This is a genomic window from Deinococcus aerius, assembly GCF_002897375.1.
In the GTDB taxonomy this organism is placed as follows: Bacteria; Deinococcota; Deinococci; order Deinococcales; family Deinococcaceae; genus Deinococcus; species Deinococcus aerius.
On the sequence record NZ_BFAG01000014.1, the window covers coordinates 54,025 to 109,888 of the forward strand.

At 70.5% G+C, this 55,864-nt stretch carries 53 protein-coding genes (2 of these 53 running past the window's edge); 12 read left to right on the forward strand and 41 right to left on the reverse strand.

The genetic code is table 11. The features are described from left to right. The 12 genes from wecB to galT all read right to left on the reverse strand — a co-directional run. Positions 1–1,050, reverse strand: partial view of a non-hydrolyzing UDP-N-acetylglucosamine 2-epimerase gene (wecB, locus tag DAERI_RS17435; protein WP_103130717.1) — the 5' portion only. It extends 108 nt beyond the left edge of the window; only the first 1,050 of its 1,158 coding nucleotides appear in the window; it begins with the start codon at positions 1,048–1,050; its stop codon lies beyond the left edge, outside the window. A 75-nt stretch (positions 1,051–1,125) separates the two neighbouring features. Beyond that, positions 1,126–2,259 (reverse strand): MraY family glycosyltransferase, encoded by a 1,134-nt coding sequence (locus tag DAERI_RS17440; RefSeq protein WP_103130718.1) that lies wholly within the window; start codon positions 2,257–2,259, stop codon positions 1,126–1,128. A 345-nt stretch (positions 2,260–2,604) separates the two neighbouring features. Continuing rightward, complete coding sequence (gene upp, locus DAERI_RS17445; RefSeq protein ID WP_103130719.1) at positions 2,605–3,228, reverse strand: uracil phosphoribosyltransferase; 624 nt, start codon at positions 3,226–3,228, stop codon at positions 2,605–2,607. A 235-nt stretch (positions 3,229–3,463) separates the two neighbouring features. Continuing rightward, a complete protein-coding gene (locus DAERI_RS17450) occupies positions 3,464–3,736 on the reverse strand; it encodes an M-like protein (RefSeq protein ID WP_103130720.1) in 273 nt (90 codons plus the stop codon). A 68-nt stretch (positions 3,737–3,804) separates the two neighbouring features. Beyond that, complete coding sequence (locus DAERI_RS17455; RefSeq protein WP_235610444.1) at positions 3,805–4,854, reverse strand: DUF58 domain-containing protein; 1,050 nt, start codon at positions 4,852–4,854, stop codon at positions 3,805–3,807. A gap of 62 nt (positions 4,855–4,916) precedes the next feature. Continuing rightward, a complete protein-coding gene (locus DAERI_RS17460) occupies positions 4,917–5,906 on the reverse strand; it encodes an AAA family ATPase (RefSeq protein WP_103130721.1) in 990 nt (329 codons plus the stop codon). After that, a complete protein-coding gene (locus DAERI_RS17465) occupies positions 5,903–7,342 on the reverse strand; it encodes a DUF4129 domain-containing protein (RefSeq protein WP_103130722.1) in 1,440 nt (479 codons plus the stop codon). Before DAERI_RS17465 ends, DAERI_RS17460 begins: the two co-directional genes overlap by 4 nt. Before the next feature lie 474 nt (positions 7,343–7,816). Continuing rightward, the gene (gene rpoD, locus DAERI_RS17470) at positions 7,817–9,403 is read right to left on the reverse strand and encodes an RNA polymerase sigma factor RpoD (protein ID WP_103130723.1); all 1,587 of its coding nucleotides are present in this window, start codon (positions 9,401–9,403) and stop codon (positions 7,817–7,819) included. A 431-nt stretch (positions 9,404–9,834) separates the two neighbouring features. Further along, positions 9,835–11,694, reverse strand: coding sequence for a glycoside hydrolase family 2 TIM barrel-domain containing protein (locus tag DAERI_RS17475; RefSeq protein WP_103130724.1), 1,860 nt, complete (start codon positions 11,692–11,694; stop codon positions 9,835–9,837). A 324-nt stretch (positions 11,695–12,018) separates the two neighbouring features. Continuing rightward, positions 12,019–13,179: a glycosyltransferase family 1 protein gene (locus tag DAERI_RS17480; protein WP_103130725.1), complete on the reverse strand. Its 1,161-nt coding sequence runs from the start codon at positions 13,177–13,179 to the stop codon at positions 12,019–12,021. Positions 13,180–13,770: 591 nt separating this feature from the next. Continuing rightward, positions 13,771–14,820: a galactokinase gene (gene galK / locus DAERI_RS17485; RefSeq protein WP_165794267.1), complete on the reverse strand. Its 1,050-nt coding sequence runs from the start codon at positions 14,818–14,820 to the stop codon at positions 13,771–13,773. Then, positions 14,807–15,895, reverse strand: a complete 1,089-nt coding sequence (gene galT / locus DAERI_RS17490; RefSeq protein ID WP_103130727.1) for a galactose-1-phosphate uridylyltransferase — start codon at positions 15,893–15,895, stop codon at positions 14,807–14,809. Before galT ends, galK begins: the two co-directional genes overlap by 14 nt. A 170-nt stretch (positions 15,896–16,065) precedes the next feature. Between galT and DAERI_RS17495 the strand changes: the two genes are divergently transcribed. Then, positions 16,066–16,263 (forward strand): hypothetical protein, encoded by a 198-nt coding sequence (locus tag DAERI_RS17495; protein WP_133162066.1) that lies wholly within the window; start codon positions 16,066–16,068, stop codon positions 16,261–16,263. Positions 16,264–16,334: 71 nt separating this feature from the next. On the opposite strand, the gene DAERI_RS17500 is transcribed toward DAERI_RS17495, so the two are convergent. The 6 genes from DAERI_RS17500 to DAERI_RS17525 form a co-directional block, all read right to left on the reverse strand. Continuing rightward, on the reverse strand, positions 16,335–18,233 hold the full coding sequence (locus tag DAERI_RS17500; RefSeq protein WP_103130729.1) for a DUF3084 domain-containing protein: 1,899 nt from the start codon (positions 18,231–18,233) through the stop codon (positions 16,335–16,337). Positions 18,234–18,247: 14 nt separating this feature from the next. Further along, positions 18,248–19,018 (reverse strand): LPS export ABC transporter ATP-binding protein, encoded by a 771-nt coding sequence (gene lptB / locus DAERI_RS17505; protein WP_103130730.1) that lies wholly within the window; start codon positions 19,016–19,018, stop codon positions 18,248–18,250. A gap of 471 nt (positions 19,019–19,489) precedes the next feature. Next, entirely contained in the window at positions 19,490–19,627 is a 138-nt protein-coding gene (locus tag DAERI_RS22470) for a hypothetical protein (RefSeq protein ID WP_165794268.1), read from the reverse strand. A 176-nt stretch (positions 19,628–19,803) separates the two neighbouring features. Next, the gene (locus DAERI_RS17515; protein WP_103130732.1) at positions 19,804–20,925 is read right to left on the reverse strand and encodes an SBBP repeat-containing protein; all 1,122 of its coding nucleotides are present in this window, start codon (positions 20,923–20,925) and stop codon (positions 19,804–19,806) included. A gap of 282 nt (positions 20,926–21,207) precedes the next feature. Then, complete coding sequence (locus DAERI_RS17520) at positions 21,208–21,747, reverse strand: hypothetical protein (RefSeq protein ID WP_103130733.1); 540 nt, start codon at positions 21,745–21,747, stop codon at positions 21,208–21,210. 180 nt (positions 21,748–21,927) lie between these two features. Next, positions 21,928–22,200, reverse strand: a complete 273-nt coding sequence (locus DAERI_RS17525; RefSeq protein ID WP_103130734.1) for a DUF4242 domain-containing protein — start codon at positions 22,198–22,200, stop codon at positions 21,928–21,930. Positions 22,201–22,564: 364 nt separating this feature from the next. On the opposite strand from DAERI_RS17525, the gene DAERI_RS22605 reads away from it, so the two are divergent. The 4 genes from DAERI_RS22605 (at position 22,565) to hisD (ending at position 28,981) form a co-directional block, all read left to right on the forward strand. After that, positions 22,565–25,669, forward strand: a complete 3,105-nt coding sequence (locus tag DAERI_RS22605) for an ATP-binding protein (protein WP_201262782.1) — start codon at positions 22,565–22,567, stop codon at positions 25,667–25,669. Positions 25,670–25,768: 99 nt separating this feature from the next. Continuing rightward, entirely contained in the window at positions 25,769–26,935 is a 1,167-nt protein-coding gene (locus tag DAERI_RS17535; protein ID WP_103130735.1) for a phosphopentomutase, read from the forward strand. Continuing rightward, positions 26,932–27,570: a hypothetical protein gene (locus DAERI_RS17540; RefSeq protein ID WP_103130736.1), complete on the forward strand. Its 639-nt coding sequence runs from the start codon at positions 26,932–26,934 to the stop codon at positions 27,568–27,570. Before DAERI_RS17535 ends, DAERI_RS17540 begins: the two co-directional genes overlap by 4 nt. A 31-nt stretch (positions 27,571–27,601) precedes the next feature. Beyond that, on the forward strand, positions 27,602–28,981 hold the full coding sequence (gene hisD / locus DAERI_RS17545; RefSeq protein ID WP_103130737.1) for a histidinol dehydrogenase: 1,380 nt from the start codon (positions 27,602–27,604) through the stop codon (positions 28,979–28,981). Between the two features lie 99 nt (positions 28,982–29,080). Here the strand turns inward: hisD and DAERI_RS17550 are convergent, their stop codons facing one another. Further along, entirely contained in the window at positions 29,081–29,548 is a 468-nt protein-coding gene (locus tag DAERI_RS17550) for a hypothetical protein (protein WP_103130738.1), read from the reverse strand. A gap of 162 nt (positions 29,549–29,710) precedes the next feature. On the opposite strand from DAERI_RS17550, the gene DAERI_RS17555 reads away from it, so the two are divergent. The 4 genes from DAERI_RS17555 (at position 29,711) to DAERI_RS17570 (ending at position 32,335) form a co-directional block, all read left to right on the forward strand. After that, entirely contained in the window at positions 29,711–30,466 is a 756-nt protein-coding gene (locus DAERI_RS17555) for a class I SAM-dependent DNA methyltransferase (protein WP_103130739.1), read from the forward strand. Next, complete coding sequence (locus tag DAERI_RS17560) at positions 30,445–31,443, forward strand: NAD(P)H-dependent glycerol-3-phosphate dehydrogenase (RefSeq protein WP_103130740.1); 999 nt, start codon at positions 30,445–30,447, stop codon at positions 31,441–31,443. The genes DAERI_RS17555 and DAERI_RS17560 overlap by 22 nt, the downstream gene beginning before the upstream one ends. A gap of 80 nt (positions 31,444–31,523) precedes the next feature. Next, the gene (locus DAERI_RS17565; RefSeq protein WP_103130741.1) at positions 31,524–31,754 is read left to right on the forward strand and encodes a hypothetical protein; all 231 of its coding nucleotides are present in this window, start codon (positions 31,524–31,526) and stop codon (positions 31,752–31,754) included. Positions 31,755–31,786: 32 nt separating this feature from the next. Continuing rightward, positions 31,787–32,335: an HD domain-containing protein gene (locus DAERI_RS17570; protein WP_235610445.1), complete on the forward strand. Its 549-nt coding sequence runs from the start codon at positions 31,787–31,789 to the stop codon at positions 32,333–32,335. Between the two features lie 44 nt (positions 32,336–32,379). Here DAERI_RS17570 and DAERI_RS17575 read toward each other — a convergent pair whose 3' ends face one another. The 16 genes from DAERI_RS17575 to DAERI_RS17650 all read right to left on the reverse strand — a co-directional run bounded on the left by DAERI_RS17575 (position 32,380) and on the right by DAERI_RS17650 (position 47,063). After that, a complete protein-coding gene (locus tag DAERI_RS17575) occupies positions 32,380–33,048 on the reverse strand; it encodes a V-type ATP synthase subunit D (RefSeq protein WP_103130742.1) in 669 nt (222 codons plus the stop codon). Between the two features lie 96 nt (positions 33,049–33,144). After that, positions 33,145–34,557 (reverse strand): V-type ATP synthase subunit B, encoded by a 1,413-nt coding sequence (locus DAERI_RS17580; RefSeq protein ID WP_103130743.1) that lies wholly within the window; start codon positions 34,555–34,557, stop codon positions 33,145–33,147. After that, a complete protein-coding gene (locus tag DAERI_RS17585; RefSeq protein WP_103130744.1) occupies positions 34,554–36,320 on the reverse strand; it encodes a V-type ATP synthase subunit A in 1,767 nt (588 codons plus the stop codon). The genes DAERI_RS17580 and DAERI_RS17585 overlap by 4 nt, the downstream gene beginning before the upstream one ends. Before the next feature lie 90 nt (positions 36,321–36,410). Then, on the reverse strand, positions 36,411–36,737 hold the full coding sequence (locus DAERI_RS17590; RefSeq protein ID WP_103130745.1) for a V-type ATP synthase subunit F: 327 nt from the start codon (positions 36,735–36,737) through the stop codon (positions 36,411–36,413). Further along, the gene (locus tag DAERI_RS17595) at positions 36,730–37,710 is read right to left on the reverse strand and encodes a V-type ATPase subunit (RefSeq protein ID WP_103130746.1); all 981 of its coding nucleotides are present in this window, start codon (positions 37,708–37,710) and stop codon (positions 36,730–36,732) included. Before DAERI_RS17595 ends, DAERI_RS17590 begins: the two co-directional genes overlap by 8 nt. An 11-nt stretch (positions 37,711–37,721) precedes the next feature. After that, positions 37,722–38,291, reverse strand: a complete 570-nt coding sequence (locus tag DAERI_RS17600) for a V-type ATP synthase subunit E (RefSeq protein WP_103130747.1) — start codon at positions 38,289–38,291, stop codon at positions 37,722–37,724. 7 nt (positions 38,292–38,298) lie between these two features. Continuing rightward, on the reverse strand, positions 38,299–38,607 hold the full coding sequence (locus tag DAERI_RS17605; RefSeq protein ID WP_103130748.1) for an ATP synthase subunit C-like protein: 309 nt from the start codon (positions 38,605–38,607) through the stop codon (positions 38,299–38,301). A gap of 65 nt (positions 38,608–38,672) precedes the next feature. Then, entirely contained in the window at positions 38,673–40,715 is a 2,043-nt protein-coding gene (locus DAERI_RS17610; protein ID WP_103130749.1) for a V-type ATP synthase subunit I, read from the reverse strand. Positions 40,716–40,723: 8 nt separating this feature from the next. Next, on the reverse strand, positions 40,724–41,041 hold the full coding sequence (locus DAERI_RS17615; protein WP_103130750.1) for a V-type ATPase subunit subunit G family protein: 318 nt from the start codon (positions 41,039–41,041) through the stop codon (positions 40,724–40,726). Positions 41,042–41,461: 420 nt separating this feature from the next. Then, positions 41,462–42,760 (reverse strand): ammonium transporter, encoded by a 1,299-nt coding sequence (locus DAERI_RS17620; RefSeq protein ID WP_103130751.1) that lies wholly within the window; start codon positions 42,758–42,760, stop codon positions 41,462–41,464. After that, positions 42,757–43,152, reverse strand: a complete 396-nt coding sequence (locus DAERI_RS17625; RefSeq protein WP_165794269.1) for a P-II family nitrogen regulator — start codon at positions 43,150–43,152, stop codon at positions 42,757–42,759. Before DAERI_RS17625 ends, DAERI_RS17620 begins: the two co-directional genes overlap by 4 nt. Before the next feature lie 258 nt (positions 43,153–43,410). After that, complete coding sequence (locus tag DAERI_RS17630; RefSeq protein WP_103130752.1) at positions 43,411–43,968, reverse strand: DUF4126 domain-containing protein; 558 nt, start codon at positions 43,966–43,968, stop codon at positions 43,411–43,413. Between the two features lie 36 nt (positions 43,969–44,004). Beyond that, on the reverse strand, positions 44,005–45,051 hold the full coding sequence (locus DAERI_RS17635) for a M42 family metallopeptidase (protein WP_235610446.1): 1,047 nt from the start codon (positions 45,049–45,051) through the stop codon (positions 44,005–44,007). Positions 45,052–45,347: 296 nt separating this feature from the next. Then, positions 45,348–45,962, reverse strand: a complete 615-nt coding sequence (pth, locus tag DAERI_RS17640) for an aminoacyl-tRNA hydrolase (protein ID WP_103130754.1) — start codon at positions 45,960–45,962, stop codon at positions 45,348–45,350. A 3-nt stretch (positions 45,963–45,965) separates the two neighbouring features. Then, a complete protein-coding gene (locus DAERI_RS17645; RefSeq protein ID WP_103130798.1) occupies positions 45,966–46,376 on the reverse strand; it encodes a hypothetical protein in 411 nt (136 codons plus the stop codon). A gap of 189 nt (positions 46,377–46,565) precedes the next feature. After that, the gene (locus DAERI_RS17650; RefSeq protein ID WP_103130755.1) at positions 46,566–47,063 is read right to left on the reverse strand and encodes a DUF427 domain-containing protein; all 498 of its coding nucleotides are present in this window, start codon (positions 47,061–47,063) and stop codon (positions 46,566–46,568) included. A gap of 66 nt (positions 47,064–47,129) precedes the next feature. On the opposite strand from DAERI_RS17650, the gene DAERI_RS17655 reads away from it, so the two are divergent. From DAERI_RS17655 to DAERI_RS17665, 3 genes are all read left to right on the forward strand, one after another. After that, on the forward strand, positions 47,130–48,242 hold the full coding sequence (locus DAERI_RS17655) for an alpha-hydroxy acid oxidase (RefSeq protein ID WP_103130756.1): 1,113 nt from the start codon (positions 47,130–47,132) through the stop codon (positions 48,240–48,242). Positions 48,243–48,463: 221 nt separating this feature from the next. Next, a complete protein-coding gene (locus tag DAERI_RS17660; RefSeq protein ID WP_103130757.1) occupies positions 48,464–48,922 on the forward strand; it encodes a MarR family winged helix-turn-helix transcriptional regulator in 459 nt (152 codons plus the stop codon). A gap of 25 nt (positions 48,923–48,947) precedes the next feature. Further along, positions 48,948–49,370 carry a VOC family protein gene (locus DAERI_RS17665; RefSeq protein ID WP_103130758.1) on the forward strand — a complete coding sequence of 141 codons (423 nt, stop codon included), beginning with the start codon at positions 48,948–48,950 and terminating at the stop codon, positions 49,368–49,370. 84 nt (positions 49,371–49,454) lie between these two features. Here the strand turns inward: DAERI_RS17665 and DAERI_RS17670 are convergent, their stop codons facing one another. The 6 genes from DAERI_RS17670 to DAERI_RS17695 all read right to left on the reverse strand — a co-directional run. Next, positions 49,455–50,513 carry a DNA topoisomerase IB gene (locus DAERI_RS17670; protein ID WP_103130759.1) on the reverse strand — a complete coding sequence of 353 codons (1,059 nt, stop codon included), beginning with the start codon at positions 50,511–50,513 and terminating at the stop codon, positions 49,455–49,457. Then, a complete protein-coding gene (locus tag DAERI_RS17675) occupies positions 50,513–50,755 on the reverse strand; it encodes a DUF7336 domain-containing protein (RefSeq protein WP_103130760.1) in 243 nt (80 codons plus the stop codon). Before DAERI_RS17675 ends, DAERI_RS17670 begins: the two co-directional genes overlap by 1 nt. Continuing rightward, positions 50,752–53,070 (reverse strand): uracil-DNA glycosylase, encoded by a 2,319-nt coding sequence (locus DAERI_RS17680; protein WP_103130761.1) that lies wholly within the window; start codon positions 53,068–53,070, stop codon positions 50,752–50,754. Before DAERI_RS17680 ends, DAERI_RS17675 begins: the two co-directional genes overlap by 4 nt. A 111-nt stretch (positions 53,071–53,181) precedes the next feature. Then, positions 53,182–54,366, reverse strand: coding sequence for a glutamine-hydrolyzing carbamoyl-phosphate synthase small subunit (carA, locus tag DAERI_RS17685; RefSeq protein WP_103130762.1), 1,185 nt, complete (start codon positions 54,364–54,366; stop codon positions 53,182–53,184). Positions 54,367–54,416: 50 nt separating this feature from the next. Continuing rightward, positions 54,417–54,815 (reverse strand): four helix bundle protein, encoded by a 399-nt coding sequence (locus DAERI_RS17690; protein WP_103130763.1) that lies wholly within the window; start codon positions 54,813–54,815, stop codon positions 54,417–54,419. A 46-nt stretch (positions 54,816–54,861) separates the two neighbouring features. After that, positions 54,862–55,864 carry the 3' portion of a hypothetical protein gene (locus DAERI_RS17695; RefSeq protein ID WP_103130764.1) on the reverse strand. Its footprint extends 635 nt past the window's final position, so only the last 1,003 of its 1,638 coding nucleotides appear in the window; its start codon lies beyond the right edge, outside the window; the stop codon is at positions 54,862–54,864.

A 55,864-nucleotide genomic window follows, 5' to 3' on the forward strand; every position in this document is an offset into this window, starting at 1 on the left:
CCGGGTAAGCGTCGCCTCGTCGTCCAGCAGGGTCGTCAGAACGGAGCGCATCTGCACCGGGTCGTTCCCGGCCAGGACGAGGACGCCCGCCTCCACCCCCTCGGGCCGCTCGGTGACGTTGCGGAGGACGGCCACGGGCACGCCGAGCGCGGCCCCCTCCTCCTGCAGGCCGCCGCTGTCGGTGGCGAGCAGGGTCGAGGCCGCCATCAGGGGCGCCATGTTCGCGTAGTCGAGCGGCCCTACCAGCTCGAAGTTGGGGAGCCCCTCCAGCGCGGGCCGCACCGCCTCCTGCACCGCCGGGTTGAGGTGGACGGGATACACGAAGTGGCAGTCGGGGTGGGCGCGGGCGACGTCCGCCAGAGCTTCAGCCATCTCCCGCATCACCGGTAGGTTCTCTCGGCGGTGCATGGTGACGGTGACCAGCCGCTGCCCCGCCTCCAACCTCGCGCGCCACCCGGGCCGCAGCGGCACCCGTCCGGCAACCTCGCGTACGGCGTCCACGGCGGTCTGCCCGGTCACGAAGATGCCCTCCTCCGACTTGCCCTCTCCAAGGAGATTCGCGCGGCTGCCGGGGGTGGGGGCGAAATCGAGTGTGGTGAGCACGCCCGTTAAACGCCGGTTGGCCTCCTCGGGAAAGGGTTCCTGCATATTCCCGCTCCTGAGCCCCGCCTCGACGTGTCCGACCGGAATCCCCTCGTAAAAGGCGCTCAGGGCCACGCAGAAGGAGGTCGTGGTGTCCCCGTGGACAAGCACCATATCGGCCCCCAGCTCGCGCAGTTTGCGGCCCGCCTGCGGCACGATGCGCCCGGTGAGGTCGGCCAGGGTCTGGCGCTCGGTCATCACGTTCAGGTCCTCATCGGGGGTCAGGCCGAAGACGGCGAGCGCCTCGTCGAGCATGGTGCGCTGCTGCCCGGTGGAGAGGATCAGGGGCGTCAGGCCGGGCTGCTGGGCGAGCGCCGCGTATACGGGCGCCATCTTGGTCGCCTCGGGCCGGGTGCCGAAGGCGAGGACGATGCGTTTGGGCTGGGGGGGGAGGGCCGGGCCAGTCATCCCGGTCACGGTATCAAAGGGAGGTGGGGCTCCTGGCTCCCACGCCCAGCCCCACCTCGTGACAAAGAAGTTTCCCTACCCGCTCACCCGCGCCGCCTCGCGGTCGAGCGCCCGCACCCGGCGGTAGGCGACGAACCACAGGCACACCAGCACGGCGGCCACCGTCGCCACGATAGCGGCGAGCGGCACCCCCTGCGCCACCATCCCGATCACGCCGCAGAGCAGCGCCACGCCCCACAGGATGACGGCGGTGTGCCGGGCCGAGGCGGTGCGCGCCAGCACCCGGTGGTGGATGTGCGTCTTGTCGGGGTGGCCGAGCGGGTTGCGGATGCCGCGTGCCAGCCGCCCGATCACGACCTGGGTGGTGTCCAGCACCGGCAGCGCCAGAACGATGAGCGGCACGAGCAGGCTGGCCCCCGCGCTCACCTTGAGGGTGCCCAGCAGACTCACGGCGGCGAGGGTGTACCCGAACAGGTACGCCCCCGCGTCCCCCATGATGATGCGGCTGGGGTTGAAGTTGTGCCGCAGGTAGCCCAGCGCTGCCCCCGCCAGCCCCGCGAGCAGCACGACCGCCGCCGCCCGGTCGGGGAACTGCGCCGCCGTGACGAGCAGCACCATGCTCACGACGAAGCCCACGCCGCCCACCACCCCGTCCACCCCGTCCATCAGGTTGACGGCGTTCGTCAGGCCCACGATCCACAGCAGCGTGAGCGCCACGCTCAGCGGCTCATTCAGCGGCCCGGGCAGCGTGGGCAGGAAGGGGATCGCGTTGAAGTCGATCCGCAGCCCGTTGACGATCAGCAGCACCGCCGCGAGCGCCTGCACCAGCAGCCGGAAGAGGGGCGAGAGGCCGAACTGGTCGTCGATAAAGCCCGTCAGCACGAGGACCGAGGCGCCCAGCAGGATCGCCAGCACCTGAATATTCACCTGCTCGATCACGATGGGCCGCAGCGCCCAGGCGACGACCACGCTGATGAGGAAGCCCGCGAAGATCGCCAGGCCGCCCGCGTTGGGCAGCGGCTCCTTGTTCAGCCGCCGCTCGTTGGGCATATCCGCCCACCCGGCCTTGATGGCGAACTCCCGCACCCGGGGAATGAAGCGCCAGGTAAACACCCACGCCGTCAGGAACGTGAGAAGTACGCTGAAAAAACCGCGCCCGAACAGGTCCGCGATACCGAATTGCGCCGCGAGCGCCTTGAGGGACTCCATATGCTGCCCGGAGTCTAAAGGCTGGCGGTGAGGGAAGGGGAAGCGGGAGGGTGACTTGATGACGGCCCGGTTGAGCGGTCCCTGCCGTGCCGGGTGCAACCATCGGGTGATACAACTGGGTCCACATAACAGAAAAACCATGTTCAGGGCGGCGGCAAAAGCTCTTCCCCCTTGAGGGGGGAGGGTGGGAGGGGGCATGGCGTCCAGAGGCCAGTGGGAAGGCATCTTCTTTGCGGTGAAGCTGGTCACACGCCCCCTCACCCTAACCCCCTCCCGCAGGGGGAGAGGGAGAAAAACCACGTCCCCATCACGCTCTTCCTTGATTGGAGGCCTACTCCCCCGCCCCTACTTCGTCCCGTAAATCCGGTCCCCCGCGTCCCCCAGCCCCGGCACGATGTACCCGTGGTCGTTCAATTTCTCGTCCACGGCGGCGACCACGATCTCCACGTCCGGGTGGTCGCGCTCGATCACGGCGATGCCCTCGGGGGCGGCGAGGATGCACATCAGCTTGATGGTCTGGGCGCCCGCGTCCTTGAGGAACTGAATGGCCGCGCTGGCGCTCCCACCCGTGGCGAGCATGGGGTCGGTGAGAAACACCCGGCGCTCGGCGATGTCGGCGGGGAGCTTGTTGTAGTAGGCGACCGGCTGGAGGGTCTGGGGGTCGCGGTACAGCCCGATATGCCCCACCTTGGCGGCGGGCACCAGGTTCAGGATGCCGTCGGTCATGACAAGGCCCGCGCGCAGGATGGCGACCAGGGCGAGCTTCTTGCCGCTGAGCATGGGGAAGTCGCCCTCCTGAATGGGCGTCGTGAGGTGGGTGGGGCTCAGGTCCAGGTCCCGCATCGCCTCGTAGGCGAGGAGCATGGAGACCTCGGCGGCGAGTTCGCGGAACTCCTTGACGCCGGTGTGAACGTCGCGCATCAGGGAGACCTTGTGCTGGACGAGGGGGTGGGTGACGGCCGTGACCATGCCCTCACGATACCCGGCGGCCGGGGAGTGAGCCGGGAGGTCGCGGCAGAGGGCCGGTGGAGCGGCGAACCCCCGCGAGATTCCTCTCGCGGCAACTTCAGATGAACGGTCAGATGCTCCTCAACCCCCGCATTACCGGTTGTTTCCCCTCACGAGGACACGGCTTCCCCGAACATCCGGCCCATGACGAAGGGGCGGCCAGGCGCGCGGCCAAGCCGACCCTTCCGAGGTGGACTCAACTGTCCTGGCTGGTGTCCACCGAGGTCTCGTTCCCCGGGTTCGTGCTGGCCGGGTCGCTGGTGATCATGCTGCCGTCGGAGGCCACATCCTGCTTGTCCAGCCCGAGGTCCTGGAACTCGTCGGCGATCCTCGCCTCGGCATGGGCGTCCTTGACAGCGTCGCGGTGCTCGTCGGTGCGGCCCATGAATTGCAGGTCCACGTTGCTGATCTCGTCCTCGGACTTGACAGCCTCGGACGGGACGTTCTGGGTATCGTCGCGGTCGGTCATGGAAACCCTCCTGTGGCCCCACGCTAGCAGGGGCGTCCGGGGGGCGGCGTGAGCGTCCCTTTAAGGTTTCACGCGCCCAGCCGCAGCACGCTCTGGTTGCCGCGCAGCACGAACACAAGCACCCCCGCCTCGGCCAGAATCCCGGCCCGGCGCTCCAGGTCGCGCACCGTGTCGGGCGCCTCGACCCACTGACGGCGGGGCGTCTCGCCGGGTTCCAGGTAAAAGCCCTCCGGCACGGCGACGAGGGCGACGCGGCTCGCGGTGGCGCGGGCACGCATGGCCTGCTCGACGAGGGCAGGTCCGGCCCGCTGCGTCAGCACGATGAGGTTGCCCCCCGCCCGGGTCGGTGGGATGGTCGGCGGGGCGGGGTCGGGGGCGGCGCGGGCGAGGAGGCGCAGGGCCGCACGCAACGTCTCCGGGGTGCGGCCGGTGGGTGTCGCTCCGGCGGTTGTGGCGACGCAGGCGGGCAGGTCGAGCGCCAACGCCTCCTGAATCAGGCTGCTCGCCAGGCGCACCACACTGTCCACGAAGGTCTCGGTGCCGTTCAGGTCGAGAAAGACCGTCACGCTGCTCGCGGCGGTCCGGTCGAGTTCGCGCACCGTGAGAGCCCCGGTGCGGGCCGAGAGGCGCCAGTGGACGCGCCCCGGCGGATCACCCGGCAGGTAGGGCCGCGCCCCGCGCAGGCTGATGGGGTCCTCCAGTCCCAGGGTGCGCGAGAGGGTGCCCTCGCTCAGCAGCGGGCGCAGCAGGTCGGGGAGAACCAGGCCGTGCGTGCCGGGATAGACCTCCACCCGGGCGGGAACCCCCAGCGGGGCGGAATGCCAGAAGAGGCCCAGGGGATCGGCCCAGCGCAGCGTGCCGCCCGCCCAGGCATATTCGCCCCGGCGGTTGAGGGCGAGGGTCGTATGCCGCTCGGCCACGCTGCGCCCGAGGGTCAGCCCGCCCACGGCCACCTGTTCCCCGGCCACGACCGTCAGGGGGGTGGGGTCCTCGACGAGCACGCGCAGGGGCCAGCGGGACTCGACCTCGACGCGCACGAGGTACGGGAGATGGTCCCCCTCGAAGCCCTGGGGCGGAAACTCGCGCGTCAGCGTCACCCGGGGCGGGCGGCGCGACACCAGGAACGCGGCGAGGACCGTGAGCAGCAGCGCCGCCAGGAGGAGGAGCAGCGCGGGCAGGTTCAGGGGGCGGCTCCGGCAGAGAGGGGTTCGGCGGGCACGGGTTCGTGCCGCAGCACGTCCGCGACGATCTCCTCGGGGCGGGTCCCGGCGAGCCGCGCCTCGATCCGCAGGCTGAGGCGGTGGGCGAGGACTCCCGGCGCGGCGGCCTTCACGTCGTCGGGCAGCACGAAGGTCCGGCCCGCGAGCGCCGCGAGGGCTTGCGCCACCCCCTGCAAGGCGAGGCTGGCGCGGGGACCTCCGCCCAGCGCGACCTGCGGGTGGGCACGGGTCCGGGCACTCAGCGCCGCGATGTAGCGCCGCAGGTCGTCCGAAACCCGCACCTCGCGCACCGCCGCCCGGGCCGCCAGCAGGTCGTCGGGTGTGGCGACGGCGCCGAGCGTGTCGATGGGATGCGAGCCCTGGAGGCGGGCGAGCATCCGCACCTCCTCCTCAGGCGTGGGGTAGCCCACCGAGAGCCTCAGGAGGAAGCGGTCGAGCTGCGCTTCCGGCAACCGGTAGGTGCCCTCGTGCTCGATGGGATTCTGGGTGGCGACCACCACGAAGGGCGGCGGGAGGACGTGCGTGACCCCCGACTCGGTGACCTGGCCCTCGCCCATCGCCTCCAGCAGCGCGGACTGCGTCTTGGGCGTGGCGCGGTTGATCTCGTCGGCGAGGAGCAGGCCGGTGAAGATCGGCCCGGGGACGAACTCGAACTCACCGGTCGCGGGGCGGTACACGCTCACGCCCGTCACGTCGCTCGGGAGCAGGTCGGGCGTGAACTGCACCCGGCGGAAGCCTAACCCCAGGCTGGCGGCGAGCGCGCGGGCCAGCATCGTCTTGCCGGTGCCGGGGGCGTCCTCCAGCAGCAGGTGACCGCCCGCCAGGATGCCCGCCAGCGCGAGCCGCGTCACGTCCTCCTTGCCGACCAGCACCCGCGCGACGTTCTCCAGCACCCGGCCCGCGTAGGCCTGGACTCCGGCCAGCTCCCCTGTTCGTCTTCCGTTCGTCATGTCGTCTCGCTTTCCGTGTCTTTTCGGTCCGGCTGCGCCGTGAGGTGCGTCACTTCCCGCGCGGCCCGTTCGGCCGCGTCCGCGTCGTCCTCGGTCACCCGGCCCCCGTAGCGCACGGGGGAATAAGCGGCGACGAGGGTGCCCAGCGGCCCGGCCAGCGCGGGCCTCACCCCGGCCACCCGGCCCGCGTGCTCGGCGGGCGTCTCCGCCTCTCCCCGCCCCAGGCCCGCCGCCCCCAGCGAGGCGAGGGCCGCGCGGTAGGCCAGCCGGACACGGTGCAGCGCCTCCTCCTCACCCGGGGATGGGGTGGCGGTCAGGGTGCCCCCCGGCTCCACCTCCTCTGGGTCCGGTCGAAAGCGCAGCCCCAGCCAGAACAGCGCTGCCGCCAGTCCGGTGAATACCAGGAAGGCGAGCAGGCTCAGGACCCACAGGCCCCGCTCCCAGAAGAGGCCGAGCGGGTCACTCACCTCCTTAAGGGCTTGGCTGGAGGGTGATCCCGCCGCCCCCACCGTTCCAGGCCCCAGGCCTTCCCCCGCTCCCGAGCGAGCCGCAACCCAGAAGCCGAAGAGCAGCGCCGCCGCCAGCCCCACGCCCAGCACCGCCGCGACCTCCCACCAGCGGACCCGGAAGGGCTCGCCGGGAATACGGCTCCGCGCCCGCCACATCGCAAACGCGAGCGCCGCGAAGAACAGCAAGCCGCTCAGCAGCACGAGGTCGCCGCCGGGGAGGCGCTCCGGCAGGTCCCCGACCGGACGGACTCGGCGAATCTCGCCCGGACTCCCCGTCTCTAGCGCCGATGTTCGGGGCGGCTCGGCAGTTGGCCCCGCCTCCTGCGCCTGGATCGGGGCAGTGGGTGAGCCACCCCCCGGGCTGGGGCGTGATGATCCGACTCCCGGCAGCGCGAACGCGAGCAGGGCGAGGAACAGGGCCGCCGCCAGGGCCGCACCCGCCGTGCCCAGCAGCGCCTTCCCTCCCCCGCCCAGCCGCCGGACAGGCCGCTCCTCCACCCCCGCCGCGCCCAGCAGGGTCAGCAGCAGCGCGAGCAGGCCGAGGGCCAGGAAGGCGAGGGAACGGCCCCCCGGCACCAGCGCCCCCAGCAGCAGCAGGGCCACCAGCCACCCCGCGCCCCAGCCCACCCGCCCTTCTTCCAGGGCCGCGACACCTAGATGCACAAGCGCCGTGCCGCCCATGACGGTCACGAACGCCTGGATAAACGCCGTCGCCCCCCCCGGCCCCCGCATTCCCGGCAGCGCCACCACCAGCCCCACCCCCGCCCCCAGCAGCAGCAGCGGCACCCGCACCGAGCGCGGCCCGTCTCCCCGCCGGGTGAGGGCCAGGGCCACGGTGAGCCCCAGCACCGCCCACCACGGCAGCCACGCCGCGCCGACCAGCGGGGCGGCCAGCAGCAACAGCGAGCGGTCGGCCCAGAGGGGCACGGAACGCGGGGAGGATGGGGAGAGGGCCACGGGAGTTCTGCCTCCCAGCCTAGCGCAGTGGGGGAAGGGGCGGGGCGCAAATCGGCGGGCGGGCAGGGCAAGAACAGCGTCGCAAGATCGGCACGGCAACCCCTCCGGCCCTGCGGGCCACCTCCCCTTAAAGGGAGGCAACAACTTCGGGTTCCTGAGGGGCAAGAGGCCGCCCCTGGCTCCCCTCTCAGCGGAGCTGACTGAGGGGTTGGCCGCGGCAAACCTTTCGAAAACCGGAAACTGGACTTCGCAGTTGCCGCAGCGGGCGTCTTCCCACACCGAGTTGTAGTGTTGAGCGTCAACAAAGCAGCTCCGGCCCGCGTCCGTGGCGAGGCCCTTCGCGCTGCTCAGGGTGACAGACAGTCATTCACCCACTGACTATCGAAGCCCTCATTGCCAACGAAAACCCCCGCCACGGGGACGGGGGCCGGAAGTTCTACACACTCAATCCAGAAAATCGCGCAGCTTGCGGGTGCGGCTCTCGTGGTACTTGAGCTTCCGCAGCGCCTTGTTCTCGATCTGGCGGATGCGCTCGCGGGTCACGTTGAACCGCTGGCCGACCTCTTCCAGGGTGTGTTCGCGGCCATCGACCAGGCCCTTGCGGAACTTCAGGACCATCGCCTCGCGCTCGGTGAGCTTGGAGAGGGCCTTTTCGAGTTCCTCGGAGAGCAGGGTCTTGGCGGCGTTGTCGACCGGGGAGTCGAGGTTCTCGTCGGGAATGAAGTCGCCGTAGAAGGAGTCCTTCTCGTCGCCGATGGGGGTCTCCAGCGAGACGGGCTCCTGGGAGACCTTCTGGACCTCCTCGACCTTGTTGGCGTCCCAGCCGGGACCCATCGCCTCGGCGATCTCCTCGTAGGTCGCTTCGCGCGAGAGTTCCTGCTGAAGCTGGCGGGCGGTGCGCGTCAGCTTGTTGATCGTCTCGACCATGTGGACCGGGATGCGGATGGTGCGGGCCTGGTCGGCGATGGCGCGGTTGATCGCCTGGCGAATCCACCACGTCGCGTAGGTCGAGAACTTGTAGCGGCGGCGGTACTCGAACTTTTCGACCGCGCGGATCAGGCCCTGGTTGCCCTCCTGAATCAGGTCGAGAAAGCCCAGCCCGCGCCCGGTGTACTTCTTGGCGATGGAGACGACCAGGCGCAGGTTCGCCTCGATCAGGCCCTGGCGGGCGGCGGCCCCGTCCTCCATCTGGCGCATCAGACGGCGGCGCGCCCGGTCCTCGAGGTCGGGCTCCTCCTCCAGCATCTTGCGGGCCTCCTCGCCCTCCTCGATGCGGCGGGCGAGGGCGATCTCCTCCTCCAGGGTGAGCAGCGGCACCCGGCCGATCTCGTGGAGGTACTGCCGCACCGGGTCGTTGGACACGGCGCGCGGCATGTCGTCGAAGTACTTCTCCTCCTCGTCGCCCTCGGCGGCGGCGCCGGGGGCCGCACCCTCCTCCACGTCGTCGAGGTCGGTGTCCTCGTCCTCGTCGTCGAGGTCCTGCACCTCGATCTGCTGGGCAGCGAGGTAGAGCTGCATGTCCTCGAAGGCCTCGGCGCTCTCGGGGTCCAGCCCGTTCGCCTCCAGCGCGACCGACAGGGCGGCGGCGATCTCCTCGCTGGACAGCACCCCCGCCGCGCGGCCCGCCTTCAGGAGCTCCTGGATGCTGGGGTGCGCGTAGTAGGGCTTGTCGGCGGGACCGGCCTTGGCGGCGGGTTTGGCCGCGGGCGCCGCCTTGGTGGCCGCCTTGCGGGCCGGGGTGGGCGCGCCCTCGGCCCCCGCGTCGGTGTTGGGGGCGGGGTCGGTCTGGCTGGCCGCCTTCTTGGCCGAGGCCGACTTCGCCGTGGCCTTGCGGGGCGCCATTTTCCGGGGGGTGACCTCATGGGCGGCTGCGGCGGTCTGGTCCGGCTCGCCGTTCTGGGCCGCCGGGCGGGCGGGGGCGCGGGGGGCGGGGGATGCCTTGACGGGGTTCTCGGCGGGGCCGCCCTCCGTCACGCCCGCGCTGGAGGCCGGGACTTTGCTGCGGGTCCGTGCTTTGGTGGGTTCTGCCATGCGTGCTCCTGTGGCGTGCGGGGAAGGCGGCGAAGGGGGCCGGGGCGCGTCAGTCTAGCAAACCCCCTTTCGACATTCAGATGCCGGTCACCATTGGGAAGCCTGGGGGAAAGAGAGATACGCGGTGAGGGGACGCCGGGTTCCCGGGAGGCGGCTGCCCCAGCCGGGCGCTCAAACGGTCGCCGGGAAAGTGAGGATGAAGGACTCCTTTCCCGGCAACCGTTGTGTTCCCTCTCCTTTCGACGCCCAGTGCGCAATGAGAAGCTGGGCGAACTGGCCTTTTCGCTATCCGGCACAAAGGCAAGCGGTGCTCGCCACCCCTCTCCCGCAAGGGAAGAGGGGGAAAAAGCCCCCGTGCCGCATCTCCGTACTGCGTATCAAGCGTCTTCGGGCGGGTTCAACCCGAATTGAACCGGTTCAACTTGAATGCCTCAGTCCTCCGCCGTCTCCGCGAGGACCAGCGGCTCCCGCTGCCGGTTGAGCCAGCGCGGCGAGTTGCCGTAGGGGTTGAGCACCGGGTCGATGGTCATCTCGCGGGCGGTGCGGTTGCCCTGAGTGCTCTTGGCGAGCTTGAGCATGTCCGCCTTGGGGCGGCGGTCCTCGTACAGCAGGCCGTTCTTCTCCTGGAAGGTGTCGGTGAGCTGGGTGTAGCAGAAGCCCGACAGGCCGTGGCAGTCGTGGATGGCGGCCAGCAGCGCCGAATAGTCCTGAAGGAAGTCGATCTCGCTCTGCGACTCGCTGTAGCCCCAGCCGCTCTCGTGGTTGGGGATGTAGGCGATCCCGCCGAACTCGGAGAGGACCACCGGCTGCCCCATCACCTCGAAGCCGCCCAGCGTCAAGGCCCGGTCGGCGGGCTGCTGCTGCTCCAGCGAGAGCCGGGTGGACTCGATGGTGCCGTAGCGCCGCCGCAACGCCTCGGTGTCGTCGGCGTAGTCGTGGATGGTGAGGATGTCGGTCGCCACGTGTTCCCAGCCGTCGTTGCCGATCACCGGGCGCGAGGAGTCGAAGGTCTTCGTGAGGTGGTACAGCGCCCGCACGTAGTCGCGGTGGGCCGGGTTGGTGGGCAGGTCCGGCACCCCCCACGACTCGTTGAAGGGCACCCACGCCACGATGCAGGGGTGCGAGATGTCGCGCTCCAGCACCTCCTCCCACTCGCGGGTGAGGCGCTTGACCGCCTGCGGGGTGAAGCGGTAGGGGCTGGGCATCTCCTCCCACACCAGCACGCCCAGCACGTCGCACCAGTACAGCCAGCGGGGGTTCTCGATCTTCTGGTGTTTGCGCGCGCCGTTAAAGCCCAGCCTGCGGATGAGTTCCACGTCCTGGCGCAGCTCGTCGTCGGTGGCGGTCATCAAGGAGTCAGGCCAGTAGCCCTGGTCCAGGACCATCCGCAGGTAGTACGGGCGCCCATTGAGCAGGAAGCGGTTGCCGTGGACCGCCACGTAGCGCATGGCGGTGTAGGAGCGCACCCGGTCGACCACCTGCTCCCCCACCAGCAGGTCCACCTGCGCGTCGAGCAGTTGGGGGTGGGCCGGGCTCCAGAGCAGCTCGTTGCGGAAATCGTCGATGCCGGGGTCGGCCAGCGAAATCTGGCGGGAGACCTCGGGGTGGCGCACCCCGTAGCGGTCGTCGGCCAGCAGGTCCCCGTCGCGGTAGAGCCGCACCCGCACGCTCATGCGGGGGGGCAGCGGCCCGGCCACCTCGACCTGCACTCCTATCTCCCAGCTCTGCATGCTGCTCGACCAGCGCACCCGGCGCAGGTAGGTCTCGGGCACCCGCTCCAGCCAGACGGTCTGCCAGATGCCGGTCGTGCGGGGATACCAGATCGAGTGCGGCTCGCGCTGCCAGTCCTGCTTGCCGCGCGGCTTGGCGAGGTCGTGGGGGTCGTCCTCGGCCCGGACCACGATCTCGACCGTCTCGCCCGCCTGGGCCTGCTCGGTGATGTCGGCGGTGAAGGGCGTGTGCCCGCCCTCGTGTTCGGCCACCAGATGGCCGTTCGCCCACACGCTGGCCCGGTAGTCCACCGCGCCGAAGTGCAGCAGCAGACGGCCCGAGCGTTCCTCGGGCGTGAGCGTCACGGTCAGGCTGTACCACACCACGGGGTGAAAGCCCTCGTCACCGATGCCGCTCTTGCGGCTCTCGGGGGCGTAGGGCACCAGGATCTGGCGGTCGAAGATCACCTCGCTGGGGTGGCGCCAGCGCGCCTCATCGTCGTAACAGAACTGCCACAGGCCGCCCAGGTCGCGCCAGTGTTCGCGCTCCAGCAGCGGGGTGGGGTGGGTGGAGTAACGCAAATCCTCTCCTTCTGCCGGGCTGGTCTGCGGTGGCACTCTGCCACCCGGCCACAACTCGCGGTCCCGCAAATGGGCCAGGACAGTATGGAGCCTGACCCGGCGGAGAGGTCAACCGTTTTCGCCCCTTTCCCGCCGGGGCGGTGGGTTCCTCAAGGGACGGGAAATCCCGGGTCGGTGCAGGCCCCCAGGCGGTGCCCCTGGGAAACACGCTCAAGAGCCTTTCGCCGGAAGGCGCGGAAGGTACAAGGGCAACACGGGCACCTCGGCCTGCGCCCTTCTGCCTCCCCGGGCGCCTCCTCGCGCGGGAGGTCCGGGGACTGCCGCTCAGTCGCTGCCACCCGCCGTGAACGTTCCGGCCCGCGCCACGCCTTGAAGGGAGCCTGGCCCCGCTTCCGCCCGGAGCAGCAGCGCCTGCATCTCCTCCCAGGTGCGGTCCCAAGACATGCCCGCCAGCAGCGCGTCCGCCCGGGCACGCCGCCCGGTTTGATCCGCACTCAGGGCCGCCAGGACTGCCGCCTCGAACTCGTCCACCCCCTGCGCGATGCTCACCACCCCGCGCTCGCCGTAGGGCCGCACCACGTCCCGGATCGGGGTCGAGACGACCGGGAGGCCCGCCGCCAGATACTCAGGAGTCTTGGTGGGACTGATGAACTCCGTCGCCTCGTTCAGCGCGAAGGGCAGCAGGGCGACATCCCAGTGAGCCAGGTACGACGGCAGTTCCGCGTAGCTCTTCATCCCCAGGTAGTGCAGGTTCTCCCCCCGCGGCAACTCCGCCGGGTCGATCTTCACCACCGGCCCCAGCAGCACGAACTGCCACTCCGGGCGCCGCCGCGCCAGTTCTCCCACCAGCTCGATGTCGAAGCGCTCATCGATCACGCCGTAGAACCCCAGGCGGGGACGCGAGAGGTGTTGCTGGTCGGCGGGGTCGGGCAGGCCGTTTCTCGCCCGGGCGAAGTGGCCCACATCGACGCTGGAGGGGAAGGGATGGACGTTGTGGTGCTGGCGGCGCTTGGCCTCGTACAGCCGGTGGCCCCCCGTGAACACCACGTCCGCCTGCCGGAACAGCTCCTGCTCCCGCTCTCGCAATTTCGGGGGGGCGCTGCGGAAGTTGGCAAGTTCGTCCATGCAGTCGTACACGACGCTGCCCGGCTGCACCACGTCGAGAAGCGGCAGCCGCATGGGGGTGTAGACCCAGGCGAGGGGCCGCCTCACCCCCTCCCGCTCCAGGAAGGGACCCAGCAGCCGGGCGGTGACCTCCTCGGCGGCGTCGCCGTACAGGCCCGGCGGGACGTGGGGCGTCAGCACGGTCACGCCCCCGTCGGTGGTCACCTCCAGGTGGGGCTGGGCACCGCCCTCCACCGGCTCCTCCAGGTAGTACACGCGCCGGGTGCGGGCCGCCCGGGTCATCAGGTGCTGGGGGCGCTGGTACACGAACTTCCAGCGCAGGTGCGAGAGGCACACCACGTCGGGCTGGCTCTTGAGCATGGGCTTTTCCTCCTGGAATGAACTTGAGAATCAGCCGCGCCGTGGCGGCTGCGTGGGGCTGAACGGGCTGTGGACATCCGCGGTGGATTGGGGCCGCCGGAGCCCGATCCCTGTAACGGCAGGTTCCGGCTTTGGGCTCACCCCCGCCCGCGCTCCCGCCGGACCGTCTCCACGCCGCTACGGAAACCCCAGGGGGGCTTTCAGGAACAGGAAGTCCCCCTGGGAGCCGCGAAAATGCATGAGAACCAGTATAGGGACGCCCCCGTGCATGAGCTTCACGCCCCCATGAACCCGCGGCCTCTTTCCGCTGACGTTGCCCAGAGAAAATGCTGAAGATGGCTAAGGAAAATTCTCATTTCGGTACGGAGTGCAAAAGCCCCGTCGTGCTGAGCGGATACGGAGCATCTCCACGTTAGCCCCTTCGCGTTGCTCCGGGTGACAAGCTTGTGGAGCCCTGACGTGACACGGAGAGTGGTGGCGCCCCACTCCTGGGTATTCCCACTGAACTGGGCTGAGAAGCCCTGGAGAACCTCCCTGTTCCCACCGGACGGTGAGCGGAACAGGGAGTGACGGTGCCCCGGTGGAGGGGCGCTAGGAGGACTCTTGGGGGCGGGGAACGACCTGCCGCCCCTCCCCGCCGTACTCGGCGAGGACATCGCGGGCAACGTCCCCGGCGCGGCCAACCTGCGTGAGCGCGACCACCGCCCCGCCAAAACCTGCCCCCGTCATGCGGGCGCCGTAGGTCGCGGGATGGGCCTGGAGGAGCGCCACCAGCCGGTCGACCTCGGGCACCGTGACCTCGTAGTCGCTCCGCAGGCTGGCGTGGGAGGCGTTCATCAGCTCGCCGAATTCGGGGGCGGGGGCGTTCAGGGCCCGCAGGACGCGGGCGTTCTCGGAGACGACGTGGCGGGCGCGGCGCAGGAGCAGGCCAGGCAGGCCCGTCAGCGCCCCCACGTCCGTCACGTCCCGCAGCTCGCGCACGCCGAGCAGGCGGGAGGCCTCCTCGACCTGGGCGCGGCGTTCGTTGTACCCGCTCTCGGCCAGGCGCCGGGGCACGCCGCTGTCCAGGACGAGGACCTCGCCGCCCGCCGGGAGGGGCAGCTTGCGCCGCTCCAGCGTGCGGGTGTCGAGGAACAGCATGTGCCCCTCGTCAGCGAGGCTGCTCGCCATCTGGTCCATGATGCCGCTCATCACGCCCACGAACTCGTGTTCGACCCGCTGCCCCAGCAGGGCGAGGTCCACGTCGGTGAGGGAGAGGTCATACCGCTCCCTCAGCGCCCGCAGGGTGGCGATCTCCAGCGCGGCGCTGCTCGATAGCCCCCCGGAGGGCACGTCGGAGGTGATCCACACGTCGAGCGCGCCCTGCACTCCCGCCACCGAGACGCAGCCCGTCACGTACGGCGCGAACTCGGTCCCCTTCTCCCCGAGGGGAACCTCCAGCATCCGCCCGAAGTTGTCGGAGTACAGGCGGTGCGTCTCCCCCTCCCGCCGGGCCAGGGCCACCGTCGTCTGCTGCGGAATCGCGCTCGGCAGCACGAAGCCGCCCTGGTAGTCGGTGTGCTCGCCGAGGAGGTTGACCCGGCCCGGCGCGCGGGCGGTGACCTCCGGCGGGCGGCCGAACACTTCCTCAAAGGACGGCAAGGGCCACCTCCCGCAGTTCCGCCGCCTTCTGCTCGGGCAGGGCGTCGTTGGCGAACTCGCCCGCGCCCTGCTCGGTCCCGGCGAGGTACTTCAGGCGGCCCGGGGCGCGCAGGTAGGGCGAAATCTCGATCCTCAGCGGCCACTCGGGGTAACTCTGCCCGTCCGTCGGCGCCTGCTGCACGGTGAGCAGGTAGGGCATCCGCACGCCGAACAGCGCGTCCAGCCGCATCAGGGCGTCCTTGAGCACGGCGGCAAAGGCGTCGCGCTCCGCGTCCTCCAGGTCGGAGAGGAAGGCGGCGGGCCGGGTCGGCAACACCCAGGTCTCGTAGGTGAAGCGGGCGAAGGGCGGCACCACGCTGAGCGCCGCGCCCCCGTCCCGGATGACGCGCAGCCCGGCCTCGCGCTCGGTGCGGATGAAGTCCGTAAGCCAGGGGCGGCCGTGTTCCTCGCGCCAGGCCCGCATCTGCCCCAGGGCGCGGGTCTGCACCGGGGGGAGGTGGTCGTAGGCGTAGATCTGGCCGTGGGGGTGGTGCAGCGTGACGCCGACCTCCACCCCCCGGTTCTCGAAGGGCAGCACGTACTGGAGGCGGGGGTCACGGCCGAGTTCGGTCGTGCGGTCGGCCCACACGTCGAGGAGCAGACGCACCTCCTCGACCGGCAGGCCGCCCAGGGTGCCCGTCGGGTCCTGGCTGAACACCACGACCTCGCACTTGCCCACACCGGGGCGCACGGGCACGCCGGGCACCGGGTCGGGTTCGGGCGCGTCCGGGATCAGGCTGGGAAAGCGGTTGTCGAACACCGCCATGTCGTAGCGGCCCCGCGGCAGCTCGGTGGGGTGCGCCTCGTCGTGGGTGGGCGCGAGCGGGTTGTACTCGGGCGGCGGCAGGAAGGTGCGGTTCTGGCGGTGCGCCGCGTACATCACCCACTCGCCGCGCACCGGATGCCAGCGCATCTGGGGCCGCGCCACCACGGGCTGCGGGTCGGGGCTGGGGATGGGGCTCTCGACCTCGACCGGGGCCAGCCCGTAGAGCGTCAGGGCGCGGCCATCCGGTTTCACGAACTCCGATTTATGCATGGTCACCCGTCTCTGTCCTCCCGCTTGACACGTTCGGGGGGCAGCATAGCCTGTTTCGCCCGGGAGGGTCGGCGCCGGGCGGCGGCATGAGAGCGGGGCCGGGGCTTTCCTGAAGGGGCGTGGACTCCCTCTACACCTGGGCCGGTGCAGATTGGGCCTGGGAGGAAAGAATGGGGTCAACCCTTCGGACGGGGCGCGCCCCCGAAGTCCTGGCCGTCATCCTGATGGGCGACGGGCCAATCTCGGTGCTGCGACCCGTGAGGCACAGCCCGCTGTGGTGGATGCCGCTGCCGGGGGTGCGGCCCCTGATGGACCTGATGGAGTGGTGCGCCGAGCGCCCGAACGTCACCCGTGCCCCCGGCCTGTAGCTGGACGCGCGGCTATACGCCTCGCCGCCGACCGTGGATGAACGGGCGCCCGCCCGCTTCCGGTAGCTCACTCAGGGAAGCTGGGCGTACAGGTCCACCCGCCCACCCGGGCGCACGTCGTCGCGGGCCGCAATGGCAACGGTGGCGCTGGGACCGGTGCGGCTGCTGAGCTGGGTGATCAGGTCCACGAACTCGTTCACGTCGAGGCCCTGGTTGGTGATGTACTCCCCGGGCACGCCCCGGGTGGTGAGGTCCACGACCGCGTCCTGCACGAGGTCCTGAATCTGGCTCTGGAGGGCGCGGGTATCGCCCCCCAGCGTGACGGTCGCGCGGCGGATGGGCTGGCCGCCCCGGTACAGCACCGTGTTGGGCCGGGCATCGCAGGTGAGGTCCACCGGGAAGCCCACGGCGGTGTTGTTCGCCGCCCGGCACTGGACGAAGGTGCTCGCGTTCAGGCCGCGCAGCTTGGTCTCCAGGGCCGAGCGCGCGGAGGGGCTGAGGCGGGCGGCGGGCGTGCCCTTCGCGCCCCGGCTGCTCGCGGCGGCGGCGGCACTTTGCAGGAAGCCGTCGAGGTTCCGCACGCTAGGCACGACCCCGGCGTACACCAGGTCGTTCTTGGGAAAGGCGAGGTCCGCGCTGCGGCTGGCGCTGAGCTCGTTGCGGGCACTGGAATACTCGTCCTGGAGCTTGCCCAGGCTGGCGCGGGTGGAGGCGAGGTCGCGGGCCAGCGCCTCGTTCGCGGCGCGCAGGTCAGCCTGCTGGGCGCGCAGGGTCACCAGGTCGGCCCTGATCCGGTCGCGCTCGGCGGCGATGGCGGCGCGCTCGCGGGCGGCGGCGTCGCGGGCCTGAAAGGCCGCGTCGCGGGCACGGGTGGCGGCGTCGCGCTGCTGGGCCACGGCGTCCCGCTCCCGCGTCGCCGCGTCACGCGCCTGCGCGGCGGCGTCCCGTTGCCGAATGGCGGCGTCGCGGGCCTGGTTGGCCGCGTCCCGTTCCCCGGCGGCGGCGTCCCGTTCGGCGGTCAGGCGGTCGCGGGCGGCGATCAGGCTGGCGCGCTCGGCAGTCAGCCGGTCCCGCTCCTTCTGGGCGGCGAGGCGCTGGGCCTCGGCCCGGGTGGCGGCGGCCACGGCGGCGTCGCGGGCCGCGCGGGCGGCGTCGCGTTCCCCCGCCAACTGGTTGCGCTCGGCCTCGATCCTCTGACGGGAGGCCTCCAGAGCGCGCACCTGGGTGTCCAGCTTGGCGGCGCGGGCCTGGGCCTGCTCGGCGCGCGTCTGGGCCACCTGGGCCCGGGTCTGGGCCTGGGTGACCTGGGCCTCCGCCTGCGCGGCGCGGGCGTCCAACGTCTCCACCTGCCGCCCGAGCGTCTGCACCCGGGCGTCCAGTTCCCGGGCACGGTCCCGGCTGGCGGCCAGGTCAGCCTCCGAGGCGGCCAGTCGGGCGCGGCTCTGCTCGGCGCGGGCCTCCAGCGTCTCGCGCAGCCGGGTGAGCTCGGTCACCTGTGCCCGGAGGTCCTGGGCCTGTACCAGGGCGGCCTTGCGCTGCGCCTGGGCCTGGGCCCGCCCCGCCTCCGCAGCCCGCAACTCGGCATTCGCCTGCGTGAGGCTCGCCCGCGCCGCCTCGCGTTCCCGGCGCAGCGCCCCCGCCTCGCGGCGGGCGGTGTCGCGCTCGCGCTGCGCGGCCTGGAGGTCACCCTGCACCCCCCGGACCTCCTCGCGCAGCGCGTTGATCTGGGGCCGGAGCTGGTCCGCCTGCGCGATGGTGTTCACCGCCGAGCGGTTGAGCAGCAGGAAGGCCGCCAGGCTCGCCGCGCTGATCCCCATTCCGGCGAGCACGGCGACGATCAGCGCGGTGGTCTTGGGCCGCAGCCCGAACCAGCGCAGGTGCTTGCGGCCCACCTTTTTGGCGATGGTGTCGGCGGCGTAGGCCACCACCCCGGAGAGGAGGATCACGAAGGGCAGAAAGAGCCACAGCACGAGCCTTCTCCCCGTTACAGCTCGAAGTCGTCGCCCAGGTAGTGGCGCCGGGCGTCCTCGTCGGCGGCGAACTCCCCGGGCGTGCCCTGGAACTTCAGCTCGCCGTCGAACATCAGGTACACCCGGTCGGTCAGGGCGATGGTCTCGCGCACGTTGTGGTCGGTGATGAAGACCCCGATCCCCCGGCGGTCACGCAGCTCGCGGATCAGCCGCTGAATCTCGCGGATGCTCTTGGGGTCCACGCCCGTGAAGGGCTCGTCGAGGAGCAGGTAGTCGGGATCGGTCGTGAGCGCCCGGGCGAGTTCCAGCCGCCGCCGCTCCCCGCCCGAGAGCTGGTAGGCGTAGGAGTTCGCCAGGTGGCTCAATCCGAACTCGGCGAGCAGGGCGTCCGCGCGGGTCTCCTGCTCGGCGCGGGGCAGGCGCTGATACTCGAGGATGGCGAGCAGGTTGTCCCGCGCCGTCAGTTTGCGGAAGGCGCTGGGCTCCTGCGGCAGGTACCCCAGGCCCAGCCGCGCCCGCTCGTGCATGGGGAGGCGGGTCACGTCGCGCTCGCCGAGGCGGATGCGGCCCCCGCCCGGGCGGATAAAGCCCACCAGCATGTAGAAGGTGGTCGTCTTCCCCGCCCCGTTCGGCCCGAAGAGCGCCACGATCTCGCCGGGCCGCACCGTGAAATCCACCCCGCGCACGACCTGCCGCCGCCCATACGTCTTGCGAAGGCCCTGGGCCAGGAGTTCGGGGCGCGCGGTGCCGACGGGGACGGTGGGGAGGGCGGCAGGGGCGGTCACGTCAGCGAGCGTAGCACGGGGTGTTGACCTCGGCCGTGAGGGCGGGAACGAAGGGGAAGCAGAGGGCCTCCGCCTGTCCTGTGCGCCTCCTTGTCGGGCTGCGGGGGTTGAAAGCCGGACAAAGGTTGCCTGCACACGGCCAGAACGCCCGGGGTTTTTCCGTCGAGTTCGTGCCGGGTCGAGTGGGTGTGCGACCTGGGGGAGTGGAACCCCTGAGCGATGGGCCGAGCAGGCTGCCCCCCGCAGAACTCCAGGTCGTGGTGGATCAGGGGCGGTGGCGGCTGGTCAGGTCCGCCGCCAGACCGCCCTGCCCCGGGTGTCAGGCCCTCTCGGGAAGTCTTCACGGCCACTCTGCAAGGCAGTCCCAGCACGTGGTGGGCGAGCGGTACGCGAGGCGGCGCTGCTCACTCGCCACCTCCGCCAGGGTCTCGCCCGCACCGCCCGGCTCGGCGGGGACGGGGCCAGGATGAGCTACCCCGCACCGCGCACCTCCTCCAAGCCCACCATGACATAGCGGTTCTCGCGGTCGTAGGTCTGGCTGCGCGCGCCGAAGCGCTCCAGCATGGCTTCCGGGAGCATCGACTGAACGTTGGGACGTTCGGTAATCATGGTCGCGGCCTTTCTGCCCCGCGCGGGCGAGACAGGCGTGATGGCCGGTGGATCGGCGCTGCCCCGCCGTGGGCGCTTGATGACGGCGCCCACCACCTGATGGTGAGCAAGCCGGTCCGCCGCGGTGCCCGGGAGGTTCGCGGGCGGCACCCCGACCAGGGGGTGCCGCCGCAAGGTTATTTCGTCCAGACGGTAGCGCCGGTGTCGCCGGTGAGGCGGCGCAGGAAGGCGTCCTTGTTCCCCTCGTGGCCCGCCCCGAGGTCGGCGTAGGTGTACCCGGTCGTGTACACCTGGGTCACGTCGAAGGTGGACGGGAAAGGATCGGGCAGCAGGGGGCTCTGGCCGTTCACGCCGCCCCTGACGACCCGGGTGGCGATCCCGAAGCCGAAGGTGCCGTAGTTGCTCGGGCTCGGGTCACCGGCGATGGTCTTGGACCACGACCAGAACGCGTCCTTGCTGAAGCGGGTGACGAAAGCGCCGAAGATCATGGTGGAGGGGTCGCGCTGGTATCCGGTGATGTAGAGGCCTTCGGGCGTGGCGCTGGCGCCGCCCACGAAGGTCGAGTCCGAGGAGCCCAGGCTGTCGTACCTCCACCGCTCCGCGCCCGTCGCCCCGTCGTAGCGGGCGATGGAGAGCTTCTGCGCGTAGGGGTAGGCGTTGATTTGGTGGGTGCCCGCCAGGTAGACGTCGTTGTAGGACACGGCCAGGCTGGCCCCAAAGTAGCGGTCGGCGGAGTGGTATCGCCGCGTCCAGATCACGCCGTCGGTGCCGGGGTCCAGCTTTCTGATGCACCGGTCGCTGCCGCCACCCGCGCTCAAGATGAAGCCCGCCGTGTACAGCGCCCCGTACTCGTTGGTGGCGACCGGGCCCGAGCACAGGTCGGAGAAGCGGGTCCAGAGGCGCGTGCCGTCGCGGGTATAGCCGGAGACGGCCCCCTTCCCGTTGATGGTCTGCGACACCCAGACGAGGTTGCCGTTGGGCTCCGCCGCGACCCCGTCCACCTCGTCGGAGCCGGTGGTGCCAATTTGGCGGGTCCAGGCCACCGCTCCGCTCGGGGTGTACTTGCGGATGAAGCCGTCGTACCTCCCCTGGTAGCTGCCCTTGAGGCTGCCCGCCGTTCGCCCCACTACGTACACGTTGTCGTAGCGGTCGGTCGCAATCTGATAAACGAGCTCTTGGTCGGAGCTGCCCAACTGCCGCCCCCACACCAGGTTGCCCGCCGCGTCGTACTTGGCGAGGAAGGCGTCCTCGTCCCCCTCATTCGAGTCATACAGGGCGCCGCGGGTGCTCCCGGCCATGTACACGCCCGCGCTGTATTTGCGACCGCGCTGCCCTCGTCACCGCTGCGGGTGCCGGACTGGGGGGTGAGCACCGCGGTGGCTTTCATGTCTGGGGCAGGGGTTTGGGTCACCTGCGGGGCGACGGGTTGGCCGCAGGCGCTCAGCAGTCCGGCCAGCAGCAGCAAAAGGCGGTTGTTCTTCGTCATGATGTCTCTCCATCTGGAGCGGATAAAACGGTGGGCCTTGGAACCCTTCCACTCAAGCTCTTGCGAGGCCCCCCGGTGGCTCTGGCTGACCGGTTCAGCGGGCGGAATGGTCGTGCGTGGCCGTCGCTGCCGCCGGGCAGGTCACCAGCGGGTTCCAGTTGGCGAAGAGTTCCAGCGGGTTGTGCTGCCAGGCCCACAGGTGCAGCGCGTAGAACGGCTGGGGCAGCAGCGTCGTGTTCAGTGAGAACTCCCGACCCAGCAGCGTGGGGGCGGCCTTGTGGCCCGCGTCGTGCCAGGCCTTCTGGAACACGATGTACTCCACCCCGACCAGCCGCAGCGACCCGTCCGCCCGGGGCTCATACATCAGGGCCTCGGGCCGCAGCGGGTCGAGGCGCGGGTCCCCGATCAGGGCGGCGTTGGTGTAGTGGACGCCCTGCGCGCCCTGGCGACCGCTCATACAGTCCATGAACTTCCCGTAGCCCGCCGCGAGCGCGGCGTTCACGTCCTCGAAGGGCGCCACCGCGGCGCGAATCTGCACGAGTTGCCCCAGGGTCGGCTGCGGGGCGTACGGGGTTATGGCAGCGGCGGCGGATGCGAACAGCAGAACTCCAGATGTGAGCAACACATGCCTCATGGTGGTCCCTCCTCAGCAGGTATTCGTTCCCTCGCCCGCGTCTTCGGCGAGCCGATGGAACGACAACCCGCGCCTGGTGACGGTCCTCTCCCGAAGCACCGGGCCGCCCCGGTGCCTGCCCTGTCGCCGTTGAGAGTCCTTACCCTCCGGGGTCGGCCCGGCGACCACGCCACCCCCGCCTCAGCGGTAGAAGTACGGGTCGAGGACACTCACCGGCGTGATGCGGTCCACGGGGAGGCCGTTGCGCTCGGCGGCGCGGCGGATGGCCCCGGGGTCCGGGCCGTCGTAGATGCAGTAGGTCTGCCGATGATCTCCCGTCACGTAGGAATGCACCCAGGTCACGCCCAGGTCGGCGTTGTGGTCCACCACGTTCAGGCAGGCGGTGGCGCCCTCGGCCGTCATGGGGATGTGCAGACCTTCCGGGAATGTCCGTTCGACCAGGTAACGCGGCATATGTTCCTCCTGTGTCCCGGACGTGGAATTGGGGTCGTCCGGGGACACGTGCAGCCTGAGGCCGGGCTGGTTAAAAGCTGGTCAAAAAACCGGGCGGGGTGGGCCACCCGGGGGGCAAGGCCGCGCGGTTCAGGAAGTGCGGGCGCCGTCGGCCCGAACCCGAGGTGAACCCCGCCGCGCCGGACATCCCGCTGTTCCCGATGCCCACGTCGTCCCGAGGGGTTCGGCAGCGTGACGCTCCAAAGCTGGCGCTGGGAACTTCGAACCCTGCTCGACCCCGGGAACAGCAGCTAAGATGGGATCGTCAACGCGTCGCAACCAGGGTTGACGCCCTGGGAAATTGGCGACCCCTCGGAGGTGCGGGGTGCGGAGCGAGCTGCAAGCGGGCCTGGTCAGAGGACTCGGGGCGGTGCGGTCCCGGCGGGTGGGCGTGGCCCTGGGCCTGTGGGGCGAGCCGGGCATCGGCAAGACCTTTCTGGCAGACGCGGTGCTGGGCGCCGTGGGCTGCGCCTGCTACCGCGCCCACGCCACGCAGGACCTCGGGGCGCTCGCGCTGGCCCTGCCCCGCGCCGGGCGGCTGCCGGGCTGGGCGGCGGGGCAACTGGCCCGCCTCGCGCGGGGCGAGACCCTGGACGCGGCGGCGGGCGTGAACACCCTCGCGGCGGCGCTCTCCGCCCTGGCCCCCTTCGTGCTGCACCTGGAGGACCTGCACGAGGCGGGACCCGAGCCGCACGCCCGGATCGTGGAGCTGGCGCGGGCCGTCAGGCGCAGCCCCGGGGTGGGCCTGCTGGTGACCAGCCGGGGCGAGCCGCCCGCCCCCTTCACGGGCTACCGCCTCCGCCCACTGGGCGGGGACGAGCTGGCGGCGCTGCTGGGGAGGGAACTCGGGGCCGAGTTGCCCGGGCAGGCGACCGCCTGGATCACGGACCGCACGGGCGGCAATCCGCTGTTCGCCCTGGAGTTCCTGCGCTACCTGAGCCGCCAGGGCTTCCTGTGGAGCGACGGGCGGCGCTGGCACTGGCGCGCCCCCGGGAACGGCTTCGTGCCCGCCACGGTAGAGGCCCTGATCGCCTCGCTGTATGCCGGTGCGGCGCGGGACCCGGACGAGCGGGCGGTACTGGAAGCCCGCGCCCTGCTGCCCGCCGGGCTGGAGGCCGGGGAGCTGGAGGCCGTCTGGGGGCCGCTGGCCGGGCTGGAGGGCGGAGCGCTGGGTGAGGCCCGGCGGCGCCTGGAGGCCGCCGGACTGCTGCGGGGGGACCACTTCGCCCACCCGCTGTTCGGGGAGGTGATCGCGCGCGAGCTGACGGGGGAACGCCGCGAGCACCTCGCCCGGCAGGCCCTCCCGGTGCTCGCCCGGGTGAACCCCCTGCTGGCCGCCGAGCTGCTGGAGGCCGCGCGGCTCCCGGACGCCGAGGCGTTGGCGCTGCTCGACCAGGCCGCCGCCCAGGCGAAGGTGGCGGGGCAGGGGGTGCGGGCGGGCCGCCTGCTGGCCCGCAGCGTGACCTGGCGCCACGGGGCGGACCGCGCCAGGGTCGCCCTGGAGGCCGCCCGGCTGCTGTACGACACTGACTACGGCGAGGTGGTGCGCCTGCTGGAGCTCAGCCTGGAGGCCGAGCCGGACAACGCGGAGGCGCTGTACTTCCTGGCCGAGTGGCGGCTGCTGGAGCGGGCGGGCCACGCCCCGGACGCGCTGCTGGCCCGCCTGCCCGAGACGGAACGGGCCAGTGCCCGGTGGTGGTCGAAGTGGATCAAATTCCACTTCCTGGCCGGGGCCTGGCCGGAGGTGTTGCGCCTGTGGCAGGCCCACCCCGGGTTCCACGCCGGGGCTCCGGCCATGACCGTGCACGATGTCGCCTTCGCCCACCTGCTCACGGGGGACCCGGCAGGGGTGCTGGCCCTCACCGGCCCCGCCCTGGAGCGCCCGGACCTGGGGCCGCTGGAACGCTGCGACCTCTGGAACGTCCAGGCCTGCGCCCTGTGTGAATTGGGCGAGCTGGACACCGCGCTGGAGGCTCTTGGACACGCCATCGACGTGGGCGGCGCGGAGGGGGCCACCGTCTGGCTGAGTTCGTACCTGTTCAACCGGGCGGAGGTGCTCGCGCGCACCGACCAGCCCCTGGACCGGGCCATCGCCGACGCCGAGGCGTGCGTCCGGTTGCGGGTGGCGCACGGCTCGCCCTACCAGGTGGCGCAGGTCCAGCCGCTGCTGGGGCACCTGCTCACCCTGCGGGGCGACTTCGAGCGGGCCGAGACGCTGCTGCTGGAGACCCGGGCGCTGGGCGAGCGGTCTCCCGCGGGGGACGCCCTGCCCCGCTGCCTGATCGCGCTGGCCGAGCTGTACCTGGAGTGGGACCCCCCGCACGGCCCGGTGCTGGCCCGCCGGGCAGCGGCGGCGGCACTGGACCTCGCCCGCGCCCCGCAGAACGTCGAGCTGCTGCCCGAGGCGCTGGAGGTGAACGCCGACGCCGCCCGGCGGGCGGGCGACCCGCAGGCCGCCACCCGGCTGCTGGCCGAGGCGGGGGCGCTGATCGGGGGGAGAGCCGCCCCTTCCGCTCAGGCCCGCCTGTGGCGGCGGCAGGCCGGGCTGGAGGCGGAGGCTGGGCGGGTGGACGCGGCCCGGGCGCTGCTGGAACGGGCGCTGACCCTGGCCCGCACCCACGGACCGGCCCGGGAGGCCCAGCTCTGCGGGCTGGCCCTGGACCACCTGCGGGGCGACGCCGCCGGGGCCAGGGCGCGTCAGGCCTGGTTCGAGGCCCGCGGCCTGGGGGCGCTGGCCGCCCGGGCGCGGCGCCTCTTCCCCGAACCCGCCGCGCCGGACGTGCCGGCCCCGCCCGCCCTGCGCCTGAACGTGCTCGGGCCTCCCACCCTGGAGCGCGGCGGCCAGCGGGTCGTCTACCGGGGCCGCAGGAGGACCGAACTGCTGGCCTGCCTGCTCGAAGCGCGCCTCGCCGGGAGGGCGGAGCTGGGCACGCTGGACCTGCTGGACGCCCTGTACCCCGGCGAGCCCGAGGAGGCCGCGCGGCGCACCCTCAAGCAGCACGTCCACCTGCTGCGCGAGGCGCTGGGCGCGGGCTGCGTGCTGAGCACCCCCGGGGGGTACGCCCTGGGCGCGGTGGGCAGCGACGCCGAGGCGTTCCTGGCGGGTGGTCCCGCCGCCCTGTGGCGCGGCCCCTACCTGGGCGGCCTGGCGGAGGGCTGGCAGCCGGGCGTGCGGGATGCCCTGAGCCTGGCCCTGCGCGAGCGGGTGGAGACGCTGCTCCTCTCCGACCCGCCGGAGGCGGCCCGCCTGGGCCGGGTGCTGTGCGAGATGGAGCCCTACGACGGGGAGGCGCTGCGGCTGACCCTGAGCGCCCTGGAGGCCGCGGGCGAGCACCGGGCGGCGGGGCAGTTCTACCGGGAGCGGCGCGCGGCGCTCTTGGAGGTGGGCGAGGTGCTGCCGGTGGAGGCCGGGGCCTTCGTGGGGACCTGACCCTTCCGGCCGGCAGGACGAGGCGCTCCGGCTTCCGGGCGAACGGCCCCACGGGGACAGGGGCCCCCTGCCCTCAGCCCTTCCCCTTACACTACCCCCATGCTGCTGACCATCATCGTGCTCGATTCCGTGGGGGTGGGGGCGCTCCCCGACGCGGCGAGCTTTGGGGACGTGGGGGCGCACACCCTCAACCACACCTTGGAGGCGGCCCCGGTCACCCTCCCCCATCTGGCCCGGCTGGGGCTGAGCCGGGTGCCGACCGTGCGGACCTCGCCCAACACCATCCCGGCGGGAGAGGTGGAGGGCGCCTTCGGCCGCCTGCGCGAGGTCAGCCCCGGCAAGGACACGAGCACCGGCCACTGGGAGTTTATGGGCGTGCAACTGGAACACGCCTTCCAGGTCTTCCCCGACGGCTTCCCGCCCGCCGTGATGGACCGTTTCGACGCGGCGACCGGGCGCGGGCACCTGTGCAACAAGCCCTACAGCGGCACGGACGTGATCCGCGACTACGGCGCGGAGCATCTTCGCACCGGCTTTCCCATCGTGTACACGAGCGCCGACAGCGTGTTCCAGATCGCCGCGCACGAGGACGTGGTGCCGCTGGAGACGCTGTACGCCTGGTGCCAGGCGGCGCGCGCGATCTTGCAGGGCGAGTACGCCGTCGCCCGGGTGATCGCCCGGCCCTTCCGGGGCGAGACCCCCTTCGAGCGGGCGAATGAACACCGCCGGGACTTCTCGCTCGTGCCGCCGCCCACCGTGCTCGACGCGCTGAAGGCGGCGGGGTGCGAGGTGGTGGGCATCGGCAAGATTCCCGACATCTACGCGCACCGGGGCTTCACCGAGGAGATCCACACCGACAGCAACGCGGACGGGATCGCCAAGACGCTCGCGCGGATGCGGCAGGGGGGAAACGGGCTGATCTTCACCAACCTGGTGGATTTCGACGCGAAGTTCGGGCACCGCCGCGATCCTCAGGGTTACAGCGCGGCGCTCGGGCAATTTGACGCGGCGCTGCCGGAGCTGCTGGCGGCGGTGCCCCGGGACGGCGCGCTCCTCGTCATCAGTGACCACGGGAACGACCCCACCTGGCACGGAACGGACCACACCCGCGAGTACGGGCTGCTGCTGGGCTGGCGCCCCGGGCTGACGGGGGCGGTGGACCTGGGCGAGCGCGCCACCTTTGCCGACGTGGGCGCGACCGCCGCCGAGGCGCTGGGGGCCGAGTGGGACGGGCCGGGTGAGAGCTTCTGGAGCGCCCTGAGGTGAACGGCGAGGCACCGGAAGCGCCCGACTTCCGCATCCAGCCGGAGGCCTTCACGCTCACCCTCTCGCTGGGGGGGCGGTACGCGGGCAGCCAGGAGTGGGCGATCCACCCCGAGCGCGGCGCCCTCGTGGCGCGGGTGCAAACTGACTTCGGCGGCGTGCTGCCGGAGGTGCGGCGGGTGCAGACGAGCCGCCTCCACCCCCGCTTCCTGACGAGCCTGCACTACGCGGAGGGCGACGGGCGGGGGCGGGCGAACTTCGAGACGACCTTCGACCGCCGCTCGGGCCTGACCACCCTGCGCCAGGGCAAGGAGGAGGCGACCGCGCCGCTGACCACCGACCACCACGACCCGGTGTCGCTGCTGCTGTGGCTGCGCACCCTGGAGGACGTGGACCGGGCCGACGCGCGGCTGACGGGCGGGCGCGTCCTCGTGCAGCGGCTGCCGGCGGCGGAGGTCGGCGGCCTGCCCGCCCGCGCGTACTTCCTGCGGCCCGGCGGGGCTTACGTCTACATCGAGCAGGCTCCCCCCCACCGCCTGCTGCGCCTGATCCAGCCCACCGACTTCGGCCCGGTCGAGGCCACCCTCCAGCCGCCCCGCAAGCCGCAGCCCGAACGGCGACGGCGGCGGGCGTCGTAGCTCGAACTTCCCCACCCTTCCCGGAGACCCCATGCAAGTCCTTCAAGGTGACGCCGCCCGCGCGGCCCTGACCCGAACCTTTTCCGAGATTCCCGTTCCCGACAGCGTCCTGGCACGGATTGAAGCCACCTTCGGCGAGCCCCTCACGCCCGAGCAGGTGGTCACCCGCATCCTCGCCGACGTGAGGGCGCGGGGCGACGACGCGCTGCTGGAGTGGACCGAGACGTTGGACGGCGCCCGAATTCATGCCCTGGAAGTTCCCCGCGGGGAGATCGAGGCGGCGCGGGTCGAGCCCGAACTCCAGGATGCGATTCGTCTGGCGGTGGGCCGGGTGCGGGCCTTCTACGAGCAGCAACCGGCCCACGGCTTTCTGGAACACGGGCCGGACGGGGCGCTGGGCCAGCTCGTGCGCCCGCTGGGCCGGGTCGGGGTGTACGTGCCCGGCGGCCTCGCTCCCCTGGTCAGCACGCTGATCCACACGGCGGTTCCGGCGCGGGTGGCGGGCGTGCCCGAGCTCATCGTCACCACGCCGCCCGCGCGGGACGGGACAGTGAACCCGGCGATTCTCGTCGCGGCCCGGGAGGTCGGGATTGACCGGGTGTTCCGGGTGGGGGGCGCGCAGGCCATCGGGGCGCTCGCCTACGGGACGGCCAGCGTGCCCGCCGTGGACAAGATCGCCGGGCCGGGCAACCTCTTCGTGGTGATCGCCAAGCGGATGGTGTACGGGCAGACGGGCATCGAGAGCCTGCCCGGCCCGACCGAGACCCTCGTGGTGGCGGACGACAGCGCAAGACCCGCCTTCGTGGCCGCCGACCTGCTCGCCCAGGCCGAACACCTGGGGGCCGAGCCCGTCCTGATCGGCACCAGCCGCGACCTGCTCGTGGAGGTGCAAAACCAGTTGGGCGGCCAGCTCGAGGCCCTGCCCGAGCCCAACCGGAGCTGGGCGCGCGACAGCGTGCTGGCCCGGATGAAGGTCGTTCTGGCCGCCAGTCTGGACGAGGCCCTCGACCTTGCCAACCTGTATGCCCCCGAGCACCTGTGCCTGCTCACCCGCGACCCCTGGAGCCTGCTCGGGCGGGTGCGGCGGGCGGGCGGCGTCTTTGTCGGCGAGGCGAGCATGGAGGCGCTGGGCGACTACGTGGCGGGTCCCAGCCACGTCATGCCGACCGGCGGCACCGCCCGCTTCTTGAGCCCCGTCAACGTTCGCGACTTCCAGAACATCATCAGCGTGGTGGGCGTGAACGAGGCCGCCCTGCGCCGCATCGGCCCCCCCGCCGCCGTCCTCGCCCGCGCCGAGGGGCTGGAGGCCCACGCCCGCGCCATCGAGGCCCGGTTGATGCCGGAGGTGCCCGACGCTCACCCGGAAGCGACGTTGGAGGCGGTGAAGGGAACGGAGGAGCGCGAGGTGTAGCGAGGCGGGGAGCCAGGAGCCTCATCCTCTCTGGCCCCACGCTTCAGCCCGGCAAAAGGGAGAGGCCCACTCGCCTCCCCCTTGTCCCGTCCCCGCCGTTTACCCGCCGCTGACGGCTTCGAGGTCGTAGTTGTTCAGAATCTCGGTCTGGATGTCGGGGGTGCCGTTGTAGATGTTCCAGCCGTACTTGGTGCCCTGGAAGAACTGGTTGTCGCGCCCCGCGTACACGAGCAGCTTGCCGTTGTCGCGGCTGAGGACCACGTCGCCGGTGTCGAAGCGGCCGTTGTTGTTCGCGTCGCGGAAGACGACCACCCGGTAGGTGCCGTAGGGCACGTTGCGGGGCAGGGTGAGGGTATAGCCGCCCGTCAGGAACTTGTCGATCACCTGCGGCTGGCTGCCGTTGGCGGTGTACTGCCCGCTGTTGTACCCGACCACCGCCAGCCCGAGGTTCTGGTTGGGGCTGAACCCCTTGAGCTGCCCCGAGACGGCGGCGCTGCGGGTGCCGAAAAGGCTGCACGAGCTGAGGGCGAGCGTACCGAGCGTGGCGACAGCGAGAATCTTCTTCATGGCGAGACCTCCTCGGGAATGTGCCTCACGCTACCGAGTGTGAAGGGCAGGGGCAACCCGGCAACCCTTCCCGCTGGGCTCACGGGAGGCTCATGGGGAGGGTGGCGGGGGCGGCACACCTGACGGAGCCTTCATCCGCCGGGGGCGGCTATAGTGGCGGCGATGCAGAGGCCTCCCTTCACCGCCCTTGCCGCCGTCTACGACGCGATCATGGCGGATGTGGAGTACGACCACTGGGTGGACTTCGTGCTGACCTATGCCCGGGACGGCGGGCTGGAGGCGGAGACGGCACTCGACCTGGCCTGCGGCACCGGGGGCTTCACCCGCGAACTGTACGGGACGGGACTGCGCGTCCACGGCCTGGACGGCAGCGCCGAGATGCTGGAGGTAGCGCGGGAACGTCTGCCCGCCGATGTGGCCCTGAGCGTGGGCGACCTGCGGACCTTCGATCTGGGCGAAACTTTCGACCTCGTCACCTGCGTGTTCGACAGCCTGAACAACCTGCTGACGCCGGGGGACCTGGGCGCCGCGCTGGGGCGGGCCCGCGCCCACCTGCGGCCCGGCGGCCTGCTCGCCTGCGACCTGAACACCCGGCTGGGCGTGCGGGAACTGTGGGAGGGGAGCCAGATAGAGGGGCTGGCCGATCTGCCGGACGGCCGCGAGGTGCATTACCACTGGTCGCACCACTACGACCCGGGCACAGAACTGGGCGTGGTGCAGGCCTTCTGCCGGGTCGAGGACGGCGAGGGCGGGCTGGACGAGTTCGTGGAGGAGCACCGCGAGCGCGGCTACGACCCGGCGGACCTCGAACCGCTGCTGGCGGGAGCGGGTTTCACGCGCTGGGAGATCGTGGAGTACCCGGATTACGCGCCTCCTTCGGCGGACACGGCCCGGGTATGGGTGTTCGCGTGGGCCTGAGGGTTCCGGTTCTGGGGGCAGGCGGCTGGGGCACGGCGCTCGCGGTCGCGGCCACGCGGGCCGGTCATCCCGTGACCCTGTGGGCCCGGCGTCCCGACTTCGCGGCGCGGCTGGCCGAGGTGCGCGAGAACCGCGAGTACCTGCCGGGCGTGGCGTTGCCGGACGGGGTGAAGGTGACCCCGGACCTCGGGCGGGCGGTGGAGGGCTCGGACTTCGCGCTCGTCGTCGTGCCCAGCGTCGGCGTGCCGGACCTGCTGGCGGGGTTACCGCGCGACCTCGGCGTGGTGCTGTGTGCCAAGGGCCTCGCCCCCGACGGGGGAAGGCTGACCGACCTGGCGCGGGCGCTGGGCTTTACCCGCGTCGCGGTCCTGAGCGGCCCCAACCATGCGGAGGAGGTGGGCCGGGGCCTGCCCGCCGCCACGGTGGTGGCGAGTGCCGACCCGGGCCTGGCGGAGGCGGTTCAGAGCGCGCTCGTCTCCCCCGCCCTGCGCGTCTACACCAGCCGGGACGAGGTCGGTGTGGAACTCGGCGGCGTGCTCAAGAACGTCATCGCCCTCGCGGCGGGGTTGGGGGACGGCCTGCGGCTGGGCGACAACGCTAAGGCGGCCCTGATCACCCGGGGCCTGCGCGAGATGAGCCGCTACCTCGTCTCGCAGGGCGCCCACGAGGACACCGTGTACGGCCTGAGCGGGCTGGGCGACCTCGTGGCGACCGCGACGAGCCGCCACAGCCGCAACCGCGCGGCGGGCGAGGCCATCGCGCGGGGTGACCATCCCCTGAATAACGGGCCGGCGCAGGGCGGGAAAGTGGTGGAGGGGCTGCGGACGGCGGGCCTCCTCGACGCCTGGGCCACCGCCCACGGCCACGACCTCCCCATCGTGCGGGCGGTGGCGCGGGTGGCGAGCGGCGAGTGGACGCCGGACGTGGGCATCGCCAGCCTGATGGGCCGGGACGCCAAGCCGGAACTGGAAGGGTGAAGGGGTCTAGGGCGCTGGGGGCAGAGGGCTGTGCAACCCTGACGCTCGCCTGAGGCGCGGCTGTTATAGAGAAGGTGACTATGGAGACTTTCGAGAGCAAGGCCCTGCAACTCGCCTACAACCTCACCGAGCCCAACACCTACGAGGGCAAGGTCGGCCAGGGCTACGTGGAGGCCCGCGCCGCCGACATCCGCCGCACCTACAACATCCTGTGCGGCCTGGACCCCGACCATCGACCTGCCGCGGCATCCGCTCCCCGGACCTCCAGCCGACGCAAGGCGGCGGTTCCCAGCACTTCGGCGGAGCTGTAATTTCCCCTTCAAGCAGACAGGGTGAAGGCCTGTTGGCCGCCGCCGAGGCGTTCGCCCTCCCCTTCTATGCCGAGCCTCACCGCGCCTACCACAACGCCGACCACGTTCGGGCTGTCCTCCACACGCTGGACTCGCACGGCCTGCTGACCCCGGCCCTCGCCCTCGCTGCCTGGGGCCACGACCTCGTGTACGACCCGCAGAGGCCGGACAACGAGGAACGGAGCGCGGAAGTGTTCGGCGCGTGGCTGCGTGGGCAGGGCATTCAGCCCGAACTGGAGGAAGAGGTCCGGGCCCTGATCCTCGCCACCCGTCACGCGGCTCCTCCAGCGACACGGGGCGAGGCGCTGCTCGTGGACGCCGACCTCAGCATTCTGGGCGCGAATCCCGAGGCCTTTGCCGCCTATGACGCGGCCATCCGCCAGGAATACGCCTTTGTCCCCGAGGAGGTATACCGAGTCGGGCGGGCGCGAGTCCTGCGCGGCTTCCTCGACCGCGAGCGCATCTTCACCACTCCCAAGTTCGCGGGATTGGAGGCTCAGGCGCGGACGAACCTCACCCACGCCCTCAAGCGTCTGCAATAGAAAAACCGCCCCATAGAGAGGCGGTCTTCCGTTGCGTCCAGTCCTCAGTCGGCGGCGGTGCCGTGCTGCCCGGCCTGGGCGTTCTGCTCTTCCTTGTCGCGCTCCAGCTTGGCCTTGATCTTCTTCAGGCGGAAGCTCTCCTCGCGCTCGCGCTGGTCGAGTACGCCGCGGATAAAGCGGATGTCGTCCTGAATGCCGGGAATCACGACCTGCTCCAGCGCGTTCACACGCCGGGAGGTCTTCTTGATCTCCTCGCCGATGCGCCGCAGCTTCGTCTCGGTCGCAGCAACCTTGACGATAGCCTCCATCACGCCGCCGAAGTCGGTCGCGGCCTGGATGGTCCGGGCGCCCACGGTGATCGGGCTGAAGTTGGTCGCAGCCTGGCGCTCGGGGATGTTGATGCGGGGCACCTTCACGCCGTAGATGCTCTCGATCTGCATGTCCACGGCGTAGTCCCCGCTCGACGCGAGGCTCAGGCTTTCGACGGCCTCCGGGCTGTCCCACGCCTTCGCGCCGAACAGGCTGGTGTAGGCGCCGCGGCTCACGCCGCCGAGCTGTTCACGGGCCGCCAGCGCATCCTTCACGAGCGCGAAGAACTCGCCGATCAGGGCGTCGCGCTTGCGCTTGAGGAGGTCGGCGCCGCCCGTCGCGGTCTTCAGGCTGGCCTTGCTGGCGAGCAGCGCGGAGCGGGTGGGGCTGATCTGTCCTGCCATGGGTCCACCTCCTTCGTCGGTGGGGGGAGTGGGAAGTGGTCAGTGGGGAGTGGAAAAGGCTCTTCCCACTGACAGCTTCCCACTCCCCACTGACCGTTAGATCCGGTTCCCCCGCCACATCTCGTCGAGCTTCGTTCCGTAGAACTTGTCGATGGAGTCGCGGCTGAGGCGGGTGAGCTGGCTCTGGGGCAGCTTGGAGAGGATGGCCCACGCGACCGTCAGGCTGTCCTCGATGGAGCGGTCCTGGCCGCCCTGGCCGATGAAGTACGTCTCGAAGTCGTCGGCGAAGCGCAGGTACAGCTTGTCGGTCTCGGTCAGCGCGTCCTCACCCGTGATGGCGACGAGCTTGCGGAGGTCCAGGCCGTTCGCGTACGCGGCGAAGAGCTGGTCGGACACGTTCTTGTGGTCCGCCCGGGTCTTGCCCTTGCCGATGCCGTTGCCCTGGAGGCGCGAGAGGCTGGGCAGCGGGTTGATCGGCGGGAAGATGCCCTTGGCGTTCAGGCCACGGTCCACCACGATCTGCCCCTCGGTGATGTAGCCGGTCAGGTCGGGGATGGGGTGGGTGATGTCGTCGTCGGGCATGGAGAGGATCGGGATTTGGGTGACCGAGCCGGGCTTGCCCTGCACCACGCCCGCGCGCTCGTACAGCGAGGCGAGGTCGGTGTACATGTAGCCGGGGAAGCCGCGCCGACCGGGAATCTCCTCGCGGGCGCCGCCGATCTCGCGCAGCGCCTCGCAGTAGTTCGTGAGGTCGGTCAGGATCACCAGCACGTGGTAGCCGTGCTCGAACGCCAGGTACTCGGCGGTCGTGAGCGCCATGCGCGGGGTCAGCAGCCGCTCCACGGCGGGATCGTCCGCGCGGTTCAGGAAGAGGACCGAGCGGGCCAGCGCGCCCGTGCGCTCGAACTCCTGCGTGAAGAAGCTCACCTCGCGCTGGGTCAGGCCCATCGCCGCGAACACCACCGCGAAGTCGCCCTCGTGGCCGGGCACCTTCGCCTGGCGGGCGATCTGCGCGGCGAGCTCGTTGTGAGGCAGCCCCGAGCCCGAGAACACCGGGAGCTTCTGCCCGCGGATGAGGCTGGTCTGCACGTCGATGGTGCTGATGCCCGTCTGGATGAACTCCTCGGGCTTGGCGCGGGCGGCGGGGTTCATGGGCTGCCCGTTGATCGAGAGGCGCTGCTCGGCCACGACCTGCGGCAGCCCGTCGATGGGGCGGCCCAGACCGTCGAAGCGGCGGCCGATCATCTCCTTGGACACGCCCAGGCGGGCGACGTCCTCGACCAGGCTCACCGAGGCAGTCGCTAGGTCCAGGCCGCGCGTCTCCTCGAACACCTGGATGACGGCGTTCTGGTCGGACACCGAGATGACCTGCCCGCCGCGCGTGCGGCCCGAGCCGTCGCGGATATTCACGATGGCGCCGTAGGCGAGGTCGCTGGCCGCGTTCACGAACAGCAGCGGCCCGGAGATGTACGCGACGTCGTTGTATTCCTTCTTCAGGAGGGTGGTCACGCTCTCACTCCTTGGGCGGTGCGCTTGAAGGTGGTGTCGAGTTCGTCCATCACGCTCTCGCCGTAGGCCATGAACTCGCCCTCGGCCACGTAGCGGGCGCGCGACAGCTTCTCGATCACCGGGTTCTGGATGATCTCGTCGATGGTGGCGCCCTGACGCAGCGCGGCCTCGGCCTCGTCGTAGAACTTCAGCATCATCTTCATCAGGCCGTAGTTCTTGGGCATGGAGGCGCTGGCGTCCACCGGGTCGAAGCCGTTCTGCTGGAGGAAGTCCTGCCGGAGCATGCGGCCCGCCTCGATCACCAGCCGCTCCTGGTCCTGAAGCGCGTCGGGGCCGACGAGCTGCACGACTTCCTGGAGGCTGGCCTCCTGCTGGAGGATGTTGCCGATGCGCTGGCGCAGCTCGGGGAAGTCGGGACCGACGTTCTCGCGGTACCAGCGGTCGAGGATCGGGGTGAACAGCGAGTAGGAGCCGTTCCAGTTGATCGCCGGGAAGTGACGGCGACGGGCCAGGCCCGCGTCCAGACGCCAGAACGCGCCGGTGATGCGCAGGGTCGCCTGGGTGACGGGCTCGGACATGTCGCCGCCCGCCGGGCTCACGGCACCGATCACGGAGACCGCGCCGTCCTCACCCGCGAGGGTCTTCACCGCGCCCGCGCGCTCATAGAACGCGGCGAGCTTGGCGCCCAGGTAGGGCGGGTAGCCTTCTTCGGCGGGCATCTCCTCCAGGCGGGAGGAAATCTCGCGCAGCGCCTCGGCCCAGCGGCTGGTGGAGTCGGCCATCAGCGACACGCTGTAGCCCTGGTCGCGGAAGTATTCCGCCAGCGTGATGCCCGTGTACACCGACGCCTCGCGCGCCGCCACCGGCATGTTGGAGGTGTTGGCGATCAGGATGGTGCGGTGCATGAGGGGCCCGCCGGTCTTGGGGTCTTCCAGTTCCGGGAACTCCACGAGCACGTCCGTCATCTCGTTGCCGCGCTCGCCGCAGCCCACGTACACCACGATGTCGGCGTTGCCGTACTTGGCGACCGACTGCTGCGTCACCGTCTTGCCCGAGCCGAAGGGCCCGGGGATCGCCGCCGCGCCGCCCATCACCAGGGGGAACAGCACGTCGAGAATCCGCATCCCGGTGAGGAAGGGCAGGCTGGGGTCGAGCTTCTGGGCGACGGGCCGCGGCGCGCGGACGGGCCAGTAGTGGGCCATCCGCAACTTCGTGCCGTCCTCCAGCTCCGCGATGGTGTCGTCGATGGTGTACTCGCCCGCGTCGGCGACCCAGCGCAGGCGGCCCTGCACCTCCGGCGGCACGAGGATCTTGTGGGTGAAGGAGAACTCCGGCACCGTGCCCAGGATCGAGCTGCCGGTCACCGTGTCGCCCACCTGCACCGAGGGGGTGAAGGCCCACCGCTTCGTGCGGTCGAGGCTCGACACCTCGATGCCGCGCGCGATGAAGTCGCCCGACGCTTCCCGGATCTTGTCCAGCGGGCGCTGGATGCCGTCGTAGATGCCGTTGAGCATCCCCGGCCCGAGTTCCACGGACAGCGGCAGATTAGTGGTCTCCACGGGCTCGCCGACGGTCAGGCCGCTCGTGTCCTCGTACACCTGCACGAAGGCGGTGTCGCCGTCGAGGCGGATGATCTCGCCCACGAGGCGCTCCTTGCCCACGCGCACGATGTCGTACATCTTCGCGCCGTACATGTGATTGGCGATCACAGCGGGTCCGGCGATGTTCTGCACGACGCCCTGCTTGTTCTGCGTCTGCGTCATCTGGTCTCCTTGAGAGGGGGAAGGGGGGCTGAAAGTGGAGGCGTCAGGACCATCCTGACCCCCAACGCCTCCGCTCCCGGAACTCCTACCTTAAAGCTTGATGTCGAATCCGATGGTGTCCCGCACCAACTTGCCCATGTAGGCCTTGGCGTCCACCGTGTCGGAGGAAAACGCGTCCCGCAGGCTGGGGATGGGCAGCAGGATGGGGAGGTCCCGCCCCCGCATGACACGGGCCGTGGCCGTCGCCGGGTCGGGGATCAGGCTGGTGTCCACGGCCACCAGGCCGTAGTTCCCCTCGGTGATGAGGCGTTCCAGGGCATGCTGGGCAGCGGCGGGGGTGGTCTCCACGACCTCGCTGCCCGCCAGGCGGTAGCCCGTGGCCGTCTCGTGGTCGGTCAGCACGACGACCCTATGCATCGCTGAGTTCCCTCCTGAGGTCCTCGGCGGGGAGGTTGTAGAACTTCCCGCGCCCGATCAGCCGCAGCTTGGCGATCTCCTGCTCCTTGCGGCGCAGGTAGTCCAGCACGATGCCCGCGCCCAAGGCGTCACTCATGGCGACGTTGCGCGACGCCTCGTCGAGCTGCCGCCGGGCCACGAGTTCGGCGCTGGCGAGGTCCGGCGCCTCCAGGATGGCCTGGAGGGAGGGGTCGCCGAGCGTGTTGTCGCCCCCCGCGACGCGCAGGAAGTCGGCCTCCGTCACGTCCCGCCCGCCGGGGATGAAGTAGCGGGAGGACGGCGCAGAGCCGCGCAGTTGCAGCGCGATCAGGACGTTGCGCACGTCGATCTCGCGGGTGAAGTAGCGCCGGACGTTCACGCCGCGCACGCCCGCGAGGACCGTGCGGTAGTACCCCTGGTCGAGGGCCACTTCGAGGTCGAGCAGGCTGTTCGCCCCTGCGCCCACCGCCGAGCGCAGCACGCCGCCGATCTTGCCCCCCGCCACCGCGAGCGTCTGGGCGAGCGAGGCCACGTCGGTCGCGGTCGCCGCCGCCTGGAGCACGGGCCAGGGGATCGTCCCGGCGGGCACCAGGGCGGTGAGGATGTCCTCGCTGCCCCGGCCCGCCAGCACCCCGCGCACCAGCGTCTTGGCGTTGAGCACGTCGTAGCGCAGCAGCAGCGCCTCGACCTCGCGGGCGGGCTGACCCACCGCGATGGAGCGCAGGTGCTGGATGCTCCGCAGGTAGTTGCGGCTCAGGGCCGTGTCGAGTTCCGCCAGGCCCGCGTCCTGCGCGGTCGCGTCGCCCATGTCCTCGCGCAGCGGCGTCTCCGACACCACGCGCAGGTACTCGGCGTAGTTCCCGGCCCCCGCCGCGTCGTCGATGACGCGGGCGGGCAGCAGGTCGGCGCGCAGCATCCGCACGCGGCCATTGATGTAACCGTAAGGGTTGGTCAAAGTCCCTCCCCTCAGCCGTTCAGGAGGCGCGCGACCTCCGCCGTGAGCGAGTCGCGGCCCGACTCCAGGCGGCCGATCAGCGTGTTCTGCACGCTCGTCTTGCCGCCGCGCCCGACCAGCCGCACGCCCGTCTCGATGGCGGGGTTGGGCCGGACCTGGGCGCTAAGGCCGAGTTGCGCCAGCGCGGTCTGGGCGGCCTGCACCTCGTTGGGGTGAACCTCCACCACCTCGGCGCCCGGCAGGGCCGCGCTCGCCTCCTGAATCAGGCGCGCGAGAATCTGCGGGTACTGGGGCGAGGCGGGCGCGCCGCGCAGTTCGGCCTCCGCCTGCTGGAAGGCGCGCGCCTGCACCTGGTCGGCGGCGGCGAGCCGCTGGGCGTTCGCCTCCAGGTCGGCGGCGCTGCGGGCGCGGGTCAGCCCGGCCTGGAGTTCGGCGTCCAGGCTGCGCTTCTGGCTGTCGAGCAGGTTGCTGGCCCGCTCCCGCGCCGACGCGAGGATGGCGGCGGCGCGTTCCTGCGCCTGCGCCCGGATCCGCGCGATCTCGTCGCGGGTTTCATTTTCGAGGATGTCACCGAGGCTCATATGATCCTCAGCGCAGCAGGAAGAAGCCGACGAAGCCGAAGATCACGAGCGTCTCCGGGATGAAGAACCAGATCGCCATCTGGCCGAACTTCTCGGGGCGCTCGGCGACGACGCCCGCGGCGGCGGCGCCGATGGGGCCCTGCGCCAGGCCGGTGCCCACGGCGCCCAGCCCCAGCGCGAGGCCCGCGCCGATGGCGCGCAGGCCGGCGGCGTTGGCGTCACCGGTGGCGGCGCCAGCGGCGGCTTCCTGGGCCAGCGCGGAGCTGGCGACGGTGGCGGCGGTGAGGGCGGGCAGGTACTTGACAATCTTCTTCATGGGTTTCCTCCGAAAGATGGTTGTTAGACGTGCGGGCGTCAAATGACCAGGTGAATGGGGGTGGGTCACTTGAGGTGGCGGGCGAAGGGCTGGTAGCGGGGGCCGCTCTCCTGGAAGTAGCCGGTGGGGTTGAGGTACTCCACCCACATCAGACGCAGCGGCTGCATGATGTGCCCCAGGATCGTGAGCGCGAACAGGAAGGCATGCACCACGAATCCCACCAGGACGCCCAGGATCGGGCCGATGACCGGCAGCGTGCCGCCCAGACCCCAGCCCACGTCCGTGGCGAGGTTGGCGAGGATGGCCGCCGCCACACCCACTGCGAACAGACGGGTAAAGGAGATGATGAAGCCGCCCTGCGACAGGATCTCGATCAGCATCAGTGGCGCCCGGGCGAGCACGACGCCCAGCAGGAAGACCACGAAGCCCGCGATCATCAGCAGCACGCGCCAGTCGCCGAGGTTGCCCAGGGCGCCGAAGTCGCGGCCCGCCTGCGAGACGAAGGCGAGCGACACCAGGCCCACCATGCCGCCCAGGATGCCCGCGGCCTCCCAAAAGTGGTGCATGTGGCGGTGCTTGAGGCTGAGCTGGGCGCGCAGGCCCCAGGCCCAGAACAGGAACACGATGCCCAGCCCCAGGCAGATGAGCAGCACCGTGATGCTGAACTCGGGCAGGGTGCGCGGGAAGAGGATCGGGATCAGGCCGCTGAGGTGCTTTTCCTCGGTGAGCCTCTCCAGGGTCGCCGGGCTGAACGGCACGCCCCACAGATTCCGGATCAGGTCCGGATTGTAGTAGAAGACATGCAGCTTCTCCAGCACGTTGCCGAAGAACTCGCCGGTGAGAACGCCCCACAGGATGCTCCACAGGCTCATGGTCCGCAGCACGTACCCGACCTGGTACAGCGTCCCCGGGTCGAGCGTGGTGCCCAGCAGGCCCACCGGCAGGCTCTCGCCCCGGCGGCTGCGCGCCAGCATCCACAGCGAGGCGATCAGGAACAGCAGGCCGAAGCCGATGTCCGCGACCACGAAGCCGAAGAACAGCGGGAAGAACACCGCCACCACCCACGAGGGGTCGAAGGTGCCGTAGCGCGGGGGATCGGAGATGTTGAGCAGGAACTCGAAGTTCCGCACGTAGCTGTTGTTCCGCAGCTTCACCGGCACCGCCTCGGCGTGGTGTTCGTCGACGGGCTGCACCTCGTACAGGGCGCGGCCCTTCATCGCGTCCATCGCCGCGCGGAAAGCACCCAGGCCCTCGTCGGGCACGTAGCCCTGGAGGACGAAGCCGTACTTGCCGCGCGCCGACTGCGAGCGCGCCTCGTCGATGGCGACCCGGTCGGCCAGCGCGTCGCGGATGGCGAACAGCGCGGGGCCGTGCGCGTCGGCCAGGCGCCGCTTCTCGGCCCGGATCTGGTCCAGGGCGCCGGGATTCTCGCGGGCAATCCGCTCGAACTCGGCCTGCACGGCGCCGACCGGCATCGCGTCGAAGCGGCCCGGCAGGCGCAGCTCGCCCACCCGGGCGCGCGAGAGCGCCGCGCGGGCCTTCTCGCGGTCGGCGCGCGGCACCGCCAGGGCGCCCGCGACCACGCGCTCGTTCACCCGGTCGCTCGCCAGGGCGAAGCGGTCACCCAGGTCCGCGCGCAGGGCGTCCTCCACCCCGCGCAGCTCCTCGGGCGCCCCCACGGTGAAGGTCAGCAGGGCGAGGCGGCGGCTCTGGTCCACACCGCCCGCCAGCCGTGCGAGGACGCGCACGACCTCGCCGTAGGCGCCCTGCGTGTCGAGGTCCGCCTGGAGTTCGCCCTCGCGCGCCCCCAGGGCCGAGGCGGGCTGAGCGACCTCCTCCACCCGGGCGGCCCACTCGCCCTCGGGGGGCAGGGGGGCGACAGCGCCCCGACCTGTGCCGCGCACCGCGCCGAGTTCGCCCAGGGTGGACTCGGTGCGGGCGAGCAGGCGCTCGGTGTTGCGGCGCTCGTCGGCGGCAGCGCCGCCCAGCGGCCCGGTCTCAAACCCCTCCGCGTCGAGGGGAACGATGTGCAGCACCCCCGCCCCTTGCAGGGCAGCCATGACCTCGCGGCTGTCACGCTGACGGCCCGCGACGATCACCTGGTGCATTCGGCTGATCAAGGCAGCACCGCCCTCAGGATGTGCTCGACGGCCTGGCCGAGCTTGCCCTCGCTGCGGGACTGCACGGCGGAGACTTCCTGCTGCGCGTGGGCGCGGGCCTCGGCGCGGATCGCTTCCGTCTGCCCGGCCAGCACCTCCTCGAACTCGCGGCGCATCTGCGCGGCCTGGGCCTGCGCGTCTTGCAGGATGCGCGCGGCCTGCGCCTCGGCGGCCTCGACCTCGCGCTGCGCCTCGGCCCGGGCGGCCTCCAACTGCGCGTCCAGAGCCCGCTCGCGGGTGGCGAGTTCGCTCAGGATTCGACTAGCGGCGTCCAAATCGCTCCTCCTTTCTCCTTACAACACGGTCTTTGGGGAACACAGCTCCAGCTCACTTGACTGCTCCAGTGTCCGGCTTCCGTGGTTCACGGCGCTCCACCCACGGGGAATGGAGCGCACCAGGGCACGAGCCCACTTTGGAATCACGGGCCCGACGAAGAGTGCTGTCAAGCCCGCGCAGATAGTACCATAAGGTTCGTTTTACCCGAGGACAATCATCCTCAGACGGGGTGGGGACAGGGGAAAGGCCGGTGCAGGTCGTCCGGTCCCGACCAGCGGATGGGGCCGGCCTCCGGCGGAGCGCTCACCTCCCTCCCCCGAACATGCATTGCGCCAGAATGTCGCGTCACCCTGAAAAAGTCCCGCCCCCGGGGATGCGGTCGGGGACGGGAGGACGTGGAAGTTCGGGGGAAATGCCCTTCAGTCGCCGCCGAGGAACACCGGGGCGCCCAGGCCGGTCTCGTTCTCGCTGTAGCCCTGCTCGCTGTGGGCGCTGATGTCGATGCCCGCAATCTCCTGGCTGGCCGGAACGCGCAGCGGGGTGAAGAGGCTCACGAGCCGCAGCAGGATCAGCGAACCCAGGCCCGTCCACACCACGCTGGCCGCGACGCCGACGAGCTGGATCAGGACCTGCTCGCCCACGGGCTTGCCCTGCCCGGTCGTCCAGGCGAGCGCCCCGGTGAGCACGGCGCCCACGATGCCCGCGACCCCGTGGCAGGCGAACACGTCGAGCGAGTCGTCGGCGCGCATGGCGTGCTTGTACTGCACGGCCCAGAAGGAGGCGGTCGCCCCGAGAGCCCCCACGATGACGGAAGCCCAGGGGCTCACGAAGGCGCAGGCGGGGGTGATGGCAACCAGACCCACGACCAGGCCCGTGGCGGCCCCCACGGCGGTGGGCTTGCCGGAGCGGCTACTCTCCCAGCCCAGCCAGGTCAGCATGGCGGCGGCGGGCGCGACCAGGGTGGTGATAAAGGCGAGGCCCGCCGTCTGCCCGGCGCTCAGCGCGCTCCCGGCGTTGAAGCCCATCCAGCCGAACCACAGCAGCCCGGCGCCCAGCAGGACGAAGGGGACGTTATGCGGCACGTGCGCGGTGCGGGGAAAGCCCAGCCGCGAGCCCAGGACCATCGCCGCGACCAGCCCGCTGACCCCGGCGGCGATGTGGATGACCGTGCCGCCCGCAAAATCCAGCGCGCCCAGCTTGAACAGCCAGCCGTCCGAACTCCAGACCCAGTGGGCCAGCGGGGAGTAGATCAGCAGGCTCCACAGCCCCCCGAAGAGGATGAAGGCCCCGAAGCGCATCCGCTCGATCACGGCGCCGCTCACCAGCGCGAGCGCGATGATGGCGAACATCGCCTGGAAGGCCGCGAAGACGTAGGACGGGATGGTGCCGGTGAGCTGGTCCTTCAGGCCCTCCAGCCCCAGGTGGCTTAACCCGCCGACGAAGGCGTTGCCGCCCTCCCCGAACGCGAGGGTATACCCGGCGAGCATCCAGACGACGCCGACCAGGCCGATGGACACCACGCTCATCATCATGGTGTTCAGCACGCTCTGGGCGCGGGTCAGGCCGCCGTAGAAAAAGGCCAGCCCGGGCGTCATGAGGAGCACGAGGGCGGCGGAGGCGAGCATCCAGGCCGTGTCACCCGCGTTCAGTTCGGGCTTGGCGTCCTGCGCGAGGGCCACGCCGCCGAGGAGAAGGAGCAGGGGCAGGAGTTTTTTCATGGCATGGCTCCTTGAACCGGGACGCCCGGCGTGAGCTTCGTCTCGGTGACCGGGGTGAGCGCGGCGTTGTCCTCCTCGCCGGTGCGGATGCGGACCACCCGTTCCAGCGGCTGCACGAAAATCTTGCCGTCACCCACCTCGCCGGTGCGGGCCGCCTGGCAGATGGCCCGGATCGCCACGTCCACAAAGGGCTCGGAGACGGCCATGCGGAACTCCACCTTCTCGCGGAATTCGATCATCACCCGGGTGCCGCGGTAGTGCTCGACCACCTCCTGCTCGCCGCCGTGTCCCGAGACGCGGCTGAGGGTGATCCCGCTGATCCCCGCCTGGAACAGCGCCTCCTTGACCTGCTGCACCCGTTCGGGCCGCACGACCGCCGTGATCAATTTCATGGCGTCTCCTTTTTCCCGCTCAATTTGCAGTGTTCGCATCCCTGCATGCGGCCAGGGTAGGAGGGGGGATGCAAGTTGTCAACGAAAACTTGGGCAGATGTACAGACGGATGTGAACAAGTTGTAGGTAGGGAAGGGTGGGTGAGAGGGCAGAAGTGCGAGTTGTGGGAAATTTTTTGAACAACAGGCCGAGTTCGGGAGGCCACAAGGTAGAGGGGAGAGGCTTTCTCGGCCTCTCCCCCCTGTTCTGTCTAAAGGCTCAGGTCACCCGGCGTGCCCGCCTCCCCGCCCACAGCCGGTAGGCCAGCATGAGGATGCCCGCCAGCCCCAGCGCGGCGAGCAGCGGGGCGAACACGGCGAGGAGGCTGAGGGTGAGACTCGCGCCGTCCTCGGCGGTGCTGACCACTGGGTTCGCCAGCCCGCCGGTCGTGGCGGTCGCCAGTGGGCGGATGGCCGCGCGGGTGGTGTGAACGCCCCCCGCCACGAGCAGGCCCAGCGCCAGGCTGAGCGCCGGGGGCACGTCCGCGATCCCGGCCTGAGCCGCGAACAGCACCGCCCCCGCCGCCGCGTTCACCACCCCGCCGACGAGGTGGAGGACGTGGTCCACGCCGGGAATCTTGTCGCCCACGAAGTCGAGCAGGCCCAGGACCCCGACCCCGAGCAGCACCCAGGGGTTGCCCAGCAGGTCATAGGGCGCGCTCAGGTGCAGCACGCCGGAGCGCGAGAGCAGCCCCACGACGAGGAGCGGGATGTAGGCGTTCAGCCCCGCCGCGCCCGACAGGCCGAGGGAGGAGAGCAGACCGGACAGCAGTTCCATATCTCCCCAGTACGCGCCCCGCCCCCCAGAGTTGCCTCAGCGCAGGTAGGCCACGAGCAGGTCCACCCCGGCCCGCAGGTCGTCCTCGTGGACGGCTTCCACGATGGTGTGGATGTAGCGGGTGGGCACGCTGAGGGTCACGCTGGGCACGCCCGCCCGCGACTTCTGAATCGCCGCGCCGTCCGTTCCGCCCAGCGGCAGCACCTCAAGCTGGTAGCGAATGCCCTCGCGCTCGGCGAGGTCCACCAGGTCGTCCACCAGCCAGCGGGTCGAGATCATGGAGGAGTCGAAGACCTTAATCCCGATGCCGTCGCCCAGCCGGGTGACCGCCTCCTCCGGCCCGACGCCGGGGGTATCCACCGCCAGGGTCACGTCCAGCCCGATGCCGAGGGTGGGTTCGGCCCCGTAGGCCGCGACCGTCGCGCCGCGCAGCCCCACCTCCTCCTGCACGCTGAAGACGGCGACCACGTCGTGCCGGGGGCGGATGTCGCGGAAGCGGCGCAGCACCTCCAGCCCCAGGAAGACGCTGGCGCGGTCGTCCATCGCCTTGCCGACGGTGAGCTTGCCCACCTGCCGGGCCGTCTGATCGAGGGTCACCATGTCGCCCACCCGCACCCGGCGCTTGACCTCCTCCCCGTCCAGGCCGAGGTCCACGTAGAACTCCTTGACCTCGGGCACCTTCTTGCGGTCCTCGGGCGTGGCGATGTGGACGGGCTTGCCGCCCGGCGTCATCACGCCCGGGAGGGGGCCGCCGCGCGTCTGCACGGTCACGTTGCGGGCGAAGAGGTTGCGGGTGTCGAAGCCGCCGAGCGCCTGGAGGCGCAGGAAGCCCCGGTCGTCGATGAAGCTGACCAGGAAGCCGATCTCGTCCATGTGGGCGCTGAGCATCACCCGCTCGCGCTTGCCCTCGCCCCCGCCGTGCCGCAGGGCGAACACGTTGCCGAGGGCGTCCACCCGCACCTCGTCGGCCAGGCCCTCCAGCTCGCGCAGCACGAGGTCGCGCACCGCATCCTCATTGCCGGGCACGCCGTTCAGGTCCGAGAGCTGACGAAGAAGGTCCAGCCGCAGTTCCGTTGTGGTCACGCGGGCCAGGATACGCCGCACGGGGAGAGGGCCGGGCGAAGCTGGCCCGGCGGCTGTTCGACTCAGGGGGACGGGCCACTTGGCAGGATCAGGGGTCCGTTACGTTCTCCGGGGTCTTGAGATTCTGCCGCGCCGGGAGACGTGCCCGTTCACCCCCTCCCAGCCTCCCCCCTCAAGGGGGAGGGGCAAAAGATCACGTGCCAAGGCGGCTTTCTGGCACTTGGAATCCACCAAACTCACCGGACCATTGCTCATGTACAAGCGAAACAATCCCCAGCCAAGTGACACTCACCGCATCAGGACGCCGGGGGCGCCGCCTCGGGTTCGGGCTTCGGGCGCAGGTCCGTGCCGTTGAAGCGGGCCTGCCCCTCCGCCAGCCCCTGCGTGGCCCAGACCTCCACCGCATCTGCCCCCAGCCGCACGAGTTCGGCGAGGGTGCCCGCCTCCTCCTCGCGCCACTTGCTGAGCACCCAGTCGGCGGGGTCCCAGCCCGCCGGGGGACGGGAAATGCCGACTTTCAGGCGCGGGAACTGCTCGGTCCCCAGCGCACGGATGAGGTCGCGCACCCCGTTTTGCCCACCGTGGCGCCCGCCCAGTCGGAACTTGAGGAGGCCGAAGGGGCTGTCCAGATCGTCCTGCACCACAAGGAGGGCGTCCGGCTCCAGCTTGTAGAAGGCGACGAGCGGCCCGACCGCCTTGCCCGACGTGTTCATGAAGGTCTGCGGCTTGACGAGGAGGACCCGGGCACCGGGAGCCGCGCCCACCCGCACCTCGGCCACCTCGGCGTCTTTCTCCTTGCGCCAGACGGCCCCCCCGCGGCGGGCCACCTCGTCCACGACGAGCCAGCCGACGTTGTGTCGGGTCCGCGCGTACTGCGTGCCCGGATTGCCCAGGCCGACGACGAGTTTCAAGGCTCAGGCCTCCAGGCTGTTCAGCGTCTCGCGCCAGCGGGCCTCGGTCTCGCGCACGCGCGCCTCGCCCCTCGCCCGGGCGTACCCCGCGCGAAAATCGGCGAAGCGGGTGTCCGTCTCGGCGAAGAGGAGGCCCAGCGCCTGCCGCACGTCCTGCACGTTGCGCTCGGTCAGCACCGTGTCCTTGGTGTCGAGCACCTCGTCGAGCGTCGCCATCAGGCCCGAGAGGGGGCGCAGCCACTGGAAGGAGGAGTCATTCATCACGAGCGAGTACAGCGCGAAGGGTCCCTTCACCGGGCCGTGCAGGAACTCGTACTCGCCCTTGGCAAAATCCAGCAGCGCCGAGTGGAAGTGCCGCAGCGCCTGCGCCAGCGCCGTGAGCCGCGCGCGTACCTGAGCGTCCGTAGCCGTCATGGGCCAAGGGTAGCAGGGGGCGGCGAGGTCCACCCGGTCCTTGTCCCTCAAGTTCGCGCTGTAAAAGGAGGTCGCCACGGCCTTCATCCCGGCCTGCGTGAGGGGAAGGACGCTCGCGCCACTCCGCCCAATCCCATGCGGCGCGAGGACAACGGCGGGCGGGCGGATGCTCGCCAAACGGGCCGAACCCTACCAGCCCCACGTCCCCGGCTCCCCCTTGAACGGCCCCACCACGTCCGATGTGATCCAGCCGCCGTAGAAGCCGCCCGGCTGGGGAATGACGCGCTCGCCGTCCACCCGGCACTCGTCCATCCGGCCCGCGTAGACGGCGATATGGCCCGCGATCTCCCGAAAAGCAGGCGTGGGCCGTTCATAACTCCAGCCTGCGCCCTGGGCCGTCTTTCCCCCAGCCGAGAGCGTCCAGTACGACGCCTCGCCCTTCCACTCGCAGACGCTGCCGCCGCCCGCCTGGGTCAGCACGCCGGGCAGGAAGGCCCCGCGCGGCAGGTAGTAGGTGGGGGGATGGCTCGTCTCCAGGACGCGAAAAGCCTCCGTCGTCTCGGCGATCTTCACCCCGCCGAGCCAGATTTCGATGCGCCTTGGCGTCCGTTCCAGCCGGGGAGGACGCGGGTAGTCCCATACGCTCTCCTGGCCGGGACCGGGCTTCACGGGTTGGGGGCGCGGCATGGGGGCAGTGTGATCGTCGCCAGCGTCCAGGGCTGTCGGCCTTCCCCCCATCGGGTAGGCTGACCCATGACCACCGTGAATCTGCCGGACGCCGAGACCCCCGAGCTGAGCGGCACGGTGAACCTTGCGGACATCGAGGCGCTGGGCCGCTCCCGGCTCGACCGCAACGCGCTGGAGTATTACGCGAGCGGCGCGAACGACGAGGTGACGCTGCGCGAGAACCGGGAGGGCTTCCGCCGTCTCCGGTTGCGCCCCCGGATGCTCGTGGACGTGTCGAGCGTGGACACGCGGACGGAGGTGCTGGGCCTGCCCCTTGCCTTCCCCGTCGGCATCGCCCCGAGCGCCTTTCACGGCCTCGCGCACCCGGAGGCGGAGCGGGCGACGGCGCGCGCCGCAGCGTCGGCGGGCAGCGTGATGACGCTCTCGACCTTCTCCAACACGCCCATCGAGGAGGTCGCGCGGGAGGTGCCGGGCCGCTTCTGGTTCCAGCTCTACCCCTACAAGGACCGGGAGGTGAGTGCCGAACTGGTCCACCGGGCCGAGGCGGCGGGCGCGCGGGCGCTCGTGCTGACCGTGGACGCCCCCTTCGTCGGTCGCCGCGAACCCAACGAACGCCACCGTTTCGCCCTGCCGCCGCACCTGAAGGTCCCGAACGTGGGCAGCCGCGAGCGCCTGGCCGAGTTCGAGTCGGAGTCGGGGTCGCAGCTCGTGAACTACTTTCAGGGGCTGATCTCCAAGACCTTCACCTGGGCCGACCTGGGGTGGCTGCGCTCGGTCACGTCGCTACCCATCGTGCTCAAGGGCATTCTGACTGCCGAGGACGCCCTGCTCGCCGCCCAGCACGGCGCTCACGTCTGGGTCAGCAACCACGGCGGGCGGCAACTCGACACCGCCGTGAGCAGCATTGAGGCATTGCCCGAGGTCGCGGAGGCGGTCGCCGGGCAGGTCGAGGTCTATCTCGACGGCGGGGTCACCCGCGGAACGGACGTGCTCAAAGCTGTCGCGCTCGGCGCCCGGGCCGTATTCCTGGGCCGGGCCGCCCTCTGGGGCCTGGCGGCAGGAGGGGAAGCAGGCGTGCGGCGCACCCTCGACCTCCTCCGCGACGAGGTGCGGCTGGCGCTGGCCCTGTGCGGCAAGCAGAACATCGGGCAGGTGGGGCGGGAGTTGGTGCGACTGTAAGAACGGCACCTCCCATTCAGGCTTGTGTCCCAACAAACGGCAACCCTCTTGAGTCCCTGCCTTCCGACCCCCTCCCCCCGTGGGAGAGGGCCTGGCGCGGCCAGGGGTGAGGGGGCGCCGCAGCAGAGCAGCTTCCAGAGCTGGGACCGCCTGAAAAGAAAAGCCCACCTCCTATCCCCCAAATTTGACAGGCTCCTGTCAACAAGTTAAGCTGCACATCCATGCCCGAACTCACGGCGGAGGGGGCCGCCTTTACCGAACTGCTGCTGGAGGTCTTTCGGCTGAATGGACTGCTGCTGGACGCGGGTGACCGCCTGACCCGCCCGCTGGGCCTGAGCAGCGCCCGCTGGCAGGTGCTGGGGGTGGTGGAACATGGTCCCGTCACCGTGTCGGGGATCAGCCGGGTCATGGGTCTGGCGCGGCAGAGCGTGCAGCAACTGACCGACGCCCTGGAGCGGGACGGCTTTCTGACCTATGTGGACAATCCGGGGCACCGCCGCGCCCGGCTGGTGCAACTGACGGCGAAAGGAGAGGTGGCAGCCGCCCACCTTATCCCCGCCCAGGCCGAGTGGGCCAACCGGCTGGGTGAAGGGCAGACCGCAGAAACCCTTCAGGCCGCCCTGACCACGCTCCGTGCCCTGCGCGAGCGGCTGGAGCAGGACGCGGAGTCGGCTCCCTGATTTCCCCCCAACAGGAGGAGCAGCCATGCAAATCACCCAGTCGGCCCTCTCGCTCAACGTGCCCGACGTTCGCGCTTCCGCCGAGTTCCTGCAACGGCACTTCGGCTTCGTGCCCGAGATGGAGTACGAGGGCGTGGCTTCCCTGACCCGGGGAGACGCGGGGTTCAACCTGATCTTCCTGCAAACGGGACTGTCCACCTTCAAGCCGCGGCACATCGCCGGAAGCGCCGGGCAGGGCCTCCTCGTCGTGTTCGTGGTGGATGATATCGACGCCGAGTACGCGCGCTTGCAGGCCGAAGGTGTCCCCATCGTCACTCCCATCGAGACTGAGCCGTGGGGCGAGCGATACTTTCAGGTTTCGGACCCCAACGGCCTGATCCTCCAACTGGTCCAGTGGGTCGAGGTGCCGCAGGGCAGCCCCTGGGCCGGGCAGGGGGCGGACGGGTAGCTCCATGCCTGGTGCAGCGGGGCGCAACGGAATGAGAACTCTTCGGCGCTCAGGGCGACAAGCCCTGAGATGTCCGCCCCAACCTCAGGCCGCGTGCGCCTGCTTCTGCTTTCTCCTCATCCTCGGGGTCCTGAGCGCCTTCTCGCTCTCCAACATCCGCTTCAGGGCGGCCTCGGCGCGGGTCAGGCCCTCCAGTTCCGGCTCGCTGCGGGTGGCGCGGGGCTCGTAGTCGTCGAGGACCTTGCCCTCCTGATAGCGGTCGAAGATCACCGGGCAGATGTAGCTGCTCCGGGTGACGGCGGGCGTGTTGCCCAGATCCTCGGCGACATACTTCACGCATTCCACCAGCGTCTTGCGGGCCGCTTTCTCGGACTCGGGGGCTCCCGCCTCGGCCAGGAATTCGGCGGCGATCAGGGTGCCGCCCCAGGTGCGGAAGTCCTTGGCGGTGAAGGGGCCGATGACCTCGCGCAGGTAGGCGTTCAGGTCGGGGGCACGGACACGCAGGCGAGTGCCGTCCTCCTCCACGCTCTGGAAGAGCCAGGGGCCGGGCAGTTCCAGCAGCCGCCCCACGTTGGTGGCCAGCGTGCGGTCGCGCACCGTCTTGTGCTGCTCGATGCCGTGCTTACCCCGGAAGTGGAAGGTGATGGCGCTGCCCTCCACCTTCACGTGCCGTTGCCGCAGGGTGGAGAGGCCGTAGGTCTTGTGCGCGCGGGCGTAGGCGTCGCTGCCCACCCGGAAGTGCGCGACGTGCAGCAGCCGCGTCATCACGGCGAGTACCTTGCGCCGGGGCAGGCCGGAGAGGCGCAGGTCGGCGGCGGTCACCTGCCGCAGGGTGGGCAGGGCGTCCGCGAAGCGTGCCAGCCGCTGCCACTTCTTCAGCGCCCCCGCCTGCACGAAGTCGGAGTGGTAGCGGTACTGGAGGCGTCCGGCAGCATCCCGCCCGAAGGCTTGAAGCTCTGCGTCGGGATCGGGAGAGACGTACACGCCCTCATAGGCGGGCGGCACGGCGAGCGAGGCGATGCGGGCCAGACCCTCCTCGTCCGTGTATTCCTCCCCGTCGGGCCAGAAGTAGCGGAACTCGTCAGGCTTGTTGCCCTCGCGGCGCAGATACTCGTCTTGCAGGATTTCGGTGCGGCTGGTCATCAGTGCGCCTCATTTTCTACATCATCGAAGGCATTGACATAACCACTCGTCCAGTGATCCTCACCGAGACGATAAGCATCCACGTGGAATCCTTCGGGGCAATCCCTGAAACCTGGCTGTCGGCTTAGCCGTTCTACAGCGGCCTCCGCTGAGGCACGATCGGAGTAGACGCCAATCATCTTCACGTCCTCGTTGCCATCCCCAAACTCATGCACATGCTGCACGATGAAAACTTCCCTCATTCCTCTGCCTGCATCGGCAACTGCCAGTCAATCGGCGTCTCCCCCGCCTCCTCCAGCGCGGCGTTCACCCGCGAGAAGGGCTTGGTGCCCATGAACTTCGCCACGCTGAGGGGGCTGGGGTGGGCCGACTCGATGATGACGTGCTGCGGATTCGTGACGAGCTTCGCCTTCTTGCGCGCGTAGGCACCCCACAGCACGAACACCACCCGCGTCGGCTTGTCGTTCACGGCGCGGATCACGGCGTCGGTGAACTGTTCCCAGCCTTTGCCCGCGTGGCTGTTGGGCTCGCCCTGACGGACAGTCAGGACAGCGTTCAGCAGCAGCACGCCCTGCTCGGCCCAGTGCCGCAGGTAGCCGTGTCTCGGCGGCTTGAAGCCCACGTCGCTCTGCAACTCCTTGTAGATGTTCTGAAGGCTGGGGGGCGGGCGCACACCCGGCCGCACGCTGAAGGCCAGGCCGTGCGCCTGCCCCGGGCCGTGATAGGGGTCCTGGCCCAGGATGAACACCTTCACGTCCTCCAGAGGCGTGAGGCGCAGGGCGTTGAACACGTCAGGCGCGGGCGGAAAGACGTTGTGCGCGCGGCGTTCCTCCACCAGGAAATCCTTGAGGGTGTGGAAGTAGGGCGCGGCGAACTCGCGCTCCAGCGCCCGCTGCCAGGACTCGGGGAGGCCTGCGGGCATGATCGCCTTGGGCGCCTCGGCTTTGGGTTCCGTGGACGTGAGGCCGAACAGGTCAGGCTGGTCACTCATGGGTGGGGGTCTCCGTTTCAGGGCGGGTCTGAGAACCTTTTCGGGCCTGGGCGGCAGGCCCCGGGCGGCCCGCTCGGCGCGCACCACGGCCTTTTTGCGGCTGCCGTGCCGCTCGTAGACGCGCCGGGCCTCGGCCTCGAAGCTCGCACTCTCCCGCGCAGCATAGATTCTGGCCCGCGCGGCGGCCCCGGCTTTTCCTTCATCCACGATTGGGGGCGGGTAGTTCAGGCGGGTGGCTCCACTCCACTCCCAGGGCGCGTGCAGGAAGTCGAGCGGCACGTCGGCCAGTTCCGGCACCCAGCGGCGGATAAACACCCCGTCCGGGTCCTGCTCCCGCGCCTGACGGGTGGGCGAGTAGATGCGGACGCGGTTGATGCCCACCGTCGCGCTTTGCATCTGCATCTGCGACCAGTGGATGCCGGGCTCGTTGTCGAGCCACTGCCGCGCCAGGAAGAGGCCCGTGGGCCGCCAGTGCAGCCACAGGTGCTGCGAGGCGAAGGAGACGAGCATGGCCCGCATGCGGAAGTTGAGCCAACCCGTCGCCCGAAGCATCCGCACGCAGGCGTCCACGAGGGGATAGCCTGTCTGCCCGTGCGCCCAACGGTCGTAAAGGTCGGGATTCCAACCTGGGTCACCCACATCTGGTCGCAGGCCGTCAAAGACCGGGTTGAGGTTGCGGAACTCCATCTCCGGCTCGGATTCCAGCCGCTGGATGAAGTGGCAGTGCCAGTGCAGGCGGCTCTCGAAGGAGCGGAGGGAGCGCACCCAGCGGGGATCGGCGTCGGGGTCGCCCTTCACGGTGGCGAGGCGCCGCCGGGTCGCCTGCACGACCTCCCGCAGAGAGATGGTCCCGAAGGCAAGGGGGGCCGAGAGGCGCGAGCAACTGTCCTCGGCGGTTAGGGGACTGCTCATCTCGCGCATGTAGTTCACGCCGCGCGCGGTGAGGAACGAGTCGAGGGTGGCGTGGGCGATGGCCTCACCGCCGGGAGGAATGGTTTTGTTGTTCAGCGGGACGCCTAACTCCGCGTGGGTGCAGAGGCCGCCTGGCGAGAGGTCCGTCCCGCGCAGCGTGGTCGGCGTGGGAATGATCGGCGCCGACATCCGTTCCTCCCACGTGTCCGCCCAGCCGTCCCGGTCGCGCAACCTCCGCACCACCCCGCTTTGCGGCAGTTCGACGAAGGGAATGCCCCGCTCCCGCGCCCAGGCCCGCACCCGCCTATCCCGCGCGTAGCTGACTCCATTCCCGGTTTCCTCGTGCGCCCACAGGCCGCCGATCGGAACGAGTTCGGACAACTCCTCCAGCACGGCGACCGCCTCGCCCCGCCGCACGACAAGGGGGGTGCCGAGCGCCCGCAGCCGACCATCCAGCTCCGTCAGGCAATCGTTCAAATAGGTCAGGTGATGCCCCGCGAACTCCTCGTGCCCCAGTTGTTCAGGCTCATAGAGGTAGAGGGGCAGCACAGGCCCGCGCTCCGCTGCCCGGGCGAGAGGAGCATGGTCGCGCACGCGCAGGTCCTTCTTGAACCAGACGACCTGCACCGGGGGACCGCCGAGCGGACGGGGCATCGGGGAGGAGTCTCCCCCACCTCATCCGTGGGGACGGTAGGCCCGCGCCCACATCCAAGAAAAGGTGAAGCGGGCCGCCCCGAGAGACGACCCGCCACTATCTGGAGAAGCTTAGACCCCCAGCCGCCCCGTCACCGCCTTCACCACCGGCGAGCCGTTCGCCCCGTCGAAGGCGTCGATCTCCTCAATGAAGCGGTCGAAGAGGTAGCGGCTGTCGTGCGGCCCGGGGCTCGCCTCCGGGTGGTACTGCACCGAGAAGACCGGGTAGCGGCTGTGCGCCATGCCCTCCAGCGTGCCGTCGTTGAGGTTGACGTGGGTGGCGACGAAGGAACCGTTCGGAATCGACTCGATGTCCACCGCGTACCCGTGGTTTTGCGCGGTGATCTCCACGTTCCCGGTGAGCAGGTTCTTGACGGGCTGGTTGCCGCCGCGGTGCCCGAACTTCATCTTGAAGGTCCGGCCACCCGCCGCCAGGCCCAGAATCTGGTGCCCCAGGCAGATGCCGAAGGTGGGGAGCAGGCCCATCAGTTCCCAGGCGGTCTTGTGCGCGTACTCCAGGGGGGCGGGGTCGCCGGGGCCGTTGCTCAGGAAGAGGCCGTGCGGCTGGAGCGCCATGATCTGCGCCGGGGTCGTGTGCGCCGGAACGACGATGGGCTCGATGCCGACCTCCGCCAGCCGCTCGATGATGGTGTGCTTGATCCCGAAGTCCATCAGGACCACGCGTTTGCCGTGGCGCAGGGTGGGAAAGGCGTAGGGCAGGGAGGTCGTGACCTCCTTCGTCATGTCGTGCCCGTCAATGTCCTGGTGGTCGCGGGCGCGCTGGACATAGACCTGCTCCTCGGCGGGGGCGAACTCGCCGTAGGGGTCCTCGGGGTGGGTGTAGGAGCGGTGGGCGATCACGCCCTTGACGACGCCGCCCGAGCGCAGCCGCCGCACGAGGGCACGGGTGTCGATGCCCTGAATGCTCACCACGCCGTACTGCTGCATAAAGGCTTCCAGCGACTGCTGCGCGCGGTGGTTAGAGTAGTCGCCCGAGAACTCGCGGGAGATGAAGCCGCGCACGTAGGGCTTGTTGCTCTCCATGTCGTAGATCGCCACGCCGTAATTGCCCACGTGCGGGTAGGTGATCGTCACGATCTGCCCGTTGTACGAGGGATCGGTCATGATCTCCTGGTAGCCCGTCATGGAGGTGTTGAACACGACCTCGCCGACCGTCTCGCCCCGGTGCCCGAAGGCGTAGCCGCGGTACACCGTGCCGTCTTCCAGGGCCAGGATCGCCCGTTCTTTTCTGATCATAGGGAAACCTCCATATCGCCTCGCGGGGCGGATTTCATGGGAGAGAGCAGTCAGCGGTCAGAAAGGGCCGCCGACCCTGCGGAGCCTACACTGAGTTTCAGGTCGATTTTGGCGACCAGGCCACCGAGCATCCGCTTGACCTCCTGTACGGCTTGGAGGAGTTCGCCGCTTTGCTCCTGACCGAGGTAGCCCAGATCACGGGTGAGCAGGATCAGGTACTCCGTTTCACTCGCCGAGCCAAAGGCAATCAGCAAAAATCGGCGCATATCCGACCACGACCCCCGACCACACCCCTCGGCAATATTCGTGGGCACTGACGCCACGGCCCGGCGGATCTGTGAAGTCAACCCATACCGCTCGTCGAGAGGAAACCCACCACTGACGGCGTAGACCCTAAGCGTCAGGGCATGTGCCTTTCTCCAGACGGAGAAGTTCCGAAAGTCGCGCATCTCCTCTCTTTCTGACTGCTGAACGCTGAGTCCTGAACGCTCCCCATCACCAGCGGTACCGCACCGACGACTGACCGACGACGACGCCACCCCGCACCGAGCGTTGCGAGGTCATGCCGTCGTAGCGGTTGATGAGGTCGGCGAAGACGTTGGAGAGGCGGTTCAGCATGGGGTCCGCCTCCTCGCCGGGCGTCGCCGCAGAGAGGGCGGCCCGGAAGTCCGCCGCGCTCAGGTCCGGCAGGTTGCGGCCGTAGCTCCACCCCGCCGCGTTCGTCAGGTTGAGGTTCGCCGCGCGAAAGGCGCCACTGCTGCCGAGCGTGGCCGGACCCTCGGCGAGGGCCGCCCGCAGCGCCTCCTCGTTGTAGGCGGTCACGAGGTAGTCGCCCCGGAAGCCGTACACCATCTTCAGGCGGCCCAGCGCGTTCGTCAGGTCGTCCAGGCTGCGGCTGGCGGAGTTCAGGGCCGCGACCTCCGCCGGGCTCTGCTCGCCGGGGGTCAACGACCCGGTCAGGCCCTTGAAGAGGCCCCCGAGGTTGCCCTTCAGCCCCGCCAGGGCGGCATTCACGCTGGCCGCGTACTCGGGCAGTTGCGCCTCGGCGGCGGCGCGGTCGGTGACGCGCTGGTACGTGACGGCGTAGCGCAGGGCGGCGAGAGGATCGTTCGTGTTCAGGCCTGCCCGGCTCCCGCCCGCCAGGGTCACCCTCGCGCACTCGTCCCCCAGATATTGACTGCTCCGTTCCATGTAGCTGGCGAGCTGGCTGTCGGTCAGGAACCCGAAGGGCTCCAGCAGGTCCACGCGGGTGAGCCAGCGGGCCAGGTACGCGGGCTGCTCGGGCGCGCACGCACTCGCCGACACGTTCTCGGCGTCAGCAGGAATCACGTCCTGCACCCGGAAGTCGGTGGTATGGGTCAGGATGCGGCGCAGGGGCTGGTCCTTGCCCTGCACGCCAGGCACCTGGGCGCTGCGGGCGCTGAGCCCCGCCGCCGTGGTCGTGAGGCCCGCCGCGTACTGCCCCAGCGTGTCCACCGCGTCCACGATGGGCGAGAGC

What these genes read in the sequence shown, in the direction of transcription:
- DAERI_RS17440 (WP_103130718.1), bottom strand. Translation starts at nt 2,259, where the DNA reads ATGGAGTCCCTCAAGGCGCTCGCGGCGCAATTCGGTATCGCGGACCTG.
- upp (WP_103130719.1), bottom strand. Translation starts at nt 3,228, where the DNA reads ATGGTCACGGCCGTCACCCACCCCCTCGTCCAGCACAAGGTCTCCCTG.
- DAERI_RS17450 (WP_103130720.1), bottom strand. Translation starts at nt 3,736, where the DNA reads ATGACCGACCGCGACGATACCCAGAACGTCCCGTCCGAGGCTGTCAAG.
- DAERI_RS17460 (WP_103130721.1), bottom strand. Translation starts at nt 5,906, where the DNA reads ATGACGAACGGAAGACGAACAGGGGAGCTGGCCGGAGTCCAGGCCTAC.
- rpoD (WP_103130723.1), bottom strand. Translation starts at nt 9,403, where the DNA reads ATGGCAGAACCCACCAAAGCACGGACCCGCAGCAAAGTCCCGGCCTCC.
- DAERI_RS17480 (WP_103130725.1), bottom strand. Translation starts at nt 13,179, where the DNA reads ATGCTCAAGAGCCAGCCCGACGTGGTGTGCCTCTCGCACCTGCGCTGG.
- galT (WP_103130727.1), bottom strand. Translation starts at nt 15,895, where the DNA reads ATGCATAAATCGGAGTTCGTGAAACCGGATGGCCGCGCCCTGACGCTC.
- DAERI_RS17495 (WP_133162066.1), top strand. Translation starts at nt 16,066, where the DNA reads ATGGGGTCAACCCTTCGGACGGGGCGCGCCCCCGAAGTCCTGGCCGTC.
- DAERI_RS22470 (WP_165794268.1), bottom strand. Translation starts at nt 19,627, where the DNA reads ATGATTACCGAACGTCCCAACGTTCAGTCGATGCTCCCGGAAGCCATG.
- DAERI_RS17515 (WP_103130732.1), bottom strand. Translation starts at nt 20,925, where the DNA reads ATGGCCGGGAGCACCCGCGGCGCCCTGTATGACTCGAATGAGGGGGAC.
- DAERI_RS17520 (WP_103130733.1), bottom strand. Translation starts at nt 21,747, where the DNA reads ATGAGGCATGTGTTGCTCACATCTGGAGTTCTGCTGTTCGCATCCGCC.
- DAERI_RS17525 (WP_103130734.1), bottom strand. Translation starts at nt 22,200, where the DNA reads ATGCCGCGTTACCTGGTCGAACGGACATTCCCGGAAGGTCTGCACATC.
- DAERI_RS17535 (WP_103130735.1), top strand. Translation starts at nt 25,769, where the DNA reads ATGCTGCTGACCATCATCGTGCTCGATTCCGTGGGGGTGGGGGCGCTC.
- hisD (WP_103130737.1), top strand. Translation starts at nt 27,602, where the DNA reads ATGCAAGTCCTTCAAGGTGACGCCGCCCGCGCGGCCCTGACCCGAACC.
- DAERI_RS17550 (WP_103130738.1), bottom strand. Translation starts at nt 29,548, where the DNA reads ATGAAGAAGATTCTCGCTGTCGCCACGCTCGGTACGCTCGCCCTCAGC.
- DAERI_RS17555 (WP_103130739.1), top strand. Translation starts at nt 29,711, where the DNA reads ATGCAGAGGCCTCCCTTCACCGCCCTTGCCGCCGTCTACGACGCGATC.
- DAERI_RS17560 (WP_103130740.1), top strand. Translation starts at nt 30,445, where the DNA reads ATGGGTGTTCGCGTGGGCCTGAGGGTTCCGGTTCTGGGGGCAGGCGGC.
- DAERI_RS17565 (WP_103130741.1), top strand. Translation starts at nt 31,524, where the DNA reads ATGGAGACTTTCGAGAGCAAGGCCCTGCAACTCGCCTACAACCTCACC.
- DAERI_RS17575 (WP_103130742.1), bottom strand. Translation starts at nt 33,048, where the DNA reads ATGGCAGGACAGATCAGCCCCACCCGCTCCGCGCTGCTCGCCAGCAAG.
- DAERI_RS17585 (WP_103130744.1), bottom strand. Translation starts at nt 36,320, where the DNA reads ATGACGCAGACGCAGAACAAGCAGGGCGTCGTGCAGAACATCGCCGGA.
- DAERI_RS17590 (WP_103130745.1), bottom strand. Translation starts at nt 36,737, where the DNA reads ATGCATAGGGTCGTCGTGCTGACCGACCACGAGACGGCCACGGGCTAC.
- DAERI_RS17600 (WP_103130747.1), bottom strand. Translation starts at nt 38,291, where the DNA reads ATGAGCCTCGGTGACATCCTCGAAAATGAAACCCGCGACGAGATCGCG.
- DAERI_RS17605 (WP_103130748.1), bottom strand. Translation starts at nt 38,607, where the DNA reads ATGAAGAAGATTGTCAAGTACCTGCCCGCCCTCACCGCCGCCACCGTC.
- DAERI_RS17610 (WP_103130749.1), bottom strand. Translation starts at nt 40,715, where the DNA reads ATGCACCAGGTGATCGTCGCGGGCCGTCAGCGTGACAGCCGCGAGGTC.
- DAERI_RS17620 (WP_103130751.1), bottom strand. Translation starts at nt 42,760, where the DNA reads ATGAAAAAACTCCTGCCCCTGCTCCTTCTCCTCGGCGGCGTGGCCCTC.
- DAERI_RS17625 (WP_165794269.1), bottom strand. Translation starts at nt 43,152, where the DNA reads ATGAAATTGATCACGGCGGTCGTGCGGCCCGAACGGGTGCAGCAGGTC.
- DAERI_RS17630 (WP_103130752.1), bottom strand. Translation starts at nt 43,968, where the DNA reads ATGGAACTGCTGTCCGGTCTGCTCTCCTCCCTCGGCCTGTCGGGCGCG.
- DAERI_RS17645 (WP_103130798.1), bottom strand. Translation starts at nt 46,376, where the DNA reads ATGACGGCTACGGACGCTCAGGTACGCGCGCGGCTCACGGCGCTGGCG.
- DAERI_RS17650 (WP_103130755.1), bottom strand. Translation starts at nt 47,063, where the DNA reads ATGCCGCGCCCCCAACCCGTGAAGCCCGGTCCCGGCCAGGAGAGCGTA.
- DAERI_RS17655 (WP_103130756.1), top strand. Translation starts at nt 47,130, where the DNA reads ATGACCACCGTGAATCTGCCGGACGCCGAGACCCCCGAGCTGAGCGGC.
- DAERI_RS17660 (WP_103130757.1), top strand. Translation starts at nt 48,464, where the DNA reads ATGCCCGAACTCACGGCGGAGGGGGCCGCCTTTACCGAACTGCTGCTG.
- DAERI_RS17665 (WP_103130758.1), top strand. Translation starts at nt 48,948, where the DNA reads ATGCAAATCACCCAGTCGGCCCTCTCGCTCAACGTGCCCGACGTTCGC.
- DAERI_RS17670 (WP_103130759.1), bottom strand. Translation starts at nt 50,513, where the DNA reads ATGACCAGCCGCACCGAAATCCTGCAAGACGAGTATCTGCGCCGCGAG.
- DAERI_RS17675 (WP_103130760.1), bottom strand. Translation starts at nt 50,755, where the DNA reads ATGAGGGAAGTTTTCATCGTGCAGCATGTGCATGAGTTTGGGGATGGC.
- DAERI_RS17680 (WP_103130761.1), bottom strand. Translation starts at nt 53,070, where the DNA reads ATGCCCCGTCCGCTCGGCGGTCCCCCGGTGCAGGTCGTCTGGTTCAAG.
- carA (WP_103130762.1), bottom strand. Translation starts at nt 54,366, where the DNA reads ATGATCAGAAAAGAACGGGCGATCCTGGCCCTGGAAGACGGCACGGTG.
- DAERI_RS17690 (WP_103130763.1), bottom strand. Translation starts at nt 54,815, where the DNA reads ATGCGCGACTTTCGGAACTTCTCCGTCTGGAGAAAGGCACATGCCCTG.